Source organism: Ruegeria sp. CI5, from assembly GCF_056536885.1.
Genome location: NZ_JBQFQN010000003.1, coordinates 332,408 through 387,020, shown reverse-complemented (window position 1 = coordinate 387,020; position 54,613 = coordinate 332,408). Strand labels below are relative to the sequence as shown.

Below are 54,613 nucleotides of genomic sequence, written 5' to 3'. Positions count from 1 at the left end.
TGCTTGGTTCCGGGTTTCTGTCTCATCTCCACTCCTTGGTGGTTACGATGTGCCAGAAACCCTCTCTTATCAAATCACCCTAAACTGTCCCATTGGCGCTGACGTCAGACAAGCGGCACGACAACATCGAAGCGATCTACAAGAAGCTGACCGAGCGTCGCGACACTGCCGATGTCACTGAACTTCTAAAGGAACTCCATCGAATCGTGAACGAAGCCATTCGTACCCAAGAGCCTGGGGACGACCAGGCAGGAGGCCTCGTCTTTGACCTTAGCCAGATCAATATGGAACGGTTGCGTGACGAGTTCGCAAAGAAGGTACGTCGCAAGGCCACAGCCCTTCAGGATATCCGCGAGATCGTCGAAGCCAAGCTGGCGAAAATGCTAGCTCGAAATCCGACCCGCATGGATTACCAACAGAAGTACGAAGAGATCGTTGCGGCCTATAACAGCGAGAAGGACAGGGTGACAATCGAAGAAACCTTTCCGCGGCTAACAGAATTGATGGCCGAGCTCGACGCTGAACAGAAGCGGGCAGTCGAGGAAGGACTGACCGAGGAGGAATTGGCCTTCTTCGATTTGTTGAAGAAGGATCGGCTTAGCAAGACTGATCGAGAGACCGTTAAGCAATCCAGCCGCGATCTCCTTTCGTCGATCAGTGCTAGATTGGCCGAACTAGATAGATTCTGGGAGAAGGAGCAAACCAAAGCTGACGTCGAGGTTTTTATTCTCGATGAAGTGTATGCCCGGTTACCCACTCCGCCTTTTTCACCAGAGGACAAAGATGCTGTTGCAAAGAGCGTCTACGAACATGTTTGGCAGCAAGCTGCAACAGGCGCGTTCGCGACTGCTGCCTAGAGCCCGCTGACCGTTTAAATCCCGTGCGGAGCGGTTGAAATCAAAGCTGACTGTTTCTTTTCCGAGAAGGATGGTGCCGGTGAAGGGACTCGAACCCCCGACCCCATCATTACGAATGACGTGCTCTACCAGCTGAGCTACACCGGCATCCTTCTCTGTCGCGGCCCTACTATGGCCCTACTAGTTACGGCTCGCCGCGTCTAACCAACTGGTCTCAAACGTAGTTTGCGAGCGGACCCGCTAATTACGAATGACGTGCTCTACCAGCTGAGCTACAGCGGCCCATTCTTCGACGCGCACCCGCGCCCGTGGGGGCGCGGTATGCGGTGCGAAGGATCGTTTAAACCGTCCCACGGGCGTAGGCAAGACCGGTTGTTGACCCCGATGTGAGGTTTTGTTGGAGGGCGACTGGCCTTGTCCACCCGTCGTACGACCCGAATGCCGCTCTGGCTGAGGGCAACCGACGATCCGGTCGGGATCAGGCGCGTTTTTCGCCGATTGATGCAACGCCCAGAACGGCAAGCACCTTGGCTTCGATCTGTTCGGCGTTCATACTGGCGACGGCGTACATGTCGGCGGGGCTGGCCTGGTCGATGAAAATGTCCGGCAATACCATCGAGCGGTATTTCAGTCCTCGGTCGAACACGCCCTCATCCGCCAGCAGCTGCGCCACGTGGCTGCCGAACCCGCCGATGGCGCCTTCTTCGATGGTGATCAGCGCCTCGTGGTTGGTGGCCAGGTCCAGGATCAGGTCGCGGTCCAGCGGCTTGGCGAACCGGGCGTCGGCGATGGTCGGGGTGATGCCGCGCGCGGCCAGCGATTCGGCGGCCTTCTGCACCTCGGCCAGGCGCGTGCCGAAGGACAGGATCGCCACCCGCGCCCCCGACTGGATCAGGCGGCCCTTGCCGATTTCCAGAACCTGTCCACGTTCGGGCAGATCGACGCCCACGCCTTCGCCCCTCGGATAGCGGAACGCGATCGGTCCGTCGTCATGGGCGGCGGCGGTGGCGACCATGTGCACCAGTTCGGCCTCGTCGGCGGCGGCCATCACCACCATGCCCGGCAGGTTGGACAGGTAGGCGATGTCGAACGACCCGGCATGAGTCGCGCCATCAGCTCCCACCAGCCCCGCGCGGTCGATGGCAAAGCGCACCGGCAGGCGCTGGATCGCCACGTCGTGCACCACCTGGTCATAGCCGCGCTGCAAAAACGTTGAATACATCGCGCAGAACGGTTTCAGCCCGCCCGCCGCCAGCGCGGCCGAGAAAGTGACCCCGTGCTGCTCGGCAATCGCTACGTCGAAACAGCGCGACGGGTAGCGTTCGGCGAACAGGTTCAGCCCGGTGCCGTCGGGCATCGCCGCGGTCACCGCCACGATCTTATCGTCGCGGCTGGCCTCGTCCACCAGGGTCCTGCCGAAGACCGAGGTATAGGACGGTGCGTTCGACGGCGCCTTCTGCTGCTTGCCGGTGACCACGTCGAACTTGGCGGTGGCATGGCCCTTGTCGCGGGCCTGCTCGGCCGGGGCATAGCCCTTGCCCTTTTTGGTCAGCGCGTGGATCAGAATCGGCCCGGTCGCCCGCGCCTTGACGGTGCGCAGCACCGGCAGCAGCTGGTCCAGGTCATGCCCGTCGATCGGGCCGACATAGGAGAATCCCAGCTCTTCGAAAAGCGTGCCGCCCACCGCCATGCCCTTGAGCATCTCCTTGGCGCGCTTGGCGCCTTCGCGGAACGGTTCGGGCAGCAGCGACACCGCCCCCTTGGCGGCGGCTTTCAGATCGTGGAACGGCTCTTCGGCATAGATGCGCGAAAGATAGTTTGACAGCGCACCCACGGGCGGGGCGATGCTCATCTCGTTGTCGTTCAGGATCACGATCAGGCGTTTTTTCAGGTGGCCGGCGTTGTTCATCGCCTCGAAGGCCATGCCGGCCGACATCGACCCGTCGCCGATCACCGCGATCGCGTCGCCCAGCCCTTCGGGCGTGACCCCGCCCAGGTCGCGGGCCACGGCAAAGCCCAGCGCCGCGCTGATCGAGGTCGAACTGTGCGCCGCGCCGAACGGGTCATAGGGGCTTTCGCTGCGTTTGGTGAACCCGCTGAGGCCGCCTTTCTGGCGCAGGGTGCGGATACGGTCGCGCCGCTCGGTCAGGATCTTGTGCGGATAGCACTGGTGCCCGACATCCCAGATGATCTTGTCGCGCGGCGTGTCGAACACCGCGTGCAGGGCCACGGTCAGTTCCACCACGCCCAGACCCGCGCCCAGATGCCCGCCGGTCACCGAAACGGCCGAGATCGTCTCGGCCCGCAACTCGTTTGCCAACTGATGAAGCTGCGCGTCCGAAAACTGCTTGAGATCCGCCGGGCGGTTCACAAGGTCCAGAAGCGGGGTGTTCGGACGGTCTGACATGGCATCCCTTACGGTTCAGCTTTCACGCGCAATAACGAAGCGGGCGGCGTCCTTCAAGGTTTCGGCCCGTGCTCCGTACCCATCCAACGCGGCGCAGGCCTGATCAATCAGCTCGATCGCGCGGGCCTTGGCGGCGTCGAGGCCCAGCAGGGACACGAATGTCGCCTTTCCCGCCTGTGCATCCTTCTGCAACCGTTTGCCCGCCTTTTCGCTGTCACCTTCCACATCAAGGATGTCGTCGGCGATCTGAAAGGCAAGACCCAGCGCACGGGCATATTGGCGCAATGGGGCCGGATCAGTCTCCGACAGAACAGCACCGGCGCACGCCGACCATTCGATCAGCGCCCCGGTCTTGCCGGCCTGAAGATGCGTGATTTCCGGTAGGGTCAAAGGTTGTTCGGCAGTTTCGGCCGCGATGTCCAACGCCTGACCCAGAACCATGCCTTGCGCGCCGCTGGCTTGGGCGAGGGTCAGCGCCAGTTCCGCCCGAACGTCTGAAGATCCGATCTCGGGCCGGGCGCACAGCTCGAACGCCAGCGCCTGCAAAGCGTCGCCAGCCAGTACCGCGATGCCGTCGTTCCATTGCTTGTGCACGGTCGGACGACCGCGACGCAGGTCGTCATCGTCCATGCAGGGCAGATCGTCATGCACCAGGCTGTAGGCGTGCAGCGCCTCGATCCCGGTCGCTGGCCAGATCGCGCAGGTCTCGTCCATCCCGTGCAGCCGGGCGCTTTCCAGCACCAGAAATCCGCGCAGCCGCTTGCCGCCCTGCGTGGCATAGGCCATCGCGCGGGTCACATCGACATCGTCCAGTGCTCCCAGAACCAGATCGAACTGCGCCTGGATCAGCGCAGCATCCTGCACCAGCCTTTCGGAAAACATTACAGACCTTCGACAGGGGTCGTCCCGGTGGGCTGCCCATCGGCATCCAGCGTGATGGCGGCCACTTTCTCCTCGGCGCGCTTCAACTCGTCTTCGCAGCGTTTCTTCAGCTTGGCGCCGCGCTCGTACAGGGCGATCGACTGGTCCAGCGCCACGTCGCCGCGCTCCAGCTGGCCGACCACGGCCTCCAGCTCTTTCATCGCCTGTTCGAATGTCATCTGTTCAACGGGGGTCTCGGTCATCGGGCTGCCTTCATCAGTTCTTCAACATGGGCGCGTGTGGCCTTGGCCAGTGCGTTCAGATCATACCCGCCTTCCAGAGTCGAGACGATACGGCCCCCACACAGCTCATCGGCGATCCGGCACAGCTGCGCGGTGATCCAGGCGAAGTCGTCGGTGGACCAGTTCAGATTGGCCAGCGGATCGTCCTGATGGGCGTCGAATCCGGCCGAGATGATGATCAGCTCGGGCCTGAACGCGCGCAGCCGCGGAAAGGCCTGCGCCTCGTAGGCCGCGCGCATCTCGGCCCCGCCGGTGCCGGGGGCCAGCGGGATGTTCACGATGGTGTCATGCGCCCCGGTTTCATCCGGTCGCCCCGAGCCCGGCCACAGCGGCATCTGCTGGCTGGTGATCACCAGCGCGCGGGCCTCGTCCCACAGCAGATCCTGCGTACCATTGCCGTGATGCACGTCGAAATCCACCACCGCGACCCGACGCAGCCCGTGATGGTCCAGCGCATGTTTCGCCGCCAGAGCGGCATTCCCGAAAAGGCAGAACCCCATGGCGGTTTCACGTTCGGCGTGATGGCCCGGCGGCCGTACGGCGCAGAACGCATTCGGCGCCTCACCGCCCAGCACCATGTCCACCGCCCGCACCACGGCCCCCGCCGCCCGATAGGCCGCATCGACCGAGCCGGGCGACATGAACGTATCCCCGTCGATCTGGCGGAACCCCTCGGTCGGGCGGTTGTCACGGATTTCGCGGATGTAACTTTCGGGATGGATGCGCAGCAGATCATCATCCGCCGCCAGCGGCGCGGTCATCCGCTGCAGGTCCAGCGGCTCCAGCGCATGCAGGATATGTTCCAACCGGGCCACCCGTTCGGGGTGCCCCTCGGGGGTGACATGACCCAGACAGTCGGCATGCGTCAAAACAGCGGTCTTCATGAAACTCCCCCAGTTCATCTGGCCAAAAATATCCTCGCCGAAGGCAAGAAAACGCCGCGCAGCGGCCAAATCAATCCGGCGCCAACATATATCCTGCGCCACGCACCGTCTGCAGGTAACGCGGCTGCTTCGGGTCAGCTTCGATCTTGCGGCGCAGGCGCGTGATCTGCACGTCCACCGCGCGTTCCTGTGCCTGCCCTTTGTCGCGCCCAAGATCCTCGACCAGCTTGGCGCGGCTCACAGGCTCACCCGGTTGGGCCGAAAAGATCTTCATCAGCTGGCTTTCGGTCTGCGTCAGGCGCACCGGAGTTTCGCCCTGCCACATCTCGCCGCGTTCGATGTCATAGCGGATCGGCCCCAGATGCAGGATTTTGGCGGCGGTGTCCTGCGTCGTGGTTTCCGGCATCCGCCGCAGGATCGCGTTGATCCGCAGCAGCAGTTCCTTGGGCTCGAACGGCTTGGCCAGGTAATCGTCTGCTCCGGCTTCCAACCCGGCGATCCGGTGCTCGGTCTCGCCGCGTGCGGTCAGCAGCAGGATCGGCGTGTCATGCGTCTCGCGCAGGGCCCGGGTCAGGCTGACGCCATCCTCGCCCGGCATCATCACATCCATCACGATCAGGTCGAAATCCAGCCCCGACAGGACCCGCCGCGCATGGGCGGCATCACGCGCCGCCGTCACCAGAAATCCGCTGCGCATCAAGAATTTCTTGAGCAGATCGCGGATGCGTTCATCGTCATCGACGATCAGAAGGTGGGCGTCCACATCGCTCATGAAGTTGAATCCCGCAGTTTCGTGTAAGCCCGACGCATATCAGCATCCATCATCGCTTCAAGAACTTTGCGGAACCCGGCAACCGCCTCGGGGCCGGCCTCCTTGTAGGCCGCGCGCATCCGGGCGCGCTGGGCGTCCGACAGCTGCGACTCGAGCGCTTTGCCCTTTTCGGTCAGGTACAGGTGGCGTTCGCGCTTGTCGACGGTGCCGACCCGGCTCTCGACGAGGCCGTCGTCGATCAGCGTGCGCAGCACCCGGTTCAGCGACTGCTTGGTCACCCCCAGAATCGCCAGCAGGTTGTTCACCGTGGTGCCCGGCGCACGGTTGATGAAATGGATCGCCCGGTGATGCGCCCGGCCATAGGCCATTTCGCTCAAGATGCGGTCGGGGTCGGCGGTAAAGCCGCGATAGGCGAAGAACATCGCCTCGATCCCCTGGCGAAGCTGTTCATCCGTCAGAAACAACAGGCTTTCTCCGCCAAAGACCGGGGCGGGGCGGATCTCGGACATATCGGGCCTCATTCGTTACACGCCCCGACTTTAAGTCAGCGTTATTGACATTCCAAGGGCGGACAGGTATCGAATCGCAGTTTTTGCGCAATTTTGTGTCCGGGTCGGACCTAAGTAGCGCAACAATCGGAAATGTGGCCCGGGTCAGGAGGTTTCGGATGGCGGGATATGACGATCGTGACGGTGTCATCTGGATGGATGGCGAATTTGTGCCCTGGCGCGACGCCAAGGTGCATGTCCTGACCCATGCGATGCACTATGCCAGCTCGGTCTTCGAGGGCGAACGCGCCTATAACGGCAAGATTTTCAAAAGCCGCGAACATTCCGAGCGGTTGATCAAGTCGGCCGAGGCGCTGGACATGCCGATGCCCTACACGGTCGATCAGATCGAGGCGGCCAAGGCCGAAACGCTCGAGAAAAGCGGCCTCAAGGACGCATATGTGCGCGCGCTGGTCTGGCGCGGTTCGGGCGAGGACATGGGCGTGGCCTCGGCGCGCAACCCGGTGCGCATGGCCATCGCGGTCTGGCCCTGGGGCGCCTATTACGGCGACGCCAAGATGCAGGGTGCCAAGTTGGACATCGCTGAATGGAAGCGGCCCAGCCCGGAAACCATCCCGGTCCATGCCAAGGCGGCGGGGCTGTACATGATCTGCACCATCTCCAAGCACAAGGCCGAGGCCAAGGGCTGTTCGGATGCCTTGTTCATGGATTACCGCGGCTATGTGGCCGAGGCGACCGGTGCCAACGTATTCTTCGTCAAGGATGGCGAAGTGCATACACCGCTGGCCGACTGCTTCCTGAACGGGATTACCCGCCAGACGGTGATCCAGATGCTGAAAGACAAAGGCATCACCGTACACGAACGCCACATCCTGCCCGAGGAGATGGCCGAATTCGAACAGTGCTGGCTGACCGGCACCGCGGCCGAGGTCACGCCGGTGGGCCAGATCGGTGAGTATACCTTCGAGGTCGGCGACCTGACCCGTGAGATCGCCAACGATTACGAACAGCTGGTTCGCAGCTGATCCGACATCCGCTCGGGCGGTGGCCGACCGGCCTTGCCGCCCGTCCGGGGTTTGGTGCAGATCGTCCGCTGCGCTGGACGATCGGGTGCGAATCCGTATCCTTGGCGCATGTTGGACCTGCTCAGCGATATCCTGACGCGCCTTTCCCTGCGGGGCACCCTGTATTTCCGGACCTCGTTCACGCCGCCCTTCGGCGTGCAGGTGCCTGCATTCGAAAACGTCGCCCGGTTTCACTTCGTCCAGCGCGGAGAACTGAAGGTGCATGTGTCCACCACCGGCGAGACCCTGCGGTTGCGGCAGGGGGATCTGATCCTGATCCCGCACGGGGCCGCACACGCGCTGCTGTGCAACGAGGTCCGGCCCGTGGACGCCCTGCCGCTGGAGCAGGTTCTGGACCGGGCCGGCTACAAAGGTGACGGTGTGCTGGTCTATGGCGGAGCCGAGCAGGACCGCGACACGCAACTTATCTGCGGGCATTTCTCGTTTGCCGGTCCGGCCGGGCGGCGCGGCACTGGGCATATGCTGATCGACCGCCTGCCGCCCTATATCCTGATCGAGAATTACGGCGAATCCGCCGGGGCCTGGATCGAGGCAACGCTGCGGATGATCGAATCCGAGGTTGCGGGCGCCCGGATCGGCGGGGACCTGATCGCGCTGAAACTGTCCGAGGTTCTGTTCGCCCAGGCGATCCGCGCCTATCTGGAACATCAAAGCCCCACCGATGCGGCCCTGTCGGGCTTCGCCGATCCACGTATCTCGCGCGCGCTGGGCGCCTTTCACCGCGACCCGGCCCGCGAGTGGAGCGTGGCATCGCTGGCGCGTGAAGCCGGCATGTCACGCACGACCTTCGCACAGCTGTTCACCCAGAAGATGGGCGCCACGCCCATGCAATACCTGACCGACTGGCGTATGCAGATCGCCTGCCACGGGCTGATCGAAAGCCGCTGGAACGTGGCCGACGCGGCGGCTCAGGTCGGCTATGCCTCCGAGGCTGCGTTTTCGCGGGTGTTCAAGAAGCAGATCGGTCTGTCTCCGGCCGCTTACAGGGCGATGCACTGATCCGGCGAACTGGCGGACGATCTGCAAGGTGTTCCAAACGATCTGGGCTGCTACGTTCGGGTTGGCGAACATATCCTTGATCTGTCCTCAATCAAGGAAAGGAAACATCATGTCTCTGCGTTTCGTTACCCGCACCATTCATGCCTATCTGGACTACCCGGTGGCACTGGCCCTGATGGGGCTGCCTTTTGCCTTGGGACTGGGCGCGTCGAACCCGATTGCGCTGTGGCTGTCGGTGGCCACCGGCGTGGCGGCTTTCGTGCTGACGGTGCTGACGGATCATCACCTGGGCGTCTGGCGCGTTCTGCCCTACAGGTTTCACCTGGCCGTCGATCTGCTGGTGGGGCTCACCTTCCTGTTCGCCCCCAGCCTGTTCGGCTTCACCGGTCTGGATGCGGTCTACTACTGGCTGAATGGCGCCGCCGTGGTGGCCGTAATCTCGCTCAGCGCGCCCGACCAGACAGCCACCGCCTGACCCCTTGCTCCGGCCATTTGGCCGGGGCGAATTTTGGTCTTGAAAAGTCCGACAGAAATTGTCAGTTTTAGCCCAACGCCAGATACCCCGGTATCAAGCCTTTGATTCCGAGACGGCCTGCACGCCAAGCCGTACACCCGCGAGGGCGCGCCACCGTCTCGGAAACGATTTCGGAAAGGCCACGCGATGCGCGACCCGATACTTGAACTTCTGTCCAGTTCAGACCTGCCCCTTGGCAGCGGGTGCTGCGTCGATGGCGACCTGGTGGCCTACCTGGACTGCAAATGCCAGGACGGACGCTGTGACCGGGCGGCCGGGGTTGCGGACGCCCGGATCGCCACTGTCCCGCAGAGCACGCCGGCGGCACCGGCAAGTGGTGCCGTCCCGCGTTGACCGATCAGAAATCGACACCGCGCTGGGCCTTGATGCCGGCCTGAAACGGGTGCTTTTCCTCGGTCATTTCGGTGACCAGATCGGCATAGTCGCGCAGCGCCTGCGGCGCGTCGCGCCCGGTCAGGAACACGCTGGTCCGGTCCGAGCGGGCCTTCAGCCCCTCGATCACTGCGTCCACCGACAGGTATTCATAGCGCAGGGCGATGTTGATCTCGTCCAGCACCACAAGGTCATAGTCGCCGCTGGCCATCAGGTCGCGCGCCTTGTCGAAGGCGGCGGTGGCGGCGGTGATGTCGCGGTCGCGGTCCTGGGTGTCCCAGGTGAAGCCTTCGCCCATCGTGTGCCAGGTGACCAGATCGCGCTCTTCGAAGAACCGCCGCTCGCCAGTCTTCCATTTGCCCTTGATGAACTGCACCACGGCGACCTTCTGGCCCCAGCCCAATGCGCGGATCACCACGCCGAACGCGGCCGAGGATTTGCCCTTGCCCTTGCCGGTGTTGATCAGCACCAACCCGCGGCCGGGATCCACGGCCTCGGACACTTTCTTGCGGTGCTGGGCCTGCACCTGTTGCATCTTCTGTTTGTGGTCCTGTGCGTCGCTCATGGCAAAACCTCGTTGATTGTCCGCGCCAACCTAGGCGATGGGCGCGAAAGGTAAAGTCAGGGTTTGTGATCGGTCAGCGACCGCGCTTTGCCGCGCTCCAGACCCAGCTGGTGTTCGCGCCAGATCACCACCGCATTGCCGGCGATCACCAGCGCCGCCCCCAGCAGGATCGCCAGGGTCGGCAGCTCGTCAAACCAGACATAGCCGATGAAGATCGCAAACAGCATCGACGTATAATCATAGGGCGCCAGCATCGAGGCCTGCCCGAACCGGTAGGACGAGGTCACCAGAATCTGCGCGACGCCGCCGATCAGGCCCATCGTGATCAGGATCAGCAGCTGGTTCAGGGTGGGCATGGTCCAGCCCCAGAACACGGTCAGCGCCGACAGCAGCGTGGCGGTCATCGAAAAATAGAAGACGATCGCGGCGGGGTGGTCGACCTGCACCAGTTGCCGGATGTGGATCTGCACGAAGCCTCGGGCCACGGTCGCGCCCAGCACGCACAGCGCGCCGATCGTGGCCCCGGTGCCCAGATCGGCCGAGCCCAGCCGCGGCCAGATCATGATCAGCACGCCCAAGAGCCCGATCGCCACCGCGCCGATGCGGATCAGGCGGATGCGCTCGCCCAGCAGCAGCGCCGCCAGGATCAGGGTGAAGATCGGGGTGGCATAGCCAATGGCCGTAACCTCGGGCAGGGGCAGCAGGCTGAGCCCGGTGAAGGTCAGGCCCATGGCGGTGGTGCCCAGCACCCCACGCCAGAAATGGCCCATGGGCTTCCTGACGACAAAGCCCTGCGCCAGTTCCCCGCGCGAGATCAGCCAGGCCACGATCACCGGCACCGCGAAAAGCGAACGGAAAAACACCATCTGGCCCGGCGGGAAATCCGCCGACAGCGCCTTGACCAGCGCCGACATCGCCGTGAACAGGAACAGCGCGCTGAGTTTCAGCGTCACGGCCAGCAAAGGGCGATGAGAGGTCATGGATTGGGCCATCGGCGCGACCCTGCCCCCTTGCGCGGCAAAGATCAACGGGTTGGATTTGGGCGTGTCCAGCTGTCGGGCAGGGGGCTGCCGATCTCTTCGGCGAATTCGGTCAGAAACCGGATCATGCGCCGGACCCGTTGCAGCGCGATCTGCCGTCCGGCTTCGGTCAGCATGTCGTCGGGCAGGGCCAGCAGCTTCACCTTCCAATGGTCGATCGAATAGTGCAGATCGTCCAGTGGACGGTGCGATGCGAACGGATCGGCCGGATCATAGAGCGTCCGCCCCAAAGCGCCGGACACCGAGAAATTCCGTGCGATCCCGATGGCGCCCAGCGCATCCAATCGGTCGGCATCGCGCAGGATGCGCGCCTCGGGCGTCTCGGGCGGGATGTTGGCGGAAAAACTGTGCGCCTCGATCGCGTGGCGGGTGGCGGCGATCTGGGCATCGCTCAGGCCCAGTTCTCGCAGAACAGGCTCGGATTCTTCGGCCGACCGGCGCGAGGCCAGGTGTCGGTCGGGGTCGTTCTTGGGCAGGTTGACCAGATCGTGCAGATAGCAGGCCGCCAGCAGCACGGTCCTGTCGGTTTGCGCATCGGCGATGGCGCGGGCATTGACCCAGACACGGTCCAGATGGGCCAGGTCATGGGCCGGGTCGGTGATCATCCGCTGCGCGACGACCGCGCGTAGGCGGTCGCGCAGCTCAGCCAATCCGTCCACGGTTCTCACCGATCTGGCCCCGATGCAGCAGCAGGTGGTCCAGGATCACGCAGGCCATCATCGCCTCGCCCACCGGCACGGCGCGGATGCCGACGCAGGGGTCGTGGCGGCCCTTGGTGATGATCTCGGTCTCTTCGCCCGATTTGGTGATGGTCTTGCGCGTGGTCAGGATCGATGAGGTCGGTTTGACTGCAAAACGCACCACGATGTCCTGCCCGGTCGAGATACCGCCCAGAATGCCGCCTGCATGGTTCGAGCTGTATTGCGGGCCGTTCTGGCCCATGAAAATCTCGTCGGCATTGGCCTCGCCGGTCAGTTCGGCGGCGGCCATGCCTTCGCCGATCTCGACGCCCTTGACCGCGTTGATCGACATCATCGCCGCGGCCAGATCGGTGTCGAGCTTGCCATAGACCGGCGCGCCGAGGCCCGCTGGAACGCCGCGCGCCACCACTTCGACCACCGCGCCGACCGAGTTGCCGGATTTGCGCAGATCGTCCAGATAGGCCGCCCAGTCCTCGGCGGCTTGTGCATCCGGGGTCCAGAACGGGTTCTGTTCGATCTGCGCCCAGTCAAAGTTGGCCCGGTCGATCCGGTGCGGGCCGATCTGGGTCATGTAGCCGGTGATCTGGACATTCGGCGCGATCTGTTTGATCGCCTCGCGCGCCAGCCCGCCGGCGGCCACCCGCGCCGCCGTTTCCCGGGCCGAGCTGCGCCCGCCGCCGCGATAGTCGCGGATGCCGTATTTCTGCCAATAGGTAATGTCGGCATGGCCGGGGCGGAACTTGTCCATGATGTCCCCGTAGTCCTTCGAGCGTTGATCGGTGTTCTCGATCATCAGCTGGACCGGGGTGCCGGTTGTCTGGCCCTCGAACACGCCTGACAGGATCTCCACCTGATCGGGCTCGCGCCGCTGGGTGGTGAACTTGTTCTGGCCCGGTTTGCGCTTGTCCAGCCAGTGCTGGATCATACCCTCGTCGATCGGGACGCCGGGCGGGCAGCCATCCACCGTGGCGCCCAGCGCGGGGCCGTGGCTTTCACCCCAGGTGGTGACGCGGAAAAGGTGTCCAAAGCTGTTCATCGACATGGGGCGTGCTCCTTTGAGGGTCGTGATTAACGGCGAGAGCCTGCCGCCTCAAGCGGATTTGCGGTTGGGGCATCGCTGCCCCAACCCAGTGTGCTTAGGCAGCACGGGTCAGTGCGGCGCGGGTTTCGACGATTTTCAGCGCCGCCCGAGCTGCCTCGCGCCCCTTTTCCACGAAATGCGCGCGGTAGATGGCGTTGTGATGGTCGGTTTCCTGGTACTGGTGCGGCGTCAGCGACACCGACAGGACCGGCACGCCGGTTTCCAGCCCCGCGCGCATCAGCCCGTCAACCACGGCCTGCGCCACGAAATCGTGCCGGTAGATGCCGCCATCGACGACAAAAGCCGCGCAGGCCACGGCGGCATAGCGGCCCGTCCGGGCCAGGTCGCGGGCCAGCAGGGGCATTTCAAACGCGCCCGGCACGTCGAACACATCGACCTGATCGGCGGGGATCAGCTCCAGAAAACCGTCCAGCGCGCGGTCGACGATATCGGCATGCCAGTTGGCTTTGACGAAAGCATAGCGGGTGTGTGTCATCGTGATCTCCTTTCAGCTTGGTGGCCTGCTGGCGGGTGCGAATGGTTTCGCGGCCAGCGCGGCATGACACGTCACCCAAGGCGATAACGGACAGACGCGCCCTTGGCGGGGCGCGCTGCTCGTTCTCTTTCATCCGGACTTTGACCGTCGGCTCTGGCCTCTCACCAGATCTGCTGACACTCTGCCGGTTGGATGGCAGAGCCGCTCGCGGGCTGGCGGGCCTGGGCCCGCATACCGCCGGTGGGGAATTCCGCCCCGCCCTGAGAACGGCGCGACCTTGCCAAGCGTGCGCGCGATCTGCAAGACCTGTCTGCAGGAGGACGGCCATGCACCCCAACCCAGCCTTTCGCGCCGAGGACCGCGCGCGCCATGTGGCGTTTGCCCGCAGCCGGGGATTCGGCGTACTGGCGCTGTCGGTCGACGGCCCGCCATTGATCAGCCATGTGCCCTTTCTGCTGTCCGAGGATGGCGCGGTGGCCGAACTGCATCTGGTGCGGTCGAACCCGATCGTGCGGGCGCTGGCCAACCCGCAGGAGGCGCGGATCGCGGTTCAGGGGCCCGACGGGTATGTCTCGCCCGATTGGTATGGCGTCGCGGATCAGGTGCCCACATGGAATTACGTGGCGGTCCACCTGACCGGCCGGCTGGAATTGCAGCCGCAGGACCGGCTGCGCGATCTAGTTGATCGGCAATCGGCCTTTTTTGAAGAGCGGCTCCAGCCCAAGCCGCCCTGGCGCGCCGACAAGATGGACTCGGCGGCGCTGGAGCGCATGATGCGCATGATCGTGCCCTGCCGCATGCAGATCACCCAGATCGACGGCACCTGGAAACTGAACCAGAACAAGCCCGAGGCGGCGCGGCTGGCCGCGGCCGAGAATGTCGAGCAGTCCGGGATCGGCACCGAGCTTGGTCAACTGGCTGCTTTGATGCGGGACAGTTGACCGGCGCCGGGTTGGGTTCAGTCGGTGAACGTGGCCAGATAGGCGGCGATATCCTCGGCACCTTTCTTCAGCTTGACGCTCATGTTCGGGCGGGCGGTGTCGTCGTTGAGGAAGTCCTGGATGAACCCGATCGGGTCGCGGGCATAGGCGGCGATGTTCTCTTGCGTCCAGACCAGACCGTTTTCACCGGCGCGGATCATGTCATCGGTGAACATCCCGATGGGCAGCCGTTCACTGCCGTTCAGATAATCGTTTTCGGTTCCTGCGGTCCTGCCGACCACACCATAGAGATTCGGGCCGGTGATGCCGCCTTTGATCAGAACCTCGTCATCCTTGATGATGGCGTGACAGGACGAGCAGCGGTTGTAGAGTTTCTCACCGCGCGCGGCGTCGCCTTCGGCAGCGGCCTGGTGTGCGGCGGTGAACGCGAGCAGCAGAATGGCGTTTTTTGACAAAGTCATTTGGGTCCTCATTCAGATCGGTCGCGCGCCCGCCGCCTTTGCGTGAAAAACCCCGGGGTCGCAACCGGGAAATTCACCACAAAGAAATCTAAAAAATGATTTCAAAATAGATGTTTAAATGAAAAAAAATGACCCGGAACCGCGCGGTCCGGTTGCTGTCGTGTTTGCCACGCGCCGGGCACCCGAGTGAACAGATGCCCGACCGGGCCGGGGGCGAAGGGTCAGAGAATCACCTGCGAAGTGATTCGCGCCTTCGAACGGCGTTTTTCGCAACACCCGAGGAAGTTCTTGAAAAATGACCCCTTCATTGTGACATGAATGCCCAGATGCGGCGTAGTGCGCGCCTATGACCGCTGGACGAACCGATTTCCGCCAGCTAGATACCCGCGATGAGACGCCGCTTTGATGCGGTGCTGATGCATGTTTGCCCGTAGCCGGGCGCTGGAATCGGAGAAAACCTCGTGTCCCACGCAGAAGACCACGAAGGCACCCGCAGAGATTTCCTCTACTACGCCGCCGGCGGCGCAGGTGTCGTTGCAACGGGAGCCGCCGTGTGGCCCCTGGTCAACCAAATGAACCCCTCGGCAGACGTTCAGGCGCTGTCCTCGATCCGCGTGGATGTCAGCGGCGTCGAGATCGGCACCCAGATCACGGTCAAGTGGCTGGGCAAGCCCGTCTTCATTCGTCGCCGTACCGAAGAAGAGATCAACTGGGGCCGCGAAGTGCCGCTGGAGGATCTGCCGGATCAGAACGACCGGAACGAAAACAAGCCGAACCTGCCCGCGACCGACGAAAACCGGACGCTGGACGAAGCCGGCGAATGGCTGGTGATGATGGGCGTCTGCACCCATCTGGGCTGCGTTCCTCTGGGCGACGGCGCTGGTGATTTCCACGGGTGGTTCTGCCCGTGCCACGGATCGCACTACGATACGGCGGGCCGTATCCGCAAAGGTCCCGCTCCGGAAAACCTGCATATCCCGGTCGCCGAGTTCCTCGACGAAACCACCATCAAGCTGGGTTAAGGAGACGCGCTCATGTCCGGTATCCCGCACGATCACTATGAACCGAAGACCAACGGCGAGAAGTGGCTGAACAGCCGTCTGCCCATCGTCGGCCTTCTATACGACACTTTGATGATCCCCACCCCGAAGAACCTGAACTGGATGTGGATCTGGGGCATCGTCCTGACCTTCTGCCTGGCGTTGCAGATCGTCACCGGCATCGTTCTAGTGATGCACTATACCCCGCATGTCGATCTGGCCTTTGCCAGCGTCGAGCACATCATGCGCAACGTAAACGGCGGCTACATGCTGCGGTACCTGCACATGAACGGCGCGTCGCTGTTCTTCGTGGCGGTCTATATCCACATCTTCCGCGGCCTGTTCTACGGTTCGTACAAGGCGCCGCGCGAAGTGACCTGGATCATCGGCATGCTGATCTACCTGATGATGATGGGCACCGCCTTCATGGGTTATGTTCTGCCCTGGGGTCAGATGTCCTTCTGGGGCGCCACCGTGATCACCGGCCTGTTCGGCGCGATCCCCTTCGTGGGCGAAGCGATCCAGACCTGGCTGCTGGGCGGACCGGCCGTCGACAACGCGACGCTGAACCGCTTCTTCTCGCTGCACTATCTGCTGCCCTTCATCATCGCAGGGCTGGTCATCGTGCATATCTGGGCCTTCCACACCACCGGCAACAACAACCCCACGGGTGTTGAAGTTCGCCGCACGTCGAAAGCCGAGGCCGAGAAAGACACGCTGCCATTCTGGCCCTATTTCGTGATCAAGGACCTGTTCGCGCTGGCCGTCATCCTGGTCGTGTTCTGGGCAATCGTCGGCTTCATGCCGAACTACCTGGGCCACCCGGACAACTACATCGAAGCCAACCCGCTGGTCACGCCCGCGCACATCGTGCCCGAATGGTACTTCCTGCCATTCTACGCGATCCTGCGTGCTTTCACTAGCGAAGTCTGGGTCGTGCAGTTCGCCAGCTTCATTACCGGTGGCATCATCGACGCCAAGTTCTTTGGTGTTCTGGCGATGTTCGGTGCAATCCTGGCAATGGCGCTGGCGCCGTGGCTGGACACTTCGACCGTGCGTTCGGGCAAGTACCGCCCGATGTTCAAATGGTGGTTCTACCTGCTGGTCATCGACTTCTTTGCCCTGATGTGGCTGGGTGCGATGCCGGCGGAAGAGCCCTATGCGACTTTCTCGCTGATCGCGTCCGCCTACTGGTTCGCCTATTTCTTCGTGATCCTGCCGATCCTGGGTGTCATCGAAAAGCCCGATGCCCAGCCGGAAACCATCGAAGAAGACTTCAACGCGCATTATGGCAAGGCTGACGCCGACGCCACGCCGGCCGAGTAAGAAGAGGGACCGGAAACCATGTTCAAGAAACTTGCAATCGGTGCCGCGTTTGCCATCGCCCTTGCTCCTGCTGCGGTATCCGCAGCCGGAGGCGGCGAGCAGCATATCGAGGACTTCGACTTCTCGTTCGAAGGGCCCTTTGGCGCTTACGATCAGAACCAGCTTCAGCGCGGCCTGCAGATCTATACCGAGGTTTGCGCGGCCTGCCATGGTCTGAAATATGTACCGCTGCGCGACCTCACGGCGCTGGGCTACTCGGAAGAAGAAGTCATCGCTTATGCCGCCGGCTCGTTCGAGGTGTTCGATCCCGAGCTGGACGATTTCCGCCCGGCCAGGCCGACCGATCACTTCCCGGCCAATGATGCCGTGGGCGCACCTGACCTGAGCCTGATGGCCAAGGCACGTGCAGGCTTCCACGGCCCCTACGGTCTGGGGATCAACCAGCTGGTCAAAGGCATGGGTGGCGCTGAATACATCGCCTCGCTGCTGGACGGCTATACCGGCAAGGAAAAAGAAGAGGCCGGCACGATCCTGTACGAAAACACCGCTTTCCCGGGCGGCTGGATTTCGATGGGCCCGCCGTTGTCTGACGAACAGGTCGAGTTTGCCGACGGACACGAAAACACCGTCGAGGCCATGTCCCAGGACGTCGCTGCGTTCCTGATGTGGGCCGCCGAACCGAAAATGATGGATCGCAAGGCCTCGGGCTTTGTCGGGGTTCTGTTCCTGACCATCATGTCGGTGCTTCTCTACCTGGTGAACAAGCGTCTGTGGGCGCCGGTCAAAGGCAAAAAGTCGGTCTGACCTGAAGGTCACCTGCAAAAGCAAGACAACCCCGCGCATGGCGCGGGGTTTTTTCTTTTTGCGGTCGGAAACTCGCCGAGCCGGGCATCAGCGCGGGCTTATTCACAGCTTTTAAGCGGGCTGCGCATGGCGCCGGCGGGGTCGGCTGCTCAGGTTTTCGACAGCGTCAGGCGGTCTGACGCAGGATCTAAACCGAGGAGACCCGACATGAAACTACCCATACTTGCAGCCGCTTTGCTTGTGGCCACTCCGGTTCTGGCTCTGGACCTGGTGTCGGATACGGAACTGGGCAAGACAGAGACTGAGGTGCGCACCGCACTGACCGAGCTTGGCTATGAGGTGCGCAAGATCGAAATGGAGGACGGTGAAATCGAGGCCTATGTCGTGAAAGACGGACAGATGGCCGAGGTCTATGTGGACCCCGCGTCCGGCAAGATCCAAAAGATCGAGGACAAGTGACCGGCAATGTCCGAGTCCATCCAGCACCAGAGCGGGCGCGAGGGCGCCCGCACCATCCGGGTCTGGGACCCGCTGGTCCGCCTGATCCACTGGTCGGTGGTTCTGGGCATTCTGCTCAACGCCGCTGTGACCGACCCCGAGGGGCTGCTGCATGAATATGTCGGTTATGCCGTGCTCGGGCTGGTTCTTTTGCGCCTGGCCTGGGGCGTCCTTGGGCCGGCACCGGCCAGGTTCTCGGCATTCCCGTTCAGCCCGAATGCTGCGGTCCGACATGTGCGTGACACCGTCCGGGGCGACCGGTCGGTTCACCTGTCGCACAATCCTCTGGGCGCGCTGATGGTCTACAACATCTGGATGACGTTGGGCTTCATCTGCGCCACAGGCATCATGATGGGCACCACGGCCTTCTTCGGGGTGAGCTGGGTCGAGGATACGCACGAGCTGGCGTTCGACTGGCTGATGCTAAGCGTTGTTCTGCACGTGCTTGGCGTGCTTTTGGACCAACGGCGAACCGGTGTCGCTCTGGTCAAAGCCATGGTATCAGGGGACAAGAATATTCCTGATGGCTGGTCGACCAAATGATCAAATGGATCACCGAAAACCTGCGGTCCGGCGACGCGGATGCACGCCGGGCCGTTCTGATGGCGGCGATGATCGTGGTTCAGGGTCTATGCGCCGCATTCTACATGGGCGACGCGATTCTGGACCTCGATGGCAGCGAGCCCCTGGCACATCTCGTTTTGGAATCCCTGGTCGCGACCGTCCTTTGCCTTGGCGTCCTGTTCTTCATGCTCGAGCTGCGCCGATTGCTGGCGCGAATGGACCAGGCAAAACAAGGACTGCGCGCGGCGCAGGGAGAAATGAGCGCCGTGATCGACACTTTCTTTACCCGCTGGGGCCTGACCAGCGCCGAGCGCGAAGTGGGCCTGTTGATCCTCAAAGGCGTCGACAATGAGAATATCGCCCGGATCCGAGGCCGTGCCGTGGGTACCGTACGCGCGCAGTCGGCTTCGATCTATGGAAAAGCCGGCGTGGACGGACGCGCCCAACTGATCAGTGTCTTCATGGAAGAGCTTCTGGCAAGCGACGGTCCGGCCTGAGAGACGTCAGGCCACCAACTGCTGATCGCGAACCCCGGTGATGGTGGCAGTCACGATCTGCCCTTCGGGTTGCGCGTTCGCAAATGTTACCTCGGTGAACTGCTCGGTCCGGCCCATGTGGGGATTTTCCATCAGGATGTGATGGGTCTTGCCCAGCTGGGCTTCCAGGTGTCTGGCTACCTGCGCGTCACCCGCCTCACGTAGCCTGGCGGCACGTTGCTTTGTCACCTTGCCGTTGACCTGCTGCGGAATGCGCGCCGCCGGCGTGCCTTCGCGCTTGGAATAGGGGAAGACGTGCAGCCAGGTCAGGTCGCAGTCGGTGACCAGTTTCAGCGAGTTCTCGAAATGGGCCTCGGTTTCCGTCGGAAAGCCCGCGATGATGTCGGCACCAAAGGTGATCTCGGGGCGCAGCCTGCGGGCCTCTTCGGTGAAGCGTATGGCGTCGTCGCGCAGGTGGCGGCGCTTCATCCGTTTCAGGATCAGGTCGTCACCATGCTGCAGCGACAGGTGCAGATGCGGCATCAGGCGCGGCTCGGTCGCGATGGCCTGCATCAGGTTCTCGTCCACCTCGATCGAATCGATCGAGCTGATGCGCAGGCGCGGCAGGTCGGGCACCAGTTTCAGGATGCGCATGACCAGATCGCCCAGCTTGGGGCTTGCGGGTAGGTCGGCGCCCCATGAGGTCAGGTCGACCCCGGTCAGCACGACCTCGTTGTAGCCCCGGTCCACCAGCCGCTTGATCTGGTCCACCACCACGCCCGCCGGGACGCTGCGCGAGTTGCCGCGGCCATAGGGGATGATGCAGAAGGTGCAGCGATGATCACAGCCGTTCTGGACCTGCACATAGGCGCGCGAGCGGGTGCCGAATCCGTCGATAAGGTGGCCGGCGGTTTCGGTGACCGACATGATGTCATCGACCTGAACCGTCTCGGTCTCGCCGATGAAATCGGCGGCCATGCCTTTCCAGGTTTCGGGGCGCATCTTTTCGGTGTTGCCGATCACCGCATCGACCTCGTCCATCTCGGCAAAGGTCTGGGGTTCGGTCTGGGCCGCGCAGCCGGTGACGATCAACCGGGCGTTGGGGTTCTCGCGGCGCAGCTTGCGGATCTCCTGCCGGGCCTTGCGGACGGCTTCGGCGGTGACGGCGCAGGTGTTCACGATCACCGCGTCCGTCAGCCCGGCCTGCTGCGACAGCTCCTTCATCGCCTCGGTCTCATAGGCGTTGAGCCGGCAGCCCAGCGTGGTGAATTTCGGCGGGTTCATCACAGCGGCTCCAGAAACTCGGGCGTCAGCGTGCCCGAGAAGACATGGCAGGTGGGGCCGGTCATCCAGACGCCGTCCTCGCGCCAATCAATCCAGATGGTGCCGCCGTCCAGGTCGATCTGCACCTTGCGCCCGGTCAGGCCGCGCCGCGCCGCTGCCACTGCCGTGGCACACGACGACGAGCCCGAGGCCAGCGTGATTCCCACGCCGCGTTCCCACACCCGCATGCGGATGTGATCCGGCCCGATGATCTGGGCGACCTGCACATTGGTGCGCTGGGGATAGAGCGGGTGATGCTCGTAGCGCGCGCCGAATTCCTCCAGCGGAATCGCCTCGGCGTCTTCGACGAAGAAGGTGCAATGCGGGTTGCCCATGCCGGTGGCCACCGGTCCGCCTTCGATCGGCAGTTCCAGCGTATCCACCTCTTCGGCCAATGGAATGTCGGCCCAGTCCAGCTGTGGGTGCCCCATGTTGACCGAAGTCAGCCCGTCGCCCGCGTCCCGCGCCTGCAGCGTGCCGTGGCTGGTGGTCAGCGTCAGTTCGGATTTGCCGCTTTCCTGCATCAGGAACCGGGCGATGCAGCGGGTGGCGTTGCCGCAGGTGGCCGAGATCGACCCATCAGCATTGTAGAACACCAGATGCGCATCCGATTCGCCGTTTTCGATGACGGCCAGCTGGTCGAATCCGACCCCGAACTGCCGGTGTCCGATCCCGCGCGCCAGCGCCGGCGTGATCTGCACCGGATGCGCGCGCGCGTCCACAATGACGAAGTCATTGCCAAGCCCGTGCATCTTCATGAAGGGCAAACCGGTGTCGGATCGTTGCTGCATGGCGGGCATATAGCCTTGCCGCAGACATGAATCCAGCCCGGCGCGAAGATTCCTGAAAAAAGGGGTTGACCCCCCGCCGCCTCAACCCTAATTAGGCCGCCTATCGGGACGCCGGGAACACAATGATTTCAGGCGGAACGCGGTGCGAAAAAGGGCTTGTACCCGGTCGGGAAAATGCCTTAGACAGCGCCACGGATCGCAACGATCCGATGAAAAGAGTGGGCCGTTAGCTCAGTTGGTAGAGCAACTGACTTTTAATCAGTGGGTCGCAGGTTCGAATCCTGCACGGCTCACCACTTTTTCCAAAGATTGATCGAGACGCCGCGCGGTCACTTCTTTTCAAAGAACAGCACGACTTCGCCCAGCCGGATGCCAAAGCGCGAGACATAGGCGCGGTTCAGCAGGCGGTCATCGTCCAGCAGCCACATCCAGTCGTCGAAATCGACACGCATCGTACCGTCCTTCACTGGCAGGTCGATGCGGTACTTCCAGTTGAACGTGTCACCACGCTCGGTTCCCGACGCGGTGCCCAGAACGCCGGGCGCGGTGCCGGTCCAGGTATCCTCGCCGGTTTTGGTCAGGGTCCAGATGCGCTGTTCGGTGGCGCCGTCGTCATAGACGAAGTCTTCGACCAAAGTCAGGGTCTGGCCGTCCCATGTCCCGTTGATGTCGACCGTGAACCGCCGCGGGATGTTGCCCAGAACGTCCTGGAACTGCCCATAGGCCACGGTGTGGCCCTCAAAGAACTCTTCGAGGTTCAGCTGGCGGTCCGACAGGAAAGTGGTCGGGACTTTCGGTTTGAAGGCACAGGCCGCTGTCAGCAGCAGGCACGCGAAGGCCAGTCGTTTCATGAGCCGGGTCATTGCAGGGCCCTCGGGTCGGCGGTGCGGTCATGGCCGTTCGCGCCGGGCACATGCGCCGTCTTTTCCGGCGGGGCAGGGCGCATGGTGGCGACCAACTCGGCCACCTTCAGGCCGAACTTGCGCATCTCCGAGCGGTTCATGATCGCCCCGCTCTCGGTCAGGTACATCCAGTCTGTCACATCCAGGGTATGGCCCCCGGCGTCTTCGGGCAGAACGATGCGATAGGTCAGCTTGACCGTCGCGCCCGAGATCACGCCGCGGCCTTCGCCGACGATGTCGTCGGCGGTTGCGGTAAAGCGGTTGCCTGTGCCCATGGTCAGGTACCATTTGCGGGTCATCTGCTTGCCGTTCGAATAGGTGAAATACTCGGTCAGGGTGCCGGAATTGCCGTTCCATTCCCCGATCATCCGCGCCACGAAGCTGTTCGACATCTTGCCGGTCGGGCCGTAGATCAGGCCTTCGGACAGGATTTCCCCGTTCAGATTGTCCTTCAGTGAGAAATCGGGGCCGGTTCCGGCATAATCCGACGGCGATTGCGCGCGAAAGCTGAGAAGGCGGGTTTTGACCGCGATCAGGGCCAATACGGCCAGTGCGGCAATCAGGAGGAATGTCATTTTGCGGGTACCTCTGTAGGCAGCGTCAGGACCATTCCGAACGCGCCGAGTTTCAGGATGCAGGGCAGCACGGCATAGGCCAGGTTGAGCGTTTCCAACGCCTGCGCCGAATTCGTCTGACCGGGCACGAAGCCGCTGCGTTCCAGCAGCGGAAGAGTGAAGAATGCGGCCAATGCCAACCCCAGTTTGCCGGCGAAAGACCAGATGCCGAAGGCGGCCGAGGCATTCAGCCCCGCGCGTGTCAGCACCACCGAGAACATGGCCGGCAGAACCACCATGTCCGCCCCCAGCGCCGCCCCCGACGCCAGGCAGATAACCGCAAACCCGGCCAGGTTGCCGGGCGCCAGCATGGCCGCGCCGACAAAGCCCAGAATGGCCAGTGGCATCGCGATGATCAGAGTCTGTTTCGGGCCGATCAGGTTGCTGAGCCGCGCCCAGAGCGGCACGGTCGCCCCGGCGCTGAGGAAGAACAGGATCAGCAGCGGCCCGGCCTTGCCCGGCAATTGTAGCCGGTCCTCGACGAAGAACAGGAACAGAGTCGAGGTGATTGCAACCGGCAGGCTGTTGACCAGCGCCAGCGCCAGCAGACGCAGGGCCCCGGCCTGACCCAGCCCGTCGAAGGACAGGCCCTGCCCGGTGACGGGCGCGCGCCGCCAGATCGGCAATGTCAGCGCCATGGTGACCAGCGCCAGCGCGCCCAGAAACAGCCCGAAAGCCGGATAGCCCTGCGCGCCCGCGCCCAATGCCACGAACAGCGCCGGTGCGCTGGCGGCCAGAACCACGCCGGCCAGTTGCCCGCCCTCTCGAAAGGCGGCGAGGGTCATCAACTCGCGCGGGGTGGCCTGTTTCGCCAGCGTCGCGCTGCGGCCGTAAAGCAGGATCGTGCCCAGGCTGTAGGCGGAAAACAGCAGGATCAGGATCGCCACGAGGACGCCGACGCTCGCCCCCTGCGGCAGCGAAAACAACAGCGGAAAACCGACCGCCAGACCTCCGGCGGCCAAGACGGCAAAACCCATCTGCGCGCCGGGCCAGCGGTCAATGGCCCAGCCGATCAGCGGGTCTTGCACCAGATCCACCAGCCGGATCAGCAGCAGAACCGTGCCGATCACGCCCAGGCCGATCCCGAGGTTCACCGCCGCGAAACGCGGCAAGTGGATGTAGAGCGGGATACCCGCCGCAGCAAGCATCAGCGCATAGAGGCTGACACGCGGATACAGCATCACTGACCCCGCAGCTGACGCGTAAAGGCGGCGGACCGGGTGTTGTTGCCCAGAAAGATCGACATGAAACTGCGCTTGATCCCCGGATAGGAGAGGGTGCAGGTCTTGCGCCCGTTGCGCCAGAACTCGATCGCGTCGGGGCCTTTGGTGACGGCCAGGTAGCTGTCACCGGCGCCGACCGCCTGATAGCAGGTTTTTAACTGCGCCTCGATCGGGGCGCTGTTGCCCTGCCGGGCCATCTCGTCCAGCGTGGATTCGATCAGCGCCTTCTGCTTCAGCGATTTCCGATAGGTCAGCTTCAGGCCGAAATCCTGCGACCAGCTGAGCGGGCCGCCGCCTTTGGTGAACAGCTGCGCGTCGTAGATCGGCAGACCGAGGAACCGGAAGGTGGCGGTGCCACGCAGCTCAGCATCGGGCAGCAGGTTGGTGACGGGGGTGGCCGCAAGCCCGGCAGGGGCCAGCAGAACCAGGCTCAGGATCGCTGCGTTACGGGCTGGCCGTAACCGGGACAGCGACGCTTGGATCAGATATCGCATTTTCAGCTCCGTTGGTTTGCGGATCGCCGGTCAACAGCCCGACCACGTGCATCGCGCTGGCGATTCCGTCTTCGTGGAACCCGTGCCGGTTGTAGGCGCCGGCGAACCAGGTCCGGTTGCGGCCCTGCATCTCGCGGATCTGGCCCTGCGCTTTCAGCGCGGCCTTGTCGAACACCGGATGGGCGAATTCCACCTCGTCATAGATTTTGTCTGGCGCGATGTCGGAAGACGGGTTCAGGGTGACGAACAACGGGTCGCTTTCAGGGATGTTCTGCAACCGGTTCATCCAATAGGTCACGCCCACGTTGCCCGCCTGCGAGCGGTAGGTCCAGCTGGACCAGCAGGCGCGGCGGCGCGGCATCTGGCTGGGGTCGCAGTGCAAGACCGCGCGGTTGGGCTGATAGCGGATCGCGCCCAGCGCCGCGGCCTCGTCGGCGGTGGCGTTCTGGCCCAGAATGGCCAACGACTGGTCGGAATGGGTGGCCAGGATGATCTCGTCATACTGATCCGAGCGGCCCTGCGCCTGAACGGTCACGCCCAAGGCATCGCGTTCGACGTTAGAGACCGGCGCGCCCAGGCGGATGTCGCAACCCCGGCCGCGCAACGCGGATTCGATCCGGCGGACATATTCGATGCTGCCACCCTTTACCGTCCACCACTGGTGCTGGGCGCCGCGTTTGCTGGACAGCAAGGCGTGGTTGCGGAAGAACTGCACCAGCGACCGCGCCGGAAACTGATCGACGAACTCCACCGGAGTTGACCAGATCGCGCCGCACATCGGCATCAGGTAATTGTTGCGGAACCAGTGGCCCAGCCGCATCTGGTCAACCAGCTCACCAATCGTGGTGTCATCATCCCGGGCGGCCTCGGGCGCTTCTTTGCCAAAGCGCAGGATGTCGGCGATCATCTTGTAGTAGGAGGGCCGCACGAGGTTGCGCTTCTGCGCGGTGATGGTGCGCAGATTGTTCAGGCCATATTCGATGCGACCATTGTCGATGGTGGCGCCAAAGCTCATCTCGCTTTTGATGACCGGCACGTCCAACTCGCCAAACAGCTTGGTCAGGTAGGGATAGGTGGCGTAGTTGAAAACGATGAACCCGGTATCGACAGGTTGGTCGCCGTTGCGCCCGGCCATCACCGTGCGCGCATGTCCGCCCAGACGGGGTTCGGCCTCATACAGGGTGACGTCGTGACTTTCCGACAGGTAATAAGCCGCTGATAATCCTGAGATGCCTGCGCCTACAATTGCGATTTTTTTCCGTACGCCCCGGGTTTCGTCGAACATGCCATCCTCTTTATGCGACATTTTACAATAAGATACGCAGGGTAGGCCGGAGCGGATCAAATCCGGGCCATGTTTTTACATGTTTCCCGCTGATCGGCGGGCTGTGCGTCAGGATTGCATCAATCGCGTTTGCTGGTGATCCGAGGTATGCCCTTCCGCGTAATGAAAGGTGTTATGATCGAGACAACCCAACCCAAGACCGCGGCTGTTCACGCTTCGGCACATGTGAACCGCGCGGTATGAGTAGTTTTGACGGAAAAATCTATTGGATCATCGGCGCCAGCGAAGGGCTGGGCCGGGCGCTGGCCGAGGCCTTGGGCGGTCAGGGCGCGCACCTTGTGCTGTCCGCGCGTAGTGCCGAGCGGCTGGAGCAGATCTGCGCCGCGCTGCCCAATGCCCGTGCGGTACCGCTGGACGTGACCGATCTGGCGCAGGTGCGCCGCGCCGTGGCCGAGATCGGCCAAGTTGACGGTCTGGTCTACAACGCCGGGGCCTATGAGCCGATGCGCGCGCAGGACTGGCAGACCGAAGCCGCGCTGGCCATCAGCGACGTGAACTACTCAGGCGCGCTGCGGGTTCTGGGGGAAACCGTGCCGGCCATGGTGAAGGCGGGGCGTGGCGACATTACCCTGATCGGGTCGCTGGCGGGCTATCACGGACTGCCTGCGGCGATCGGGTACGGGTCCAGCAAGGCGGCGCTGATCTCGCTGGCCGAAACGATGCGGCATGACCTGGCCGGAACCGGGGTGACGGTGCGCATCGTCAATCCGGGGTTCATCAAGACCCGGCTGACCGACAAGAACAGCTTCAAGATGCCGATGCTGATGGAGCCCGAAGACGCCGCGCAGCGCGTGCTGCGCGCAATGGCGCGCCGGCGCTTCCGGACCGACTTTCCGGCGCCGTTCTCGTGGGTCATCCGGCTGATCGATTACCTTCCGGATATTCTGGTCTATCGTGGAAAATAGACTCTAACCAAGGCGCCCTTGGCAGAACCAGCCCGCCGACATGGTGCCGCCATGGCCGTAGAACAGCCACAGCCGCTCGCCCTGTTCAGTCACCACCACCCAGTAATCGCGCACGCCGCTGCGCCAGTTGGGGTCGTCCAGCCACCATTCCGGGGCGATCCGCTCCGGGCCGGTGGCCTGCGCCAGGTGCCAGTCGCGCCCGCGCCAGCGGAAATTGGCGGGCACATCGGGACGGTCGGGGGCCATCACCGGCTCGGGCCGCCACATCAGCAGGGGGCGCGGGCGCGGCGGGGCGGGCCAGTCGCGCGCCGGTTCCGACCAGGCCGCCGCCAGCGTCTGTGCGGTTTTCTCGGGGATGTGCGAGGCCGCCGGGTGCTGCCGCGTGATCGCCTCGAGCCCCACCCGCGCGCCCAGCTTTCCGATCAGATCGTCCAGCGCGGTGTTCCCCTCCAATCGGTTGCGGACGGCGCGGCTGGCTTCGGCATGGCCGGTCAGGGTGCGGGCATGCACCGGCTCGGTCTGCACCGCCGCAAGGCGCAGCATGTCGATGCCATAGCCCGCGTCGATCTGGTCGATCTTCATCTCTAACAAAGGGCGAATGCGGTGTTTGTCGTGGCTCGGCCGGGCCAGCCCGATCTCGATGATCTCGGCCGCCTGATCGGTTCGGTGCGCCTCGAGCCGCAGGGTCCGCGCCCCGCGCGCCTTTTCTTCCAGCCGCGCGCACAGGGTCGGCAGCATCCGGTCGATGGCGGCCATCACGTCCTCGGCCAGACCGATCGGGTTGGGCAGGGTCATCCGCACCGCAAAGTGATGCGGGGGCCGCGCGGGCGAGACCGGCTCGGGTGCGCTGCCCATCGCCTGATCCAGCCGCAGCACCAGCCCGCGCCCGAACCGGCGGGCAAGGGACGCGCGCGGCTGGCCCAGCAGGTCGCCGATCCGCCGCAGGCCCAGCCGGTTCAGCTGCGCCACGGTCTGGTCGTCCAGCCGCAGCGCGGCGATGGGCAGGGGGGCAAGCGCGCCATAGGCCTGCCCCGGCGGCGCGACCCTGGCTCCGCCGCCCACGGTCACCACCTGCGGCGCGGCGCCGCCCTTGGTCCAGTGCCGCCGTTTGCCAGCCCGGGCGCGGGTGGCGCGGGCCTCTTGGGAAATGGCGTCGCCATTGCGGTCGGACGTGGCCTCTTGCCCGGCATAGCGCGCCAGCGCCCAGGCCGCGCCCAGCGTGTCGGCGATGCCCATCTGCACGCTCAGCCCCATGTCGGCGCAGTCGGTCTCGATCACGTCCAGCAGCGCCTCTTCGCCGCCGAACAGGTGGGCGCAGCCCGACAGATCGACGATCAGGCCATCGGGCGCTTCTTCGGCCACCCAGGGGCTGAACTTGCCCGCCCAGCGGCGCAGCGCGGTCAGAAAAGCGGCCTCGGCCGGGGCGTTGCGGGGGCGGGTCACAAGGGCGGCGCACATGGCATGGGCATCGCGCACCGGCTGGCCCACGCGCAGACCGGCTGCTTGTGCCTCGGCATTCAGCGAGGTGATGACCTGCATGTTCGACTGTTCGGCCACCACCGCCAGCGGGCCGGAGTGCAGGCCCCGCGCGGTGCGGATCAGCCGTTCGGCCCCCAGACGGGGAAACCACAGCGAGAGTATTCGGCGTTTGGGCATCGGGCAGACATCAAAGTGTTCTCACTTTGTTCCTATCCGAGAATCATGCTCCGAGTCGAGTCCGCCCTTATCCGCAGGTCAGCCGCTGAATGACCCCGGCTCCGTTCACATAGACGTTCAGCCGGTCGATGCGGTAATCCTGCGTGGCGATGTCATCGGGGCCCAGAACGCGGCTCCGTTCCGGCAGGCTGGCCTGAATGGTCGAGACCGGCTGCCCCACGGATTGGGCAAAGGGTTCGCCCTTGCAGAAGGCCAGATCCACCGGGGCGGCATCCAGCTCGGCAGAGCCCGGTTCGGGCAGGTCGGTTTCGGCGCAGGCGGCCAGGACGATCAGGATCGGGATGAACCGGTACATTGGCGCTCCTCTTTTCGGCAATGTCGTTTCTGAAATATCAAAAGCTTACAGAGACTGCCATGAAAGCGCAGTTGAAAACACCCTGTATTTGACGCAGGGTCGGGTCAAACAAGACAGGGAGACAAGCAACATGCGAACCCGTGCCGCCGTCGCCGTTCAGGCGGGCAAGCCCTTGGAAGTGATGGACGTGAACCTCGAAGGCCCCAAGGCGGGCGAGGTTCTGGTCGAGATCAAGGCCACCGGCATCTGCCATACCGACGAATTCACCCTGTCGGGCGCCGACCCCGAAGGCCTGTTTCCGGCAATTCTGGGCCACGAGGGCGCCGGCGTGGTGGTCGAGGTCGGCCCGGGTGTGACCAGCCTGAAGCCGGGCGATCACGTGATCCCGCTCTACACTCCCGAATGTCGCGAGTGCGAATACTGCCTGCATCCCAAAACCAACCTGTGCCAGGCTATCCGCGAGACGCAGGGCAAGGGTTTGATGCCCGACGGCACCTCGCGTTTTTCGACGTTGGATGGGGATCCGATCCTGCATTACATGGGCTGTTCGACCTTTTCGAACCACACGGTCCTGCCGGAAATCGCGCTGGCCAAGGTGCGCGAGGACGCGCCGTTCGACAAGATCTGCTATATCGGCTGTGGTGTTACCACCGGCATCGGCGCCGTGATCAACACCGCCAAGGTTGAAATCGGCAGCCGCGCCATCGTGTTCGGTCTGGGCGGCATCGGCCTGAACGTGATTCAGGGCCTGCGTCTGGCCGGGGCCGATCAGATCGTCGGCGTCGATCTGAACCCCGCCAAGGTCGAGATGGCCAAAAAATTCGGCATGACCGATTTCGTCAATCCCTCCGAGGTCGAGGGCGATCTTGTCCCCTATCTGGTGAACCTGACCAAGGGCGGCGCGGATTACACCTTTGACGCCACCGGCAACGTGCAGGTGATGCGCGCGGCGCTGGAATCGGCGCACAAGGGCTGGGGCGAATCCATCATCATCGGCGTGGCGCCCGCGGGGGCCGAGATCTCGACCCGTCCGTTCCAGCTGGTCACCGGCCGATCGTGGCGCGGCACCGCCTTCGGCGGCGCGCGAGGGCGCACGGACGTGCCCAAGATCGTCGACTGGTACATGGAAGGAAAGATCGAGATCGATCCGATGATCACTCACACTATGGGTCTGGACGATATCAACACCGGCTTCGACCTGATGCACAAGGGCGAAAGCATCCGGTCGGTGGTGGTTTACTGACAATCGGAAATTGCAAGGGCGGGGTTTATCCCGCCCTTTTTGTCGCCTATCATCAGAACATTGATGAATATCTGAATAGAGAGATCAAATTGACCACTGAAGCAACGGAACGTTTGGCTGTTCTGATTGACGCCGATAACGTACCGGCAAAGTATGTTGCTGAGATTTTCGAAGAAGTTGCCATTTTGGGCGAGGCGAACATGCGCCGAATCTACGGAAACTTCTCAGGCGAAATGCCACAGGGTTGGAGCGTCGAGATACTTGCGAAGCATGCGATTATTCCGCAACTCCAACTTCCAAATACGACGCGCAAGAACGCTGGGGATATCGCACTTGTAATTGATGCGATGGACATCCTTCATTCAGGTCGTTTCAACGGGTTCGTACTAGTTTCTTCCGATAGTGATTTTACCCGTCTCGCTATCCGTGTTCGTGAACAGGGATTAAAAGTGTTTGGTATTGGTGAGAAAAAAGCTCCTAAGGCTTTTGTTCAAGCATGCAACCGATTTATTTACATCGAAAACATCAAAAAGGGTGAGCTCGGAAGCGGCGAGAAGGCAAAACGGGTTCAACCTGAAAAGGATGTGGATGATGCGTTCAAATTAATCCGGAAAGTCGTGCTCAAGTCCGAGGAACCTGACGGATGGGCAGGTCTTGGCTGGGTTGGCAGCCAGCTCAGAATGAACAATACGGATTTTGACGTACGAGCCTATGGTTCCAAGCGGCTGAGCGACTTGGTACGAGCCACCGGAAAGTTCGAGGAAACAGGCGAAAACGGCGGCCTTAAGATCAGACTGAAGGATCAGTAGCCGCCGCGTTATGACCCCGGCCGTGCTGAGGCGCCTGTGTCAGAGCGCGGCGAGCGGACGCGCAGAACCGGCTTGTTCGGCGATACATTTGCCCGGCTTTCGCGCCAGACGACGAAGATGCCCGATGCGATGATGATCGCGGCCCCCACGGCCACCCATTTGTCGGGCTTTTCCCCAAAGAACACCGCGCCGAAAATCGTGGCCCAGATGATCTGGCTGTACTGGCTGGGTGCAACCACGCCGGCGGGCGCCGCGCGATAGGCCAGGATGATCAGGTGCTGGGCGATCACCGAAAACACGCCGACCAAGGCCATCATCGCCAAATGGATCAGCGAAGGCGGCTGATAGACCGCCGGTTGCGCAAGGCTCATGACCGCGATCGCCAGCAGCATCGGATACAGGATCAGCACTGCCGAGCGTTCCTCGTTTCCGATCTTGCGCACCAGCACGGATGCGAAGGCGCTGCAGAACGCGGCCGTCAGGGCGGCAAGGTGGCCCAGAGTGATCTCGGTCGCGCCGGGGCGCAGGACGATCAGCACTCCGATCAGGCCCACGCCCACCGCAGCCCAGCGTTGGGCGCGCACGACCTCGCCCAGAATCGGAATCGACAGGACGGTGACGATCAGCGGAAAGGAAAACAGCAGCGAATAGACCTCGGCCAGGGGCAGGACCGAAAAAGCGTAGAACGCACAGGACATCGACGTGACCATCAGCCCCGAGCGCAGCATCACCAGCCACGGGTGATGTGGCCGAAAATTGTCAGCGGTCCGGTCCGCGAGGATCGTGACCGCCATCGGCACAAAGGAGAACAGCGTGGCGAAAAAGATGATCTGCAGCACGGAATAGGTGCCGCCCAGCGTCTTGATCAGCGCGTCATGGGTGGCAAAGACGGCAAACCCGAGAAAGGCAAAGCCAAGTCCCTGCAGGGTCGAGTTCTGTGTGCTCATCTGGCTGGTCCCGGGCGATTGGATGCTGTGGCAGGTGTCTGAGGCCTGATTAAACCCAATCGGCAGAGTCGGATAGCCCAAACTTTACCGCTAACATCCCTGCGGGGCCGGCCGTTCAGCGCAGGATCGGCGGAGCCCCGGCCGGTTGGCGGGCGGCCGCGACACCGGCCTGCATCCCCGCGCCGATGCGTCGGGCCAGCGCCACCCAGGGCGTGGCCGTTTCCGGGGGCAGGGTGCCGTGGGCGACCTCTTCGAACAGGTCCAGCCAATGGGCAAACATTTCGGGTTTCACGTCCGGACGCTCGATATGCACACGCTGCGGATTGCCGCTGTAGCCGCGCTCGTACAGGATGGCGTTGCGCCAGAAGGCGGCGATCCGGTCCTCATGCGCGGGCCAGTCGGTGACGTGGCGGTTGAAGATCGGGCCCAGCAGGGCGTCCTGCCGGACGCGGGCGTAGAATGCGGTGACCTGCGCCTGGATCTGGTCGGGCGTGGCGGGAAAACGCGGGGGCAGTACGGGCCGGGTCATGATCGGGGCTTTCGATTCAGGCTCTGTTCCGGGCAGATACCGCGTTTTTCGGCCCGGATGCAGGGGCGGAATTGTCGCGCTGCCCCGGCGTCAGCAGGTGCCGCAACAGGGCCACCGGGTGTGCCCGCAGGCTCAGGCGGGTGGCGACGTAATCCTCGACCACCTGCTCGCCCAGCGACATCTGCGGCAGATGGGCGGCGGGTTCGTCCAGCGCCTCGCCTTCCAGATCCTGCGCGAACAGGGGCAGGGGTTTGGCGGTGGCGATCGCCTTGGCCTGCCACAGCGCCTCGCGCCGGGTCAGGCCGCAGGCGGCAAAGGCATCGGCCTCGGCCAGACGCTCGATCACCGAGGGGCCAAGGCCCGCGCGGCGCCAGACGTCGTCAACCTGGTGGTAGCCGTTGCCGCGCGCGGCGGTCAGCCAACTGGCGTCCTCTTCGCTCAGGCCCTTGATCTGGCGAAAGCCCAGCCGCAGGGCCAGCCCGCCATGGCCGTCTGGCTCCATCACGTTGTCCCAGAAGCTGGCATTGATGCAGACCGGACGCACTTGCACGCCATGCTCGCGCGCATCGCGCACGATCTGGGCGGGGGCATAGAACCCCATTGGTTGCGAATTCAGCAGCGCGCAGGCAAAAATCCCCGGATGGTGGCACTTGATCCAGGCGCTGGCATAGACCAGCAGCGCAAAGCTGGCCGCATGGCTTTCGGGGAAGCCGTAGGAGCCGAACCCCTCGATCTGCGAGAAACAGCGCTCGGCAAATTCGGCGTCATAGCCGTTGCGCTGCATCCCGCGCAGGAACAGGGTGCGGAATTCGCTGACATTGCCGTGCTTCTTGAAGGTCGCCAGCGACCGCCGCAGCCGGTCGGCCTGTTCGGGGGTGAAGCCCGCGCCGACGATGGCGATCTGCATCGCCTGTTCCTGAAACAGCGGCACGCCCAGCGTCTTGCCTAGCACCTCGCCCAGCGCGTCCGAGGGGAAGCTGACCTCCTCCTCGCCGTTCCGACGCCGGATATAGGGATGCACCATGTCGCCCTGGATGGGGCCGGGGCGAATGATGGCGACCTCGATCACCAGATCATAGAAATTGCGCGGCCGCATCCGGGGCAGGAAGTTCATCTGAGCACGTGATTCCACCTGGAACACGCCCACCGAATCCGCGCGGCACAGCATGTCATAGACCGCCGGGTCCTCGGGCGGCAGGGTGGCGAGCGTGTAACTCGTCTGATGGTGCTGGGCGATCAGGTCGAAGGCCTTGCGGATGCAGGTCAGCATGCCAAGGCTCAGGACATCGACCTTGAGGATGCCCAGACTGTCGATGTCGTCCTTGTCCCAGCAGATGACCGTGCGGTCCTCCATCGTGGCGTTCTCGATGGGCACCAGCTCGTCCAGACGGCCCTCGGTGATGATGAACCCGCCCACATGCTGGGACAGGTGGCGGGGGAAGCCGTTGATCTGATGCACCAGTGTCAGAGTCTGTTTCAGGCGGCGGTCCTCGGGGTCGAGGCCGATTTCGCGCATCCGTTCCGCCTCGAGCCCTGCGGTCGAGAAGAACCCCCACAGCTGCGAGGACAGGGCGGAAATCGTGTCCTCGGTCAGGCCCATGGCGCGGCCCACCTCGCGGATGGCGCGCTTGCCGCGATAGTGGATCACCGTGGCGCACAGCCCCGCGCGGTGGCGGCCATAGCGTTCATAGATGTGCTGGATCACCTCTTCGCGGCGTTCATGTTCGAAATCCACGTCGATGTCGGGCGGCTCGTCCCGCGCCTCGGAGACGAAGCGTTCGAACACCATGGTGCCCATCTCGGGGCTGACCGAGGTGACGCCCAGGCAGTAGCAGACCACCGAATTGGCCGCCGAGCCGCGCCCCTGGCACAGGATCCCGCGACCGCGGGCGAAGTGCACGATGTCGCGGACGGTCAGGAAATAGGGCTCGTATTTCAGCTTGCCGATCAGGGTCAGCTCATGCGCCAGCATCGCCTTGACCTTTTCGGGCGCGCCGGCGGGATAGCGCCAGGCCAGCCCCTCATGCGCCAGACGGTGCAGGCGCTGGGCGGGGGTTTCGGTGCCGCTGACCTCGCTTGGGTATTCATAGCGCAGCTCGTCCAACGAGAAGGTGAGGTCCTGGCTGAGCGCATACGCACGGGCCACAGCGCCTTCATGCCCCTTGAAGATGCGCAGCATCTCGGGTTCCGAGCGCAGGCGCTGTTCGCCATTGGCCAGCGCGTGACGGCCCAGATCGTCCACCTTGCGGCGCAGCCGGATCGCGGTCAGCACATCGGCCAGCCGGCGGCGCGAGCCGTGATGCATCATCGGCGCGGCGCTGGCGATGGTGAGCACGCCCAGATGGCGCGATTCAGTCTCTAACAAATGGAAAAACATCGAATCCGCCCCGTCATAGCGCGGATGCATCAGCAAATGCATGCGCCCGGCAAAGCGGCGCGTCAGCTGTTGCGCCTGTGTCCGCCATCCGCTCGCGCCGCCGGTCGGACGGCCCGCCTGTGGCCAGAGCAGCAGGTGGAGGCCGTCGGAAAACTCCAGCAGGTCGGACAGGTGCAGGATGCAGTCGCCCTTGGCCGCGCGCAGCCGTCCGGTGGACAGAAGGCGGCACAGGCTGGCCCAGCCCTGCCGGTTGAGGGGCAGGGCGGTGACGGGCGGGGCGTCGGTAAAGATCAGCCGCGCCGCCGGGATCAGGCGCGGCACCGCATGCACCGGGAACGAGGGCGGTTTCGGGATGTGATCGGGGCGGGGCGGGCCGATGGGCGTGTTCTGCTCCTCCCACGCGCGGCGCTCGCGCACCTTGCGGGCGATCTCGCGCGCCTGGGTATGGGCGCGGACGATGCCGGCCACCGAGTTGTCATCGGCGATGGCGATGGCGGGCAGGCCCAGGGTGACGGCGCGCTCCATGTACTCCTCGGGGTGCGAGGCCCCGGTGAGGAAGGTGAAGTTCGACGTGATCGACAGCTCGGCATACATGGCGATTCCACATTATATTCACGTTTTGTTCTTTTTCGAGTCCCTGTCTGCATTGCGCAGGAAGCGGGTCGTCTGCCCGCGTGCGGCAGGCGCATTGTCAGGGCAACAAAAGGAGACTCGAGATGTTCAAGATCACCGCCCTGCCCACCGACGAAGTACGCGCCTTTCAGGCAGGCGCGCCCGATGCCTACGGACACGCGCCTGAACGCGCGGTATCAACCGGAACCGGAAATCCGTGCCGCCATTGCTTGCAGCACATTCCCGAAGGTGCAGAAATGCTGATTCTGGCCCATCGGCCTTTTGCAGAGACACATCCTTATGCCGAAACGGGGCCGATCTTCCTGTGTGCAAGCCCTTGTGAACGGTATGAAGGGACTGATCTGCCAGAGGTTCTGACCTCATCGCCCGATTATCTGATCAAGGGCTATGGCCGCGATGACCGGATTGTCTACGGTACCGGCGTCGTGACACCCACCGGACGGATCAGCGCGGCGGTGGATGCAATACTTGCCCGCCCCGAGGTGGCCTATATCCATGTACGCTCGGCCCGGAACAACTGCTATCAGGCGCGGATCGACCGGGTCACAGCTTGACCCGGTGCAGACCCCGGCGCGGCTGGTCCTGATCGTCGGCCGGGGCATCGTCGGTGCGCGAGGAGGTCAAGGCAAGGAACACGTCCTCGAGATCGGCCTCTTCGGTGCGCACGTCGCGGATGCGGATGCCGGCCTGGCGGACCGCCTCGAGCACCTGCTCGGCGCTGGTTTCCGGGCTGCGGTAGTGCAGCGCCAGGCTGCCGTCGTCGCGCAGGCTGGCCTGAACGCCGGGGGCGGCGGGCAGGGCGGTTACCGGGGCCTCGGGGGTGATGACCATGGTGCGTCCGTCCATGCGGCCCAGCAGGTTGGCGGTGCTGTCCTGCGCCACCTTCTCGCCGTGGTTGATGATGGCGATCTCGTCGCACATCTCCTGCGCCTCTTCCAGGTAGTGGGTCGTCAGGATGATGGTCATGCCCTGCTGGTTCAGCTTGCGCACATTGGCCCACAGCATCTGGCGCAGTTCGATGTCCACGCCGGCGGTGGGTTCGTCCAGCACCAGGATTTTCGGTTGGTGCACCAGTGCCTTGGCCAGCAGCAGGCGCCGCCGCATCCCGCCTGACAGCGTGCGGGCATAGGCCTCGGCCTTGTCGCTGAGGCCGACCAGTTCGAGGATCTCGTCGCTGCGCCTCTGCGATTTGGGAACGCCATACAGCCCGGCCTGCACCTCGAGCGCGCCGCGCGGGGTGAAGAACGGATCGAGGTTCAGCTCTTGAGGCATCACCCCGATGGCGGCGCGGGCCTGGCGCGGGTTGCGGTCCTGGTCATAGCCCCAGATCGTCACCTGGCCTGCGGTCTTGATCACCAGCCCCGCTAGGATGTTGATCAGGGTCGATTTGCCGGCCCCGTTCGGCCCCAGCAGGCCAAAGACCGATCCGCGCGGGATCTCCAGATCGATACCCTTCAGTGCGTGTTTCTCGGGCTGGCCCTTGCCGCCGCGATAGGTTTTGCGCAGGCCGCGAAGGCTGATCGCTGCATCGGTCATTGCTGGCTCTTGCCCCCGGTTTCCTGATCCCTCATAAACGCACCTAATGCATGCCCGCGAGGCCGACAACCAGTGAAGGATCGCACGCCGTGACAATCGAAGCTCCGGAAACCAAGATCGTCGAGACAAGCCGTGTCGCCTGTGATGGCGGTGAGGGCGCGCTGGGCCATCCGCGCGTCTGGTTGCAGATCCCCGAGGATCAGGGCTGGGTCGAGTGCCCCTATTGCGATTGCAAGTATGTTCTGAAGGACGCACAGCAACACTGATTGCCTGCCCAACCGCGGTCCGCCCAAATCTCGCCGCGATTTTCACCTAGTGCGTTGGTGTGACCAACGTAGGTGCGAATGATGACCGATATGACTGCTGCTGATACCGGCAACCCGGTTTTTGGTTGGGCCGGGTTTATGCTTGCGGTACTGGCCCTGTTCGCAGCCTTGTTCGTGTTCTGGGCAGGGCCGTTCGCACCGCAGCAATCCACCGGCGTGACGCTGGGCGAACTGGCCGCCGAATTGGGTAAATCGACCCTGCGGGCCGCCGCGGGGATGGAGCAGCCTGCGCCGGTCGCGCCCACCCGCGATCTGGATGACTTTCTGCAGATCGGCGTCGCCATGCTGGGCGGGTTGGCGATCGTCGTCTCGGTCATCGGCATCCTGCGGCACGAAAAACGCCGCCCGGCCATCGCCGGTTTGGTCATCGGAACGGGCGCGATCCTGTTCCAGTTCTTCGCGATGGCGTTTTTCGCGTTCCTCGGTGCGCTGGTCATCATGGCGCTGCTGAACAGTTTCTCGGATGTTTTCAGCGGTCTGTTTGGCGGCTAGGGCGCGTTCCTGACTGGTCACCCGGCTGCCCCTGTGGCAGAACCGTCCCTGACCGACAGGGAGAGCGCGCATGAGCAAATTCGGAAAAGGCTGCCATCTGCATCTGATCGACGGATCGGCCTTCATCTTTCGCGCCTATCACGCCCTTCCGCCGCTGACGCGGAAATCGGACGGGCTGCCGATTGGCGCCGTTTCGGGCTTTTGCAACATGCTGCAGCGGTACGTGGATGGCGACCACGGCCCTGACGCGCCGACCCATCTGGCAGTGATCTTCGACAAGGGCTCGCACACCTTCCGCAACGACATGTACGACCTTTACAAGGCCAACCGCGAGGCGATGCCCGAGGACCTGCGCCCGCAGATCCCGCTGACCCGGCAGGCGACCGAGGCCTTCAACATCGCCTGCAAAGAGCTGGAGGGGTACGAGGCCGACGACATCATCGCCACGTTGGCCTGCCAGGCGCGCCAGGCCGGGGGGCGGGTAACCATCGTCAGTTCCGACAAGGACCTGATGCAGCTGGTGGGCGACGGTGTCGAGATGCTGGATGCCATGAAGAACAAGCGCATCGACCGCGAGGGAGTGTTCGAGAAATTCGGCGTCTATCCTGAGCGTGTCGTCGATGTGCAGGCGCTGGCCGGTGACAGCGTCGACAACGTGCCGGGTGCGCCGGGGATCGGGATCAAGACGGCGGCGCTGCTTATCAACGAGTTCGGCGATCTGGAGACGCTTCTGGACCGCGCCGAGGAGATCAAGCAGCCCAAGCGCCGCGAAACCCTTATCGAGAAACGAGATCAGATCGAGTTGTCGAAAAGGCTGGTGCAGCTGGATTGCGAGACACCGCTGGATTTCACGCTGGATGATCTGGAGCTGCGCGACCCCGATCCGGACAAGCTGATGGAGTTTCTGGCCGAGATGGAGTTCCGCACTCTGACCAAGCGGATCGCCGACAAGCTGGACGTCGAAGCTCCGGTGATCGCGGATACTCCGGCGCCGGCGGCAGATGAGCCGCGGGCCGAGGACATTCCGTTCGATGCCAGCAAATACGAATGCGTGCGCGATGCGGCCGCGCTGCGGAAATGGATCGATCAGGCCTATGAGCGCGGCTGGCTGGCCGTGGACACCGAGACCACGGGCCTGAACGAAATGATCGCCGATCTGGTCGGTATCTCGCTGTGCATCGAGCCGGGCGCGGCCTGCTATGTCCCTCTGACCCACCGCGACGGGGCCAGCGACGACCTGTTCGGCTCGGACGCGCTGGCCGAGGGGCAGATGCCGCTGGATGAGGCGCTGCAGATGCTCAAGCCGGTGCTCGAGGATCCGTCGATCCTGAAGATCGGGCAGAACATGAAATACGACGCCAAGATCTTTGCGCGCTACGGCGTGGATGTGGCCCCGATCGACGACACGATGCTGATGTCCTATGCCATGCATGCGGGCGAGCATGGGCACGGCATGGACACCCTGTCCGAACGCTATCTGGGCCACACGCCGATCCCGATCAAACCGCTGCTGGGCTCGGGCAAATCGGCGATCACCTTCGACAAGGTGCCGATCGACGAGGCGACCGCCTATGCCGCCGAGGATGCCGACATCACCCTGCGCCTGTGGAAGCTGTTCAAGCCGCAGTTGCACCGGGCTCAGGTGACCACCGTCTATGAAACGCTTGAACGCCCTCTGGTGCCGGTTCTGGCCGAGATGGAGATGCATGGCATCAAGGTCGATCGCGATGTGCTGAGCCGCATGTCGAACGCCTTTGCCCAGAAAATGGCCGGGTTAGAGGCTGAAATCCACGAGCTGGCCGGAGAAACCTTCAACGTCGGCTCGCCCGCGCAGTTGGGCGAGATCCTGTTCGACAAGATGGGTCTTGAGGGCGGCAAGAAGGGCAAGACCGGAAAGTATTCGACCGGCGCCGACGTGCTGGAAGATCTTGCGACCGAGCATGAGCTGCCGCGCCGGGTGCTGGACTGGCGGCAGCTGTCCAAGCTGAAATCGACCTATACCGACGCGCTGCAGACCCACATCAACTCCGACACGGGGCGGGTACATACGTCTTATGCCATCACCGGGGCGAACACGGGGCGTCTGGCCTCGACCGACCCCAACCTGCAGAACATCCCAGTGCGCACCGAGGAGGGCCGCCGCATTCGCGAGGCCTTCATCGCCGAGCCGGGCAACGTGCTGGTGTCGCTCGACTATTCACAGATCGAGCTGCGTATCCTGGCGCATATCGCCGACATTCCGGCCTTGAAACAGGCCTTTGCCGACGGGCTGGACATTCACGCCATGACCGCGTCGGAAATGTTCGACGTGCCGCTGGACGAGATGACGCCCGAGATCCGCCGCAAGGCCAAGGCGATCAATTTCGGCGTGATCTACGGCATTTCGGGCTTTGGCCTGGCGCGCAACCTGCGTATTCCGCGGGCCGAGGCGCAGGGCTTCATCGACCGCTATTTCGAACGCTTCCCGGGTATCCGGCGCTACATGGATGACACCATCGCCTTTGCCAAAGAGCATGGCTATGTGCAGACCCTGTTTGGTCGCAAGATCCACACGGCAGAAATCAATGCCAAGGGGCCGCATGCGGGGTTTGCCCGCCGGGCGGCGATCAACGCGCCGATCCAGGGTACCGCGGCGGACGTGATCCGGCGGGCGATGGTGCGGATGCCCGAGGCGATCGACGGGCTGCCGGCCAAGATGCTGCTGCAGGTGCACGACGAACTGCTGTTCGAAGTGGCCGAGGATGCGGTGGACAAGACCATCGAGATTGCGCGCGACGTGATGGAAAACGCGCCCGATCCGGCGGTGAAGCTGGACGTGAAACTGACGGTGGATGCGGGCAAAGGCGCCAACTGGGCCGAGGCGCATTAGGCAAGCGCCGTGCCGCTCATCAGGCCCGGCGGGCCATCTTCGCGGCAGGTCAGGCCTCGGGCCTGACCAACAGCGCGACCAACCGCCGGGTCAGCGGGGCCATGACCAGAACCACCGCAAACGCCACCGGCCAGCTGATGCTCCACGCGCCCATCCAGCTGGCAAAGGTCTCGGGGCCCAGCCCGATCTCTTTGACCGTTGCGATGCAGGTCACGATGCAGGACATCAGCCCCGACAGGATCAATCCGAACAGGACGGGGGCAAAGCGGGCGGGGATCATGCGGCTGTTCCTCTGCTGAGTTGCCGTTTCGTATGCGATATCCAAGATGTGATTTCCAGTGCGCAGGTGCACAGGCCTATCGCATCCAGTGCAGAGAGGCGTCGGTGCGCCGGGTTGAGGGCGTGTATTCGGCGCTGACCCAACCGTCATAGCCGCTGTCGTCGATCGCTGCGAACAACGCGGGGAAATCGGTCTCGTCCCGGCCGGGTTCCGACCGGTCGGGGGCCGATCCGATCTGAACATGTACGATCCGGCCGCGGAATCTGTCCCAGACGGCCTGTGCATCGCCATGGATCATCCGGGCATGAAAGCTGTCGAATTGCAGGCCCACATTCGGACGGTCGATCCGGTCCAGGCACGCGGCGGCCAGATCATAGTCATTCAGGAAGTATCCGGGCTGCGAGACGGGGTTCAGCGGTTCGATCGTGAACTGCTGATGCGGTGCAAAATCCGCGGCCCATTGCAGGTTGCGTACGAAACAGTCCTGCGCGTCCGCCCCCGAGGCATAGCCCGCCATCACGTGGATCAAACCGGGCTTCAGCGCCTCGGCATAGCGCAGGACGCGGCGGATGTCGGACTGGAACCGCCCTTCGCCCCTCGGAACAGCCGCATAGCCCGGCTGGCCGCCGGTATAGTTGGGCGGCGGCGCGTTGATCAGCACCAAGTCCAGATCGTTGGTCATCAATGCGCGGCGGGTTTCCTTGGCCGCCAGGTCATAGGGAAACAGGATCTCGACTGCCTTGAACCCGGCATCCGCGGCCGCCTTGAACCGGTCGAGATAGGGCAGCTCGGCAAAGAGCAGCGAGATATTGGCGGCAAATCGGGGCATTGTCCTCTCGGTCCGATGGCGTGCTGACCTTAGTCGCGGGCGGCGCGCAGAGAAAGGGTTTGAAAACGACAATATGTCGAAAATCGGCCAGACCGTCGCGGGCCGAATGTGAAGGGTCGGGGTATTGCAGCGAATCATTTTCGTGGCGCTGCACCAACAAAAGGATTGAAACCGATGGCGATGAGTCCGGACCCCGTTCGCGGGCCTAGTTTCGCTGTGCCCGGTGCGCGGCAATCCGCCTTGTCCGGAAACGGGCTGGCGGTGGCGTCGATGCTGACTTGGGCAGCCGGATTCCCGGCGGCCGAGATCCTGCTGCAGACCTGGCCGCCGGTTGCCTTGCTGGCTGCGCGGCTGATGCTGGCGGTGGCCGTGATGATCCCGATCTGGCTGTGGATCGATGGCGCGGACGCGGCGCTGCGGGCGCGTTGGGCCCATGCGATGCGAGTGGGCGGGTTTGGCCTTGGATTGGGCATGTTCCTGATCATCCTGGCGCAGAAACTGACCGATCCCGTAACCGTTGCCATCATCGCGTCCTGCGCGCCCTTGCTTGCGACACTGCTCGAGTTGGCCGCGGGAACGCGCAGATTGCGGTGGAACTTCGCGCTGGGGGTTGCTGTTTCGATCATCGGCGGCCTGATCGCAACCAGCGCGGTGGCGCCGGCCCAGCTGGGGTTGGGTGCGCTCTGCGCCATCGCCTCGACCGCGCTGTTCTGCTGGGCCAGCATGGCGACCGCGCGGGACTTCCCGGACCTCAGCCAGACCGGACGTACCACGATCACGCTGATCGGCGGCACGTTCATGGCCGGCGCGCTCTTCTATCTGTCGAGCGTCCTCGGACTGGAAGTCTGGCCATCGTCGCCGATCGACCCGCAGCAGGCAGGAATGCTGGCGATCTACGCCGTGATCTCTCTCGGCCTCAGCCAGGTCCTGTTCATCGCTTCGATCGGCCGGCTGGGTGTTGCTCTGGCGTCATTCCACATCAATGTGGCACCGTTCTACGTGATGCTCATCATGGTGGTTCTGGGTTCGGAGTGGAACTGGACCCGGGCGCTGGGTGCCGGAGTCGTGGCGCTGGCGGTTGTCCTTGCGCAAGACCGTCCCGCAAGACGGGTTGCCTAAGGCGCTTCTTCGGCGCGACCCAAGACAAAGAACTGCCCGCCGGACCGGACCCCGACCTGCCCGGCGCGTTCCGTTGCAATCTCCACAAGGCGATAGAAACTCTTGCGGTCGATCCGCGCCTCGAGGTTCGACCGCACCAATATATAGGGTCTGGGCTCGTTTGTTTCCGGGTCGGTGGCCACCCGTATCGGGTGATCCGGACCCGCCGACACCGTATCGCCGACATGGGTGGTAAAGGTCAGAACCTGATCCTCGTCCGCGCCGGTCCGGTCGAAATCGACCGCCACAAACGGCGCGTCTTCGACCGTGATGCCGACCTTTTCGACCGGGGTGACCAGAAAATAGGCGTCCCCTTCTTTCTTAAGAATTGAGGAAAAAAGTTTCACAAGCTCGAACCGGGTGATGGGCGACCCTAGGTAATACCAGGTGCCATCGCGCGCGATGCGCATGTCCAGATCGCCGCAGAACGGAGGATTCCAGTTGTCGACAGGGGGCAGACCCCGCGGTTTGGCCGCCTTGACCGAGGCCGCCAGACCCTCAGGGGACGGTTTCACAGGATTTTGTCCGCTCATTGTTTTTGCCATTTCCTCTCAGCGCGATACACTTCAACCATAATAAGTCCACGGAAGGGAAAGTCATGACCGAACCTGCCGACCTCGTCTCCGAGATCGAAGCGCTGGAAGAGAAACTGCAACAGGCCAAATCCTCGATCACCCGCCGCTTCATCGGGCAGGAGAGGGTCGTCGACCTGACGCTGACGGCGCTGCTGTGTGGCGGTCATGCCCTGCTGATCGGGCTGCCGGGCCTGGGTAAGACGCGGCTGGTCGAAACCCTGTCGACGGTCATGGGCCTGAATGGCAACCGCATCCAGTTCACCCCTGACCTGATGCCGGCCGACATTCTGGGGTCCGAGGTTCTGGACACCGCCGAGGATGGCAGCCGCCATTTCCGCTTCATTTTCGGCCCGATCTTCTGTGAGCTGTTGATGGCGGACGAGATCAACCGCGCCAGCCCACGCACCCAGTCGGCGCTGCTGCAGGCGATGCAGGAACGCACGGTGACCGTCGCGGGCGAGGATCGCGCGCTGGGCGTGCCGTTCCATGTGCTTGCCACCCAGAACCCGATCGAACAGGAGGGCACCTATCCGCTGCCCGAGGCCCAGTTGGACCGTTTCCTGGTGCAGATCGACGTGAACTATCCCGACCGTCAGACCGAGCGTGACATCCTGCTGGCCACCACCGGCGTGGCCGAGGAAGAGGCGCACCAGATCTTCACCAAGGAAGAATTGCTGGCCGCGCAGGTTCTGCTGCGCCGGATGCCGGTGGGCGAGTCGGTGGTCGAACTGATCCTCGATCTGGTGCGCGCGTTCCGCCCCGAAGAACCCGGCGTTTCCGAGCGCGTTTCCGAGACCGTCGCCTGGGGCCCCGGTCCGCGCGCGGCGCAGGCGCTGATGATGACGGTGCGGGCGCGGGCGATGCTGCAGGGCCGGCTGGCTCCCAACGCCGAAGACGTGCTGGACATGGCGCGCCCGGTACTCAGCCACCGGATGGCGCTGAACTTCGCCGCGCGGGCGCGCGGTGACAGCCTGGCCGACCTGATCGAAACCACCGCGGCCGGGCTTGTCCGGGCCGAGGCGGCGGCGTGAACGCGGTCCGCACCCTTCGCGAAAGATCCGAGGCCGAGGCGTCCCGGCTGCCGCCGCTGTTGGCGCGGGCCGAACACCTGGCCGGCACCGTGCTGCTGGGCGATCACGGCCGGCGGCGGTCGGGGTTGGGCGATGATTTCTGGCAATACCGGCCGGCGCAGATCGGCGACAGCCGGCGGATGATCGACCATCGGCGCTCGGCCCGCGGCGATCAGCAATATGTGCGCGAACGCGAATGGCAGATTGCGCAGTCGATCATGCTGTGGGTCGATCAGGGCGCCTCGATGCGCTTTGCGTCCGATAAATCCCTGCCCACCAAGGCCGACCGGGCGCGTTTGCTGGGGCTGGCCACGGCGATCCTGCTGGTGCGCGGGGGCGAGCGTGTGGGCCTGACCGGCACCACCCTGCCGCCCCGGCGCGGCAATGCCCAGATCATCCGGCTGGCGCAGGCCTTGTCCGAAGATACCGAGGCCGATTATGCCCCGCCCGAGCACCGCGCCATGATTCCCCATGCCCGCGCCGTGTTCATCTCTGACTTCCTCGGCCCGCTGGACGAGGTCGAACTGGCCCTGACCAAGGCTGCCGACCGCGGCGTGCGCGGTGTGCTACTGCAGGTCCTGGACCCGGGTGAGGAGAGCTTCCCCTATCGCGGGCGCACCATCTTCGAAAGCGTCGGCGGGACGGTCCGGCACGAGACACTGAAGGCCGGCGACCTGCGCGAGCGCTATCTGGCGCGGCTGGCGCGGCGCAAGGATGACCTGACGCGCCTGTGCCGCGTCACCGGCTGGCAGCTGGGCCTGCACCATACGGGCGACAGCGCGCAGGCGGCTCTGTTGTGGCTCTATCGTGCCCTGGACGGAGGGGCGCGATGACGGTTCTGGCGGGCATCGGCTTTACCGCACCATGGGTGCTGCTGGGTCTTCTGACCCTGCCGATCCTGTGGCTGATCCTGCGCGCCGTGCCGCCCGCGCCGATCCGCCGGCTGTTCCCGGCGGTGACCCTCTTGCTGGGCCTGAAGGACGACGAGAGTGTATCCGACCGCACCCCGTGGTGGCTGCTGCTGCTGCGGATGCTGGCGGCAGCGGCGATCATCATTGGTCTGGCCGGCCCGGTGCTGAACCCGTCGCGCGACCAAACCGGATCGGGGCCGCTGCTGCTGGTGCTGGATGCCAGCTGGGCCGGGGCCACGCGCTGGCCCGCCACGCTGGAGCAGATCGACGCGCAGCTGACCGAAGCCGGGCGGGCCGGGCGCCCGGTGTCGATTCTGCGACTGACCGAGCCGGAACCGCCGGTTTTCCAGGCCGCCGAAGCCTGGCGCAACCGCCTGCCCGGGCTGGTTCCGCAGCCGTGGCAGCCGGACGCGGCGCAGATCGAACAGGCGCTGGCCGACCTGTCGGCGGTCGAGGGCGGGTTCGACACGCACTGGTTCACCGACAAGCTGGACTATCCGGGCCGTGAAACCCTGCTGTCTGCACTTCAGGCGCGGGGCGCGGTCACGGTCTATCGCGCGGCGGCGCCGATCCTGGCGCTGCGGCCGGCCACATATCAGGACGGGGCGATCCGGCTGACCGCGGTGCGCGCCACACCCGGTCCGGCGCAGACCGTCACCATCAATGCGCAGGGGCGCGACCCTGCGGGCGTGATGCGCCTGCTGCAATCGGTCGAGGTCAGCTTTGACAGCGGCGCGACCCAGGCGCAGGCCGATCTGGCGTTGCCGTCCGAACTGCGCGCCCGCATCACTCGGTTCGAGCTGCAGGGCCAGCGGTCGGCCGGGGCGGTGTCGCTGACCGATGACAGCCTGCGCCGGCGCGAGGTCGCCCTGATCGCCGGAACCGTCAATCGCGAGGGGCTGGAGCTGTTGTCGCCGCTGCACTACCTGACACAGGTGCTGATCCCAACCGCCGATTTCGTCGAGGGCGGGCTGACCGAGGTTCTGCCCGCCAACCCGGATGTGATCGTGCTGGCCGATGTGGCCAAGCTGACCCCCAGCGAACAGGCTGGTTTGGTCGAATGGGTTGAGCAGGGCGGGCTGTTGCTGCGCTTTGCCGGTCCGCACATGGCGGCCAGCGATCTGGGCCGCGATGCCGAAGACACTTTGCTGCCGGTGCGGCTGCGCAGCGGTGGCCGCTCGGTCGGCGGCGCGATGAGCTGGGGCGAGGCCAAGGGGCTGGCGCCTTTCCAGGAAGGCTCGCCCTTTTACGGGTTGCGGATCCCCGACGACGTAACCGTCAGCACCCAGGTGATGGCGCAACCCGACCCAAACCTGGCCGACCGGGTGATCGCTGCGCTGTCGGATGGCACGCCGCTGGTGACGCGCAAGCCGCTGGGCCTGGGTCAGGTGGTGCTGTTCCATGTCACCGCCGATGCCGAATGGTCGACCCTGCCGCTGTCGGGCCTGTTCGTCGAAATGCTCGACCGGCTGGCCGTGGCCTCGGCCGCCAAGACGCGGCAGGTCGAACAGCTGCAAGGCACTACGTGGGAGCCGATTCAGGTGATGGACGGGTTCGGAACTCTGTCCGATGCGGGCAATCTGGCCGGTGTCGATGGCCCGGCGCTGATATCCGGCGCCCTGGGCCCCGACCTGCGCCCGGGTCTGTATGAAAGCGGCAAGCAGAAACTGGCCCTGAACGTGCTGACCGAGGACACCACGCTGCGCCCGACAAGCTGGCCTGCGGATGTGCCGATCAAGGGGCAGGAGGTCAGTGCCGAAACGCCGGTCGGGGGTCTGCTGCTGAGCCTGGCCCTGATCCTGCTGGCGGTTGACGTCGTGGCCTCGCTGGCGCTGTCGGGGCGTCTGGGGCTGGCGCGGGCGGCGGCGGTCGCGCTGGGCGCGGTTCTGATCGCACCGCAGGCCCAGGCGCAGACGCCCGAGGAGACGGAGTTCGCGCTGCAGGCGACCAAGGAATTGGTGCTGGCCCATGTACTGACCGGCAATGCCCAGATTGACGACGTCGCCCATGCTGGGCTACGCGGCCTGTCGCAAACCCTGTTTTACCGCACGTCCGTCGAACCGGCCGAGCCCATGGGCGTGGACCTCGAACGTGACGAACTGGCCTTCTTCCCGCTGCTCTACTGGCCGATCACACCGGATCAGCCCCAGCCTTCGGCCGAAGCTTATGCCAAGCTGAACGGCTATCTGCGGTCCGGCGGGATGATCCTGTTTGACACGCGGGACGCCAACATCGCCGGGTTCGGTGCCTCGAGCCCGAATGGCCGCAAGCTGCAGCAACTGGCTGCTCCGCTGAACATCCCTGCGTTGGAGCCTGTTCCGCGCGATCACGTCCTGACCCGCGCGTTCTACCTGTTGCAGGATTTCCCCGGCCGCTTTGCCGGAACCGAGGTCTGGGTCGAGGCCGCGCCCCTGGACGCCGAACAGATCGAAGGCATGCCCTTCCGCAACCTCAACGACAACGTCACCCCGGTGGTGATCGGTGGCAACGACTGGGCCGGGGCTTGGGCAATCGACCGGAACGGGCAGGCGCTGCTGCCGGTCGGGCGCGGCTATGCCGGAGAACGCCAGCGCGAGCTGGCCAACCGGTTCGGCGTCAACTTGGTCATGCACGTGCTGACCGGGAACTACAAATCCGATCAGGTGCACGTGCCTGCTCTGCTTGACAGGTTGGGCCAATGACCGGTTCCGTCATCTTTGACCCGCTGATCCCGTGGCCCGTGCTGGTGGTCATCGGTTCGATCGCTTTGGCCGCGACGGTTCTGGCGCTGTGGCGCGGGCTGTCGGGTTGGGCGTTGCGCGGACTGGCGGCGCTGGTGCTGCTGGCGGCTTTGTCCGGCCCGGTCTACCAGATCGAGGACCGCGCCCCGCTGACCGACATCGTGTTGATGATCGAGGATGAAAGCGCCAGCCAAACCCTGTCGGACCGCGCCGAACAGACCGCGCAGACCGCCGAGGCCCTCGCCGCCGAGATCGAGGCCCGCGACAACACCGAACTGCGCCGCATCACCGTGGGCGACGGCGACGGAGACGAAGGTACCCAGGTGATGGCGGCGCTGAATGCCGCGCTGGCCGAGGAACCGCGCGCCCGGATCGCCGGAATTCTGGTCCTGTCTGACGGCATCGTGCATGACGTCGATCAGGCCCCCGACCTGCCCGCGCCGATGCACCTGTTGCAGACCGGTCGCGCGCAGGACTGGGACCGCCGCCTGATCGTGCGCAACGCGCCGGCCTTTGCAATCATTGACGAACCCGTCACTCTGACCTTGCGGGTCGAGGACAGTGGCGCGGTGCCCGCCGGTCCGGCGTCCGCCCCGCTCGAGATCGCGGTGGACGGGGGCGAGCCGCAGCAGTTCAGCATCCCGATCGGTGTGGATGTCGAACTGCCGGTGACCCTGCCCCATGGCGGACGCAACGTCATCCAGTTCACGGTTCCGCAGGCCGATGGCGAACTGACTGACCGCAACAACACCGCCTTGATCCAGATGAACGGCGTGCGCGACCGGCTTCGGGTTCTGTTGGTCTCGGGTGAGCCGCATCCGGGCGGACGAACCTGGCGCAATCTGCTGAAATCCGACAGCTCGGTCGATCTGGTGCATTTCACCATCCTGCGCCCACCCGAGAAACAGGACGGGGTTCCGGTGGACGAACTGTCGCTGATCGCATTCCCCACGCGCGAGTTGTTTCTGGAGAAGATCAACGATTTCGACCTGATCATCTTTGACCGCTACAAGCGGCGCGGCATCCTGCCCGCGATCTATCTGGACAACGTGACCAACTACATCAATGACGGCGGTGCTGTGCTGATTGCGGCCGGGCCTGACTTTGCCACCGCCGACAGCATCTTCCGCTCGCCCCTGTCTGCGATCCTGCCGGCGCAACCCTCGGCCCGGGTCATCGAAGAACGCTACGTGCCCACGGTTACAGACCTGGGCCAGCGTCATCCGGTGACCGCCGATCTGGGTGAGACGGGAGACTGGGGCGCATGGCTGCGGCAGATCGACGTAAAACAACGCTCGGGTGAGTTGCTGATGACCGGCGTCGACGACCGCCCGCTGCTGGTGCTGGACCGGGTAGGGGAAGGGCGCGTGGCGCTGCTGGCCTCGGACCATGCCTGGCTGTGGAGCCGCGGCTACGAGGGCGGTGGCCCGCAGTTGGAACTGCTGCGCCGCCTTGCGCACTGGATGATGAAAGAGCCCGAGCTTGAAGAAGAGGCGCTGTGGGCAGAGGCCAACGGGCAGTCAATGCGCATCATCCGCCAGACCCTGAACGAAGAGGTGGGCCCCGTCACGGTCACCCAACCCAATGGCGACACGCTTGAAGTGCCCTTGCGCGAATTGTCCCCCGGTCGGTTCGAGGCGCAGTATTTCGGCCCTGAAATTGGGCTTTATCGCCTGCAGGAAGGTGAGCTGTCCTCGGTCATCGGCCTTGGCCCTGCGGCGCCGCGGGAATTCGAACGCACCATCGCAACAGCCGAAATCCTTGAGCCGGTCATGGCTGGGATGCGTGGCGGGGTGATCCGGGTCGAGGATGGGCTGCCGGCAATCCGTAACGTACGCGCCGGGCGCCCTGCGGCCGGGCGTGGCTGGATCGGTCTGACCCCGCGCGAGGCCTATGAAACCCGTGACGTGACCCAGGCCGGACTGTTGCCGCCCTGGCTGGTGCTGCTGTTGGCGGGTGGCTTCCTGCTGGCGGGCTGGTTGCGCGAAGGACGGCGCTGATCGACCTTTGGCCTTAAACAGATTTTCACGGTCTGCGGGAATGCTGATCCCGAACCGACCGGGAAGATGACCATGAGTCTTGCAGAAAAACTGGCACAGGAACGGCGGGCGCGTCTGGCCGCCGAACGCTTGCTTGCACTCAAGCAGAGTGAACTGTCCGAGGCCAATCGCAAGCTGGGCGAATATGCGATGGCCCTGACCAAACGTATCGGCGAGACCGAGGCCGAGGTCGAATCCGTGCGTGGCGAGAATGAAAAGGTCAAATCGGACCTGACCGTTGCAAATGCCAAGATCGAAGTGGCCGAACGCCGCCTCTGGCACTCGATCCAAACGATCCAGGACGGTTTCGCCTTCTTCGACGGCAGTGATCGGTTGATCAGCGCAAATACGGCCTATCTGAGCGTGTTCGAAGGACTGGACGAGGTCGCGCCCGGGATTTCATACCCCCGCATTCTTGATCTGCTGACCACAGAGGGCATCATCGATATCGGGTCGGAACCGGCCGAGGCGTGGAAAACCCGCATGATGCGCCGCTGGACCCGGATCAACCCGCCGCCCGAAGTGATCCAGCTGTGGAATGGGCAATATATCAAGCTGATCGACCAGCGCGGCCAGGGTGGCGATGTGGTCAGTCTGGCCCTGAACATCACGGCCTCGGTCCAGCATGAGGCGCAACTGCAGGCCGCGCGCGAAAAGGCCGAGGCCGCCAACCGGGCCAAGTCGGCTTTCCTTGCCAATATGAGTCATGAGATCCGGACCCCGATGAACGGCATCGTCGGGATGACCGACCTGCTGTCGGAAACCCCTCTGAATGAAGAGCAGAGGCTATATGTTGAGACGATCCGCAATTCGGGGGACGCGCTGCTGGTCATCATCAATGACGTTCTGGACTATTCCAAGATCGAAGCGGACAAGCTTGTGCTGCATCCCGAGGATTTCGATCTTGAGCGTTGCATCCTCGAAGTTGCGATGCTGCTGCAGCCCACGGTGCGCGACAAGGGGCTGACCTTGCTGGTCGACTATGACCTGTTCCTGCCGACGCTGTTCGTGGGCGATCCAGGCCGGGTGCGTCAGGTGCTGACCAATCTGGTGGGCAACGCGGTCAAATTCACCGCCCATGGCCATGTTCTGACCCGGGTCACCGGAGTACCGCATGCCGATCAGAAGACCTGCGACATCCATATTGCGATCGAAGACACCGGAATCGGCATCGAAGCGGACAAGATCGGGCACATCTTTGGCGAGTTCAATCAGGTTGAAAACGAAAAGACCCGCGCCTTTGACGGCACTGGCCTTGGTCTGGCCATCACCAAACGCCTGATTACCTTGATGGGTGGCTCGATCTGGGTCGAGAGCGAGGCCGGCAAGGGATCGTGCTTTGGGTTCCGCATCACGCTGCCCACCGCCGAAGGCCCTCAACCGGCTCCGCCTGCCTTGGCGGACAGGCTGAAACATGTCCTCGTGGTCGAGGATCTGGCGGTCAATCGGGCCATTCTGAACAAGCAGCTGCGGCGTTTGGGGGCCGAGGTGACGGTTTGCGCCACAGGCACCGAAGCGCTGAGGGCGGTGGAAGCGTCGATCGACCTGATCCTTTGCGATCACGATTTGCCTGACATGGACGGGCTGGATTTGGCGGAAACTCTGCGCAAGCGAGGCTGGTCCGACGTTCCGATCGTGCTGATGTCCGCAAACCCGGCCATCGTGCACGCCGATCCGAACCATCGGCTGATACAAGGGGTGGTTCAGAAACCGATCCCACGGGCCGAGCTGTTCTCGCGGCTTCAGGCGCTGGGCGCCGCTGTGTTGCCTGCGCCTGTTTCCCCGCCCTGCCGCGCGGAGCCGGCCCAATCGTCCGGCGGAAACACGAAGCTGCGCAAGATGCGGGTTCTGGCCGCCGAGGACAATCGCACCAACCAGTTGATCCTGAGCAAGATGACCAAGGATCTGAACATAGACCTCAAGCTGGTGGCCAACGGGCTTGAGGCTGTTGAAGCCTTTTCGGAATTCGCGCCGGACCTGATCCTCATGGACATCTCGATGCCCAAGATGGACGGAAAGCAGGCCACGGGTGAGATCCGTAGACGCGAAATCGGCACAGGGCAGCATGTGCCGATCGTGGCGCTGACCGCTCATGCCTTGGCGGGTGACGAGCACAGCATCCTAGCGGCCGGGCTGGATCACTACCTGACGAAACCGCTTCAGAAGAAGCTGATTTGCGAGATGATCCAGTCCAACTGCCCGAAGGATGCGCAACCTGTCATTGTCGAGCCGGCCGGTGCGATCTAGGCTGGTGCCATGTCACAGGAACGAGGTTTTCGCCCCCGCGCTTTGGGTGAAATAGCAATACGCTGCGCCGACATGGCAGCCATGGTTGATTTCTATGAAAACGTCGTCGGGCTGACCCGCCTGCATGGCGGTCATGACAGCGCCATCACATTCTTTCGGATTGCGGAAGGGTTCGAAGGACACACACAGGTTCTGGCGCTGTTTCACCATGAGGCGGCGCCGCGGCCAGGTTTGCACCCCACCGGTGCCGACAAACCCATGACCGGGGCGCAATCGTCGTTGCACCATATCGCCTTGTCTCTTCCTTTTGCGGAACAGGAGGCCGTCATGCGCTGGTATGATCAAATCGGCCAGCCCTATCGCGTCGAACGGTTCGGCTGGATCGGTTGGCGCGGCGTATTCACCACGGACCCCGAGGGCAACACGGTCGAGCTGGTGGCGTATGATGCCTCGATGTTGGGTCAGGCCTGATAGGGGCGCACGAATACCGGTTTGTCCGGTTCCGACAACTCAGACCGATACACATAGCCGCCGGTGTCGAAATCCCGCAGGCCCGCAGGGTCGGTCAGCCGGTGCTGGATGATGTACCGCGCCATCGAGCCGCGAGCCTTTTTGGCGAAGAAGCTGACGATCTTCGGTGCGCCGTCCTTGTCCTCCATGAAGACAGGGGTGATGACCCGCAGTTTCAGCGCCTTGGGGGTCACCGCGCCAAAATACTCCTGGCTGGCGCAGTTCACCAGCGTCTCGGTGCCGATCTCGTCGGCCTGCGCATTCAGCGCCTTGCTCAGCTGGTCGCGCCAGTAGTCGTACAAGGACGTGCCGCGGCGGGTCTTCAACCGGCTACCCATTTCCAGCCGATAGGGCTGAATGGCGTCCAGAGGGCGCAGCAGGCCGTAAAGCCCCGAAAGGATGCGCAGATGATCCTGCGCCCAGGCCAGTTCCTCGGCGTCCAGCGAGGCGGCCTCGAGCCCCTGATAGGTGTCGCCGGCAAAGGCCAACGCGGCTGGGCGGGTGGCCTCGGGCGGCGGGGTATCGGCAAAGGTGCGGAACCGGTCGCGGTTCAGCCGGGCCAGATCGTCGCTGAGGCTCATCAGCTTTTTTAGTTCTCCCAGCGTCAGGTTGCGCGCGGTTTTCGCCAGCCGGATCGCGTCGTCCTGAAAATCGGGCTGGGTCGGCGTCGCGTCCCGTTCTGCCCAGTCCAGCCGTTTGGCCGGAGAGATCACCACCAGCATATCTACCCCCGTGTTCGTGCCTGCCCGTCGATACCTAGCCCGCCGCGCGCAGCACGTCCAGAAAGGCGGCCGCGAAACGTTCGGCGCGGCGGTCGCCCAGGATCTGCTCCAACGCGCGTTCGTCTTTGGGGCGCATCTGCGCCACCTTGGCCAGTTGCGAGGCGGAACAGCTCAGCGGTTTGTCGATCCCGTCCGGGCCTCGGGCCAGCTGCGCCTGCACCTCGAGCAGACGGTCGTAGATATCGCCCTGTTCGCGCCCGGCCAGCTTGCGGCGCGCCGGATGCAGCGCCTGCGCCTCGCCCGCGATTACCTCAAGGAAAGTGTCGCCGTAGCGGTCCAGTTTTTTCGCGCCGACACCGCCGATCCGGGCCATCTCGTCCAGGGTCATGGGGCGTTTTTCCGCCATCTCGATCAGCGTACGGTCGGGGAAGATGACATAGGCGGGCACCCGGGCGGCCTCGGCCAGCGCGCGGCGCTTGGCCTTGAGGGCCGACAGCAGGGGCGCGTCCTCTTCCGAGACCATCATCTTGACCGCGGGCCGCCGGGTGGCCTTGCGCAGCGTGTCCTTGCGGAGGGTGATCTGCGCCTCGCCCTTCAGGATCGGCTT

Annotated in this window: 56 protein-coding genes, 2 tRNA genes and 1 riboswitch (1 of these 59 only partly in view); of the genes, 27 read left to right on the top strand and 31 right to left on the bottom strand. The window is 64.0% G+C overall.

All coding sequences use genetic code 11. The annotated features are described in order from the left end of the window. Positions 1–92: 92 nt before the first annotated feature. Positions 93–857, top strand: coding sequence for a type I restriction enzyme endonuclease domain-containing protein (locus ACR0BA_RS12655; RefSeq protein ID WP_480728239.1), 765 nt, complete (start codon positions 93–95; stop codon positions 855–857). Between the two features lie 71 nt (positions 858–928). Here ACR0BA_RS12655 and ACR0BA_RS12650 read toward each other — a convergent pair. The 7 genes from ACR0BA_RS12650 to ACR0BA_RS12620 form a co-directional block, all read right to left on the bottom strand. After that, positions 929–1,004: transfer RNA gene (locus ACR0BA_RS12650), tRNA-Thr, on the bottom strand. A 331-nt stretch (positions 1,005–1,335) separates the two neighbouring features. Then, entirely contained in the window at positions 1,336–3,264 is a 1,929-nt protein-coding gene (gene dxs, locus ACR0BA_RS12645) for a 1-deoxy-D-xylulose-5-phosphate synthase (RefSeq protein WP_480728238.1), read from the bottom strand. A 15-nt stretch (positions 3,265–3,279) separates the two neighbouring features. Next, a complete protein-coding gene (locus ACR0BA_RS12640) occupies positions 3,280–4,146 on the bottom strand; it encodes a polyprenyl synthetase family protein (protein ID WP_480728237.1) in 867 nt (288 codons plus the stop codon). Beyond that, the gene (locus ACR0BA_RS12635) at positions 4,146–4,388 is read right to left on the bottom strand and encodes an exodeoxyribonuclease VII small subunit (RefSeq protein ID WP_005979588.1); all 243 of its coding nucleotides are present in this window, start codon (positions 4,386–4,388) and stop codon (positions 4,146–4,148) included. Before ACR0BA_RS12635 ends, ACR0BA_RS12640 begins: the two co-directional genes overlap by 1 nt. Beyond that, the gene (locus tag ACR0BA_RS12630; RefSeq protein WP_480728234.1) at positions 4,385–5,311 is read right to left on the bottom strand and encodes a histone deacetylase family protein; all 927 of its coding nucleotides are present in this window, start codon (positions 5,309–5,311) and stop codon (positions 4,385–4,387) included. The genes ACR0BA_RS12635 and ACR0BA_RS12630 overlap by 4 nt, the downstream gene beginning before the upstream one ends. A 70-nt stretch (positions 5,312–5,381) precedes the next feature. Further along, positions 5,382–6,083 carry a response regulator gene (locus ACR0BA_RS12625; protein ID WP_480728233.1) on the bottom strand — a complete coding sequence of 234 codons (702 nt, stop codon included), beginning with the start codon at positions 6,081–6,083 and terminating at the stop codon, positions 5,382–5,384. Next, complete coding sequence (locus tag ACR0BA_RS12620; RefSeq protein ID WP_170459594.1) at positions 6,080–6,592, bottom strand: MarR family winged helix-turn-helix transcriptional regulator; 513 nt, start codon at positions 6,590–6,592, stop codon at positions 6,080–6,082. The genes ACR0BA_RS12625 and ACR0BA_RS12620 overlap by 4 nt, the downstream gene beginning before the upstream one ends. A 158-nt stretch (positions 6,593–6,750) precedes the next feature. On the opposite strand from ACR0BA_RS12620, the gene ACR0BA_RS12615 reads away from it, so the two are divergent. The 4 genes from ACR0BA_RS12615 to ACR0BA_RS12600 all read left to right on the top strand — a co-directional run bounded on the left by ACR0BA_RS12615 (position 6,751) and on the right by ACR0BA_RS12600 (position 9,544). Further along, entirely contained in the window at positions 6,751–7,617 is an 867-nt protein-coding gene (locus ACR0BA_RS12615) for a branched-chain amino acid aminotransferase (RefSeq protein WP_093964015.1), read from the top strand. Between the two features lie 108 nt (positions 7,618–7,725). Continuing rightward, a complete protein-coding gene (locus ACR0BA_RS12610; protein WP_170364029.1) occupies positions 7,726–8,676 on the top strand; it encodes an AraC family transcriptional regulator in 951 nt (316 codons plus the stop codon). A gap of 109 nt (positions 8,677–8,785) precedes the next feature. Then, entirely contained in the window at positions 8,786–9,151 is a 366-nt protein-coding gene (locus tag ACR0BA_RS12605) for a hypothetical protein (protein ID WP_093964017.1), read from the top strand. Between the two features lie 186 nt (positions 9,152–9,337). Further along, entirely contained in the window at positions 9,338–9,544 is a 207-nt protein-coding gene (locus ACR0BA_RS12600; RefSeq protein ID WP_480728230.1) for a hypothetical protein, read from the top strand. A gap of 4 nt (positions 9,545–9,548) precedes the next feature. Here ACR0BA_RS12600 and cobO read toward each other — a convergent pair whose 3' ends face one another. The 5 genes from cobO to ACR0BA_RS12575 form a co-directional block, all read right to left on the bottom strand. Further along, entirely contained in the window at positions 9,549–10,148 is a 600-nt protein-coding gene (cobO, locus tag ACR0BA_RS12595; protein ID WP_170342842.1) for a cob(I)yrinic acid a,c-diamide adenosyltransferase, read from the bottom strand. 56 nt (positions 10,149–10,204) lie between these two features. Continuing rightward, the gene (locus ACR0BA_RS12590; RefSeq protein ID WP_170342844.1) at positions 10,205–11,140 is read right to left on the bottom strand and encodes a DMT family transporter; all 936 of its coding nucleotides are present in this window, start codon (positions 11,138–11,140) and stop codon (positions 10,205–10,207) included. A 32-nt stretch (positions 11,141–11,172) separates the two neighbouring features. Then, positions 11,173–11,847 (bottom strand): HD domain-containing protein, encoded by a 675-nt coding sequence (locus ACR0BA_RS12585; RefSeq protein WP_170588269.1) that lies wholly within the window; start codon positions 11,845–11,847, stop codon positions 11,173–11,175. Next, positions 11,831–12,931, bottom strand: coding sequence for a chorismate synthase (gene aroC / locus ACR0BA_RS12580; RefSeq protein WP_170340855.1), 1,101 nt, complete (start codon positions 12,929–12,931; stop codon positions 11,831–11,833). The genes ACR0BA_RS12585 and aroC overlap by 17 nt, the downstream gene beginning before the upstream one ends. A gap of 94 nt (positions 12,932–13,025) precedes the next feature. Next, positions 13,026–13,466: a 6,7-dimethyl-8-ribityllumazine synthase gene (locus ACR0BA_RS12575; RefSeq protein ID WP_170342850.1), complete on the bottom strand. Its 441-nt coding sequence runs from the start codon at positions 13,464–13,466 to the stop codon at positions 13,026–13,028. A gap of 117 nt (positions 13,467–13,583) precedes the next feature. Further along, a riboswitch (FMN riboswitch) is annotated at positions 13,584–13,738 on the bottom strand. Between the two features lie 54 nt (positions 13,739–13,792). Between ACR0BA_RS12575 and ACR0BA_RS12570 the strand changes: the two genes are divergently transcribed. Continuing rightward, positions 13,793–14,407: an FMN-binding negative transcriptional regulator gene (locus ACR0BA_RS12570; RefSeq protein WP_480728227.1), complete on the top strand. Its 615-nt coding sequence runs from the start codon at positions 13,793–13,795 to the stop codon at positions 14,405–14,407. Between the two features lie 17 nt (positions 14,408–14,424). On the opposite strand, the gene ACR0BA_RS12565 is transcribed toward ACR0BA_RS12570, so the two are convergent. Beyond that, the gene (locus tag ACR0BA_RS12565; protein WP_170340860.1) at positions 14,425–14,868 is read right to left on the bottom strand and encodes a c-type cytochrome; all 444 of its coding nucleotides are present in this window, start codon (positions 14,866–14,868) and stop codon (positions 14,425–14,427) included. Positions 14,869–15,329: 461 nt separating this feature from the next. Here ACR0BA_RS12565 and petA point away from each other — a divergent pair, with 461 nt between their 5' ends. From petA to ACR0BA_RS12535, 6 genes are all read left to right on the top strand, one after another. Continuing rightward, a complete protein-coding gene (gene petA / locus ACR0BA_RS12560; RefSeq protein ID WP_093964025.1) occupies positions 15,330–15,890 on the top strand; it encodes a ubiquinol-cytochrome c reductase iron-sulfur subunit in 561 nt (186 codons plus the stop codon). 12 nt (positions 15,891–15,902) lie between these two features. After that, positions 15,903–17,234, top strand: coding sequence for a cytochrome b (petB, locus tag ACR0BA_RS12555; RefSeq protein WP_093964026.1), 1,332 nt, complete (start codon positions 15,903–15,905; stop codon positions 17,232–17,234). An 18-nt stretch (positions 17,235–17,252) separates the two neighbouring features. Beyond that, entirely contained in the window at positions 17,253–18,038 is a 786-nt protein-coding gene (locus ACR0BA_RS12550; RefSeq protein WP_170361312.1) for a cytochrome c1, read from the top strand. Positions 18,039–18,245: 207 nt separating this feature from the next. After that, positions 18,246–18,497 (top strand): PepSY domain-containing protein, encoded by a 252-nt coding sequence (locus ACR0BA_RS12545; RefSeq protein WP_480728224.1) that lies wholly within the window; start codon positions 18,246–18,248, stop codon positions 18,495–18,497. Between the two features lie 6 nt (positions 18,498–18,503). Further along, positions 18,504–19,079, top strand: a complete 576-nt coding sequence (locus ACR0BA_RS12540) for a cytochrome b/b6 domain-containing protein (RefSeq protein ID WP_480728222.1) — start codon at positions 18,504–18,506, stop codon at positions 19,077–19,079. Then, a complete protein-coding gene (locus ACR0BA_RS12535) occupies positions 19,076–19,597 on the top strand; it encodes a helix-turn-helix transcriptional regulator (RefSeq protein WP_170361318.1) in 522 nt (173 codons plus the stop codon). The genes ACR0BA_RS12540 and ACR0BA_RS12535 overlap by 4 nt, the downstream gene beginning before the upstream one ends. 6 nt (positions 19,598–19,603) lie before the next feature. Here the strand turns inward: ACR0BA_RS12535 and mtaB are convergent, their stop codons facing one another. Beyond that, positions 19,604–20,860 carry a tRNA (N(6)-L-threonylcarbamoyladenosine(37)-C(2))-methylthiotransferase MtaB gene (gene mtaB / locus ACR0BA_RS12530; protein ID WP_260063762.1) on the bottom strand — a complete coding sequence of 419 codons (1,257 nt, stop codon included), beginning with the start codon at positions 20,858–20,860 and terminating at the stop codon, positions 19,604–19,606. After that, positions 20,860–21,699: a diaminopimelate epimerase gene (gene dapF, locus ACR0BA_RS12525; protein WP_170582374.1), complete on the bottom strand. Its 840-nt coding sequence runs from the start codon at positions 21,697–21,699 to the stop codon at positions 20,860–20,862. The genes mtaB and dapF overlap by 1 nt, the downstream gene beginning before the upstream one ends. Before the next feature lie 211 nt (positions 21,700–21,910). Here dapF and ACR0BA_RS12520 point away from each other — a divergent pair. Further along, a tRNA-Lys gene (locus tag ACR0BA_RS12520) sits at positions 21,911–21,986 on the top strand. Between the two features lie 33 nt (positions 21,987–22,019). Here ACR0BA_RS12520 and ACR0BA_RS12515 read toward each other — a convergent pair. The 5 genes from ACR0BA_RS12515 to ACR0BA_RS12495 are packed head-to-tail and all read right to left on the bottom strand — an operon-like array spanning position 22,020 to position 26,208. Beyond that, a complete protein-coding gene (locus ACR0BA_RS12515; RefSeq protein ID WP_170364402.1) occupies positions 22,020–22,541 on the bottom strand; it encodes a DUF3833 family protein in 522 nt (173 codons plus the stop codon). Positions 22,542–22,549: 8 nt separating this feature from the next. Further along, positions 22,550–23,167, bottom strand: a complete 618-nt coding sequence (locus ACR0BA_RS12510; RefSeq protein ID WP_480728220.1) for a DUF3833 domain-containing protein — start codon at positions 23,165–23,167, stop codon at positions 22,550–22,552. Next, the gene (locus ACR0BA_RS12505; RefSeq protein ID WP_480728218.1) at positions 23,164–24,387 is read right to left on the bottom strand and encodes an MFS transporter; all 1,224 of its coding nucleotides are present in this window, start codon (positions 24,385–24,387) and stop codon (positions 23,164–23,166) included. Before ACR0BA_RS12505 ends, ACR0BA_RS12510 begins: the two co-directional genes overlap by 4 nt. Beyond that, positions 24,387–24,923, bottom strand: a complete 537-nt coding sequence (locus ACR0BA_RS12500; RefSeq protein WP_170360385.1) for a hypothetical protein — start codon at positions 24,921–24,923, stop codon at positions 24,387–24,389. The genes ACR0BA_RS12505 and ACR0BA_RS12500 overlap by 1 nt, the downstream gene beginning before the upstream one ends. Beyond that, positions 24,874–26,208: an NAD(P)/FAD-dependent oxidoreductase gene (locus tag ACR0BA_RS12495; RefSeq protein ID WP_170440029.1), complete on the bottom strand. Its 1,335-nt coding sequence runs from the start codon at positions 26,206–26,208 to the stop codon at positions 24,874–24,876. The genes ACR0BA_RS12500 and ACR0BA_RS12495 overlap by 50 nt, the downstream gene beginning before the upstream one ends. 239 nt (positions 26,209–26,447) lie before the next feature. Between ACR0BA_RS12495 and ACR0BA_RS12490 the strand changes: the two genes are divergently transcribed. Continuing rightward, positions 26,448–27,173 (top strand): SDR family NAD(P)-dependent oxidoreductase, encoded by a 726-nt coding sequence (locus tag ACR0BA_RS12490; protein ID WP_170360389.1) that lies wholly within the window; start codon positions 26,448–26,450, stop codon positions 27,171–27,173. A 3-nt stretch (positions 27,174–27,176) separates the two neighbouring features. Here ACR0BA_RS12490 and ACR0BA_RS12485 read toward each other — a convergent pair whose 3' ends face one another. Further along, positions 27,177–28,829, bottom strand: coding sequence for a Y-family DNA polymerase (locus ACR0BA_RS12485; RefSeq protein WP_480728215.1), 1,653 nt, complete (start codon positions 28,827–28,829; stop codon positions 27,177–27,179). A gap of 67 nt (positions 28,830–28,896) precedes the next feature. After that, on the bottom strand, positions 28,897–29,184 hold the full coding sequence (locus ACR0BA_RS12480) for an I78 family peptidase inhibitor (protein WP_170360393.1): 288 nt from the start codon (positions 29,182–29,184) through the stop codon (positions 28,897–28,899). Positions 29,185–29,314: 130 nt separating this feature from the next. On the opposite strand from ACR0BA_RS12480, the gene ACR0BA_RS12475 reads away from it, so the two are divergent. Both ACR0BA_RS12475 and ACR0BA_RS12470 read left to right on the top strand, forming a co-directional pair. Further along, a complete protein-coding gene (locus ACR0BA_RS12475; protein WP_170364051.1) occupies positions 29,315–30,427 on the top strand; it encodes an S-(hydroxymethyl)glutathione dehydrogenase/class III alcohol dehydrogenase in 1,113 nt (370 codons plus the stop codon). 89 nt (positions 30,428–30,516) lie between these two features. Further along, positions 30,517–31,236, top strand: coding sequence for an NYN domain-containing protein (locus ACR0BA_RS12470; protein WP_170405807.1), 720 nt, complete (start codon positions 30,517–30,519; stop codon positions 31,234–31,236). Positions 31,237–31,244: 8 nt separating this feature from the next. Here ACR0BA_RS12470 and ACR0BA_RS12465 read toward each other — a convergent pair whose 3' ends face one another. The 3 genes from ACR0BA_RS12465 to ACR0BA_RS12455 form a co-directional block, all read right to left on the bottom strand. After that, on the bottom strand, positions 31,245–32,183 hold the full coding sequence (locus ACR0BA_RS12465; RefSeq protein WP_170433682.1) for a DMT family transporter: 939 nt from the start codon (positions 32,181–32,183) through the stop codon (positions 31,245–31,247). 115 nt (positions 32,184–32,298) lie between these two features. Further along, positions 32,299–32,712: a group III truncated hemoglobin gene (locus ACR0BA_RS12460; RefSeq protein WP_170525603.1), complete on the bottom strand. Its 414-nt coding sequence runs from the start codon at positions 32,710–32,712 to the stop codon at positions 32,299–32,301. Positions 32,713–32,728: 16 nt separating this feature from the next. Next, on the bottom strand, positions 32,729–35,683 hold the full coding sequence (locus tag ACR0BA_RS12455; protein ID WP_480728212.1) for an error-prone DNA polymerase: 2,955 nt from the start codon (positions 35,681–35,683) through the stop codon (positions 32,729–32,731). A 122-nt stretch (positions 35,684–35,805) separates the two neighbouring features. Between ACR0BA_RS12455 and ACR0BA_RS12450 the strand changes: the two genes are divergently transcribed. Then, the gene (locus ACR0BA_RS12450; RefSeq protein WP_170340942.1) at positions 35,806–36,276 is read left to right on the top strand and encodes a DUF1203 domain-containing protein; all 471 of its coding nucleotides are present in this window, start codon (positions 35,806–35,808) and stop codon (positions 36,274–36,276) included. Here ACR0BA_RS12450 and ACR0BA_RS12445 read toward each other — a convergent pair. Next, positions 36,266–37,258 (bottom strand): ABC transporter ATP-binding protein, encoded by a 993-nt coding sequence (locus tag ACR0BA_RS12445; RefSeq protein ID WP_480728210.1) that lies wholly within the window; start codon positions 37,256–37,258, stop codon positions 36,266–36,268. The genes ACR0BA_RS12450 and ACR0BA_RS12445 overlap by 11 nt on opposite strands. An 89-nt stretch (positions 37,259–37,347) precedes the next feature. On the opposite strand from ACR0BA_RS12445, the gene ACR0BA_RS12440 reads away from it, so the two are divergent. The 3 genes from ACR0BA_RS12440 (at position 37,348) to polA (ending at position 40,945) form a co-directional block, all read left to right on the top strand. After that, positions 37,348–37,524 (top strand): zinc-finger domain-containing protein, encoded by a 177-nt coding sequence (locus ACR0BA_RS12440; protein WP_005980050.1) that lies wholly within the window; start codon positions 37,348–37,350, stop codon positions 37,522–37,524. Between the two features lie 81 nt (positions 37,525–37,605). Continuing rightward, complete coding sequence (locus tag ACR0BA_RS12435; protein WP_170341830.1) at positions 37,606–38,076, top strand: hypothetical protein; 471 nt, start codon at positions 37,606–37,608, stop codon at positions 38,074–38,076. Between the two features lie 70 nt (positions 38,077–38,146). Continuing rightward, positions 38,147–40,945, top strand: coding sequence for a DNA polymerase I (gene polA, locus ACR0BA_RS12430; protein WP_480728208.1), 2,799 nt, complete (start codon positions 38,147–38,149; stop codon positions 40,943–40,945). A gap of 49 nt (positions 40,946–40,994) precedes the next feature. Here the strand turns inward: polA and ACR0BA_RS12425 are convergent, their stop codons facing one another. Then, positions 40,995–41,225, bottom strand: coding sequence for a DUF2798 domain-containing protein (locus tag ACR0BA_RS12425; RefSeq protein WP_170340948.1), 231 nt, complete (start codon positions 41,223–41,225; stop codon positions 40,995–40,997). A 76-nt stretch (positions 41,226–41,301) separates the two neighbouring features. After that, a complete protein-coding gene (locus tag ACR0BA_RS12420; protein WP_170364060.1) occupies positions 41,302–42,054 on the bottom strand; it encodes a hydroxypyruvate isomerase family protein in 753 nt (250 codons plus the stop codon). A gap of 174 nt (positions 42,055–42,228) precedes the next feature. Here ACR0BA_RS12420 and ACR0BA_RS12415 point away from each other — a divergent pair, with 174 nt between their 5' ends. Next, positions 42,229–43,173: a DMT family transporter gene (locus ACR0BA_RS12415; protein ID WP_480728206.1), complete on the top strand. Its 945-nt coding sequence runs from the start codon at positions 42,229–42,231 to the stop codon at positions 43,171–43,173. Here ACR0BA_RS12415 and ACR0BA_RS12410 read toward each other — a convergent pair. Further along, positions 43,170–43,745 carry a DUF1285 domain-containing protein gene (locus ACR0BA_RS12410; RefSeq protein ID WP_480728204.1) on the bottom strand — a complete coding sequence of 192 codons (576 nt, stop codon included), beginning with the start codon at positions 43,743–43,745 and terminating at the stop codon, positions 43,170–43,172. The genes ACR0BA_RS12415 and ACR0BA_RS12410 overlap by 4 nt on opposite strands. Positions 43,746–43,810: 65 nt before the next feature. Between ACR0BA_RS12410 and ACR0BA_RS12405 the strand changes: the two genes are divergently transcribed. The 6 genes from ACR0BA_RS12405 to ACR0BA_RS12380 all read left to right on the top strand — a co-directional run bounded on the left by ACR0BA_RS12405 (position 43,811) and on the right by ACR0BA_RS12380 (position 53,245). Continuing rightward, positions 43,811–44,818 (top strand): AAA family ATPase, encoded by a 1,008-nt coding sequence (locus tag ACR0BA_RS12405; RefSeq protein ID WP_480728202.1) that lies wholly within the window; start codon positions 43,811–43,813, stop codon positions 44,816–44,818. Beyond that, complete coding sequence (locus ACR0BA_RS12400; RefSeq protein ID WP_480728201.1) at positions 44,815–45,690, top strand: DUF58 domain-containing protein; 876 nt, start codon at positions 44,815–44,817, stop codon at positions 45,688–45,690. Before ACR0BA_RS12405 ends, ACR0BA_RS12400 begins: the two co-directional genes overlap by 4 nt. After that, on the top strand, positions 45,687–48,449 hold the full coding sequence (locus ACR0BA_RS12395; RefSeq protein WP_480728199.1) for a DUF4159 domain-containing protein: 2,763 nt from the start codon (positions 45,687–45,689) through the stop codon (positions 48,447–48,449). Before ACR0BA_RS12400 ends, ACR0BA_RS12395 begins: the two co-directional genes overlap by 4 nt. Beyond that, on the top strand, positions 48,446–50,488 hold the full coding sequence (locus ACR0BA_RS12390; RefSeq protein WP_480728197.1) for a hypothetical protein: 2,043 nt from the start codon (positions 48,446–48,448) through the stop codon (positions 50,486–50,488). The genes ACR0BA_RS12395 and ACR0BA_RS12390 overlap by 4 nt, the downstream gene beginning before the upstream one ends. A gap of 72 nt (positions 50,489–50,560) precedes the next feature. After that, positions 50,561–52,774: a response regulator gene (locus ACR0BA_RS12385; RefSeq protein ID WP_480728195.1), complete on the top strand. Its 2,214-nt coding sequence runs from the start codon at positions 50,561–50,563 to the stop codon at positions 52,772–52,774. Positions 52,775–52,783: 9 nt separating this feature from the next. Then, positions 52,784–53,245 (top strand): VOC family protein, encoded by a 462-nt coding sequence (locus ACR0BA_RS12380; protein ID WP_480728193.1) that lies wholly within the window; start codon positions 52,784–52,786, stop codon positions 53,243–53,245. On the opposite strand, the gene yaaA is transcribed toward ACR0BA_RS12380, so the two are convergent. Together yaaA and recQ are read right to left on the bottom strand one after the other, a co-directional pair. Further along, positions 53,236–54,006, bottom strand: a complete 771-nt coding sequence (yaaA, locus tag ACR0BA_RS12375) for a peroxide stress protein YaaA (protein WP_480728192.1) — start codon at positions 54,004–54,006, stop codon at positions 53,236–53,238. The genes ACR0BA_RS12380 and yaaA overlap by 10 nt on opposite strands. 34 nt (positions 54,007–54,040) lie before the next feature. Further along, on the bottom strand, positions 54,041–54,613 hold the 3' portion of the coding sequence (gene recQ, locus ACR0BA_RS12370; RefSeq protein ID WP_480728190.1) for a DNA helicase RecQ. It continues 1,467 nt past the right edge of the window; 573 of the gene's 2,040 nt are visible here — the last part of the coding sequence; its start codon lies off the right edge, out of view — the gene reads right to left on this strand; it ends in the stop codon at positions 54,041–54,043.

Excerpts from the sequence above, each read along its gene's own strand:
- dapF (WP_170582374.1), bottom strand. The coding sequence starts at position 21,699 with ATGCCCGCCATGCAGCAACGATCCGACACCGGTTTGCCCTTCATGAAG.
- ACR0BA_RS12465 (WP_170433682.1), bottom strand. The coding sequence starts at position 32,183 with ATGAGCACACAGAACTCGACCCTGCAGGGACTTGGCTTTGCCTTTCTC.
- ACR0BA_RS12550 (WP_170361312.1), top strand. The coding sequence starts at position 17,253 with ATGTTCAAGAAACTTGCAATCGGTGCCGCGTTTGCCATCGCCCTTGCT.
- ACR0BA_RS12390 (WP_480728197.1), top strand. The coding sequence starts at position 48,446 with ATGACCGGTTCCGTCATCTTTGACCCGCTGATCCCGTGGCCCGTGCTG.
- ACR0BA_RS12610 (WP_170364029.1), top strand. The coding sequence starts at position 7,726 with ATGTTGGACCTGCTCAGCGATATCCTGACGCGCCTTTCCCTGCGGGGC.
- ACR0BA_RS12410 (WP_480728204.1), bottom strand. The coding sequence starts at position 43,745 with ATGAGCGGACAAAATCCTGTGAAACCGTCCCCTGAGGGTCTGGCGGCC.
- ACR0BA_RS12640 (WP_480728237.1), bottom strand. The coding sequence starts at position 4,146 with ATGTTTTCCGAAAGGCTGGTGCAGGATGCTGCGCTGATCCAGGCGCAG.
- ACR0BA_RS12620 (WP_170459594.1), bottom strand. The coding sequence starts at position 6,592 with ATGTCCGAGATCCGCCCCGCCCCGGTCTTTGGCGGAGAAAGCCTGTTG.
- ACR0BA_RS12460 (WP_170525603.1), bottom strand. The coding sequence starts at position 32,712 with ATGACCCGGCCCGTACTGCCCCCGCGTTTTCCCGCCACGCCCGACCAG.
- ACR0BA_RS12575 (WP_170342850.1), bottom strand. The coding sequence starts at position 13,466 with ATGACACACACCCGCTATGCTTTCGTCAAAGCCAACTGGCATGCCGAT.
- ACR0BA_RS12455 (WP_480728212.1), bottom strand. The coding sequence starts at position 35,683 with ATGTATGCCGAGCTGTCGATCACGTCGAACTTCACCTTCCTCACCGGG.
- ACR0BA_RS12495 (WP_170440029.1), bottom strand. The coding sequence starts at position 26,208 with ATGTTCGACGAAACCCGGGGCGTACGGAAAAAAATCGCAATTGTAGGC.
- ACR0BA_RS12565 (WP_170340860.1), bottom strand. The coding sequence starts at position 14,868 with ATGACTTTGTCAAAAAACGCCATTCTGCTGCTCGCGTTCACCGCCGCA.
- ACR0BA_RS12435 (WP_170341830.1), top strand. The coding sequence starts at position 37,606 with ATGACCGATATGACTGCTGCTGATACCGGCAACCCGGTTTTTGGTTGG.
- ACR0BA_RS12630 (WP_480728234.1), bottom strand. The coding sequence starts at position 5,311 with ATGAAGACCGCTGTTTTGACGCATGCCGACTGTCTGGGTCATGTCACC.
- dxs (WP_480728238.1), bottom strand. The coding sequence starts at position 3,264 with ATGTCAGACCGTCCGAACACCCCGCTTCTGGACCTTGTGAACCGCCCG.
- ACR0BA_RS12450 (WP_170340942.1), top strand. The coding sequence starts at position 35,806 with ATGTTCAAGATCACCGCCCTGCCCACCGACGAAGTACGCGCCTTTCAG.
- ACR0BA_RS12570 (WP_480728227.1), top strand. The coding sequence starts at position 13,793 with ATGCACCCCAACCCAGCCTTTCGCGCCGAGGACCGCGCGCGCCATGTG.
- ACR0BA_RS12445 (WP_480728210.1), bottom strand. The coding sequence starts at position 37,258 with ATGACCGATGCAGCGATCAGCCTTCGCGGCCTGCGCAAAACCTATCGC.
- cobO (WP_170342842.1), bottom strand. The coding sequence starts at position 10,148 with ATGAGCGACGCACAGGACCACAAACAGAAGATGCAACAGGTGCAGGCC.
- ACR0BA_RS12635 (WP_005979588.1), bottom strand. The coding sequence starts at position 4,388 with ATGACCGAGACCCCCGTTGAACAGATGACATTCGAACAGGCGATGAAA.
- ACR0BA_RS12415 (WP_480728206.1), top strand. The coding sequence starts at position 42,229 with ATGGCGATGAGTCCGGACCCCGTTCGCGGGCCTAGTTTCGCTGTGCCC.
- ACR0BA_RS12475 (WP_170364051.1), top strand. The coding sequence starts at position 29,315 with ATGCGAACCCGTGCCGCCGTCGCCGTTCAGGCGGGCAAGCCCTTGGAA.
- ACR0BA_RS12535 (WP_170361318.1), top strand. The coding sequence starts at position 19,076 with ATGATCAAATGGATCACCGAAAACCTGCGGTCCGGCGACGCGGATGCA.
- ACR0BA_RS12385 (WP_480728195.1), top strand. The coding sequence starts at position 50,561 with ATGAGTCTTGCAGAAAAACTGGCACAGGAACGGCGGGCGCGTCTGGCC.
- ACR0BA_RS12485 (WP_480728215.1), bottom strand. The coding sequence starts at position 28,829 with ATGCCCAAACGCCGAATACTCTCGCTGTGGTTTCCCCGTCTGGGGGCC.
- ACR0BA_RS12380 (WP_480728193.1), top strand. The coding sequence starts at position 52,784 with ATGTCACAGGAACGAGGTTTTCGCCCCCGCGCTTTGGGTGAAATAGCA.
- ACR0BA_RS12545 (WP_480728224.1), top strand. The coding sequence starts at position 18,246 with ATGAAACTACCCATACTTGCAGCCGCTTTGCTTGTGGCCACTCCGGTT.
- aroC (WP_170340855.1), bottom strand. The coding sequence starts at position 12,931 with ATGTCGATGAACAGCTTTGGACACCTTTTCCGCGTCACCACCTGGGGT.
- ACR0BA_RS12515 (WP_170364402.1), bottom strand. The coding sequence starts at position 22,541 with ATGAAACGACTGGCCTTCGCGTGCCTGCTGCTGACAGCGGCCTGTGCC.
- ACR0BA_RS12425 (WP_170340948.1), bottom strand. The coding sequence starts at position 41,225 with ATGATCCCCGCCCGCTTTGCCCCCGTCCTGTTCGGATTGATCCTGTCG.
- ACR0BA_RS12500 (WP_170360385.1), bottom strand. The coding sequence starts at position 24,923 with ATGCGATATCTGATCCAAGCGTCGCTGTCCCGGTTACGGCCAGCCCGT.
- ACR0BA_RS12395 (WP_480728199.1), top strand. The coding sequence starts at position 45,687 with ATGACGGTTCTGGCGGGCATCGGCTTTACCGCACCATGGGTGCTGCTG.
- petB (WP_093964026.1), top strand. The coding sequence starts at position 15,903 with ATGTCCGGTATCCCGCACGATCACTATGAACCGAAGACCAACGGCGAG.
- ACR0BA_RS12505 (WP_480728218.1), bottom strand. The coding sequence starts at position 24,387 with ATGCTGTATCCGCGTGTCAGCCTCTATGCGCTGATGCTTGCTGCGGCG.
- ACR0BA_RS12590 (WP_170342844.1), bottom strand. The coding sequence starts at position 11,140 with ATGGCCCAATCCATGACCTCTCATCGCCCTTTGCTGGCCGTGACGCTG.
- ACR0BA_RS12615 (WP_093964015.1), top strand. The coding sequence starts at position 6,751 with ATGGCGGGATATGACGATCGTGACGGTGTCATCTGGATGGATGGCGAA.
- ACR0BA_RS12540 (WP_480728222.1), top strand. The coding sequence starts at position 18,504 with ATGTCCGAGTCCATCCAGCACCAGAGCGGGCGCGAGGGCGCCCGCACC.
- ACR0BA_RS12480 (WP_170360393.1), bottom strand. The coding sequence starts at position 29,184 with ATGTACCGGTTCATCCCGATCCTGATCGTCCTGGCCGCCTGCGCCGAA.
- ACR0BA_RS12625 (WP_480728233.1), bottom strand. The coding sequence starts at position 6,083 with ATGAGCGATGTGGACGCCCACCTTCTGATCGTCGATGACGATGAACGC.
- ACR0BA_RS12405 (WP_480728202.1), top strand. The coding sequence starts at position 43,811 with ATGACCGAACCTGCCGACCTCGTCTCCGAGATCGAAGCGCTGGAAGAG.
- ACR0BA_RS12490 (WP_170360389.1), top strand. The coding sequence starts at position 26,448 with ATGAGTAGTTTTGACGGAAAAATCTATTGGATCATCGGCGCCAGCGAA.
- ACR0BA_RS12420 (WP_170364060.1), bottom strand. The coding sequence starts at position 42,054 with ATGCCCCGATTTGCCGCCAATATCTCGCTGCTCTTTGCCGAGCTGCCC.
- yaaA (WP_480728192.1), bottom strand. The coding sequence starts at position 54,006 with ATGCTGGTGGTGATCTCTCCGGCCAAACGGCTGGACTGGGCAGAACGG.
- polA (WP_480728208.1), top strand. The coding sequence starts at position 38,147 with ATGAGCAAATTCGGAAAAGGCTGCCATCTGCATCTGATCGACGGATCG.
- ACR0BA_RS12510 (WP_480728220.1), bottom strand. The coding sequence starts at position 23,167 with ATGACATTCCTCCTGATTGCCGCACTGGCCGTATTGGCCCTGATCGCG.
- ACR0BA_RS12605 (WP_093964017.1), top strand. The coding sequence starts at position 8,786 with ATGTCTCTGCGTTTCGTTACCCGCACCATTCATGCCTATCTGGACTAC.
- ACR0BA_RS12600 (WP_480728230.1), top strand. The coding sequence starts at position 9,338 with ATGCGCGACCCGATACTTGAACTTCTGTCCAGTTCAGACCTGCCCCTT.
- mtaB (WP_260063762.1), bottom strand. The coding sequence starts at position 20,860 with ATGAACCCGCCGAAATTCACCACGCTGGGCTGCCGGCTCAACGCCTAT.